This is a genomic window from Ruminococcus sp. YE71 (genome assembly GCF_900119155.1).
Lineage (GTDB): Bacteria > Bacillota > Clostridia > Oscillospirales > Ruminococcaceae > YE71.
On the sequence record NZ_FPIR01000003.1, the window covers coordinates 1 to 57,671 of the forward strand.

At 53.4% G+C, this 57,671-nt stretch carries 50 protein-coding genes (1 of these 50 running past the window's edge); 15 read left to right on the plus strand and 35 right to left on the minus strand.

Features of this window, described 5'->3' with window-relative positions; all coding sequences use genetic code 11:
- From BT142_RS03150 to BT142_RS03165, 4 genes are all read right to left on the minus strand, one after another.
- A partial coding sequence (locus BT142_RS03150; RefSeq protein ID WP_175545482.1) for a type I CRISPR-associated protein Cas7 occupies positions 1–397 on the minus strand: 397 nt, incomplete at its 3' end.
- 3 nt (positions 398–400) lie between these two features.
- The gene (gene cas8c, locus BT142_RS03155; protein WP_084659304.1) at positions 401–2,269 is read right to left on the minus strand and encodes a type I-C CRISPR-associated protein Cas8c/Csd1; all 1,869 of its coding nucleotides are present in this window, start codon (positions 2,267–2,269) and stop codon (positions 401–403) included.
- Positions 2,253–2,996 (minus strand): type I-C CRISPR-associated protein Cas5c, encoded by a 744-nt coding sequence (cas5c, locus tag BT142_RS03160; RefSeq protein ID WP_072416761.1) that lies wholly within the window; start codon positions 2,994–2,996, stop codon positions 2,253–2,255. Before cas5c ends, cas8c begins: the two co-directional genes overlap by 17 nt.
- Positions 2,997–3,015: 19 nt before the next feature.
- The gene (locus BT142_RS03165; protein ID WP_072416762.1) at positions 3,016–5,373 is read right to left on the minus strand and encodes a CRISPR-associated helicase/endonuclease Cas3; all 2,358 of its coding nucleotides are present in this window, start codon (positions 5,371–5,373) and stop codon (positions 3,016–3,018) included.
- A gap of 547 nt (positions 5,374–5,920) precedes the next feature.
- Here BT142_RS03165 and BT142_RS03170 point away from each other — a divergent pair.
- Genes BT142_RS03170 through BT142_RS03180 form a run of 3 tightly spaced genes read left to right on the plus strand, consistent with a single transcriptional unit; the run spans position 5,921 to position 8,447 of the window.
- Positions 5,921–6,475 carry a hypothetical protein gene (locus BT142_RS03170; RefSeq protein ID WP_072416763.1) on the plus strand — a complete coding sequence of 185 codons (555 nt, stop codon included), beginning with the start codon at positions 5,921–5,923 and terminating at the stop codon, positions 6,473–6,475.
- Between the two features lie 50 nt (positions 6,476–6,525).
- Positions 6,526–7,218 carry a response regulator transcription factor gene (locus BT142_RS03175; RefSeq protein ID WP_072416764.1) on the plus strand — a complete coding sequence of 231 codons (693 nt, stop codon included), beginning with the start codon at positions 6,526–6,528 and terminating at the stop codon, positions 7,216–7,218.
- Positions 7,215–8,447 carry a sensor histidine kinase gene (locus BT142_RS03180; protein WP_072416765.1) on the plus strand — a complete coding sequence of 411 codons (1,233 nt, stop codon included), beginning with the start codon at positions 7,215–7,217 and terminating at the stop codon, positions 8,445–8,447. The genes BT142_RS03175 and BT142_RS03180 overlap by 4 nt, the downstream gene beginning before the upstream one ends.
- A 98-nt stretch (positions 8,448–8,545) precedes the next feature.
- On the opposite strand, the gene BT142_RS03185 is transcribed toward BT142_RS03180, so the two are convergent.
- From BT142_RS03185 to BT142_RS03275, 19 genes are all read right to left on the minus strand, one after another.
- Entirely contained in the window at positions 8,546–8,953 is a 408-nt protein-coding gene (locus tag BT142_RS03185) for a M67 family metallopeptidase (RefSeq protein WP_072416766.1), read from the minus strand.
- Positions 8,950–9,762: a thiazole biosynthesis adenylyltransferase ThiF gene (gene thiF / locus BT142_RS03190; protein WP_072416767.1), complete on the minus strand. Its 813-nt coding sequence runs from the start codon at positions 9,760–9,762 to the stop codon at positions 8,950–8,952. The genes BT142_RS03185 and thiF overlap by 4 nt, the downstream gene beginning before the upstream one ends.
- Positions 9,762–9,968, minus strand: coding sequence for a sulfur carrier protein ThiS (gene thiS / locus BT142_RS03195; protein ID WP_072416768.1), 207 nt, complete (start codon positions 9,966–9,968; stop codon positions 9,762–9,764). The genes thiF and thiS overlap by 1 nt, the downstream gene beginning before the upstream one ends.
- A gap of 13 nt (positions 9,969–9,981) precedes the next feature.
- Positions 9,982–10,299, minus strand: a complete 318-nt coding sequence (locus BT142_RS03200) for a thioredoxin family protein (protein WP_072416769.1) — start codon at positions 10,297–10,299, stop codon at positions 9,982–9,984.
- A 1-nt stretch (position 10,300) separates the two neighbouring features.
- Positions 10,301–10,546, minus strand: coding sequence for a sulfurtransferase TusA family protein (locus BT142_RS03205; protein ID WP_072416770.1), 246 nt, complete (start codon positions 10,544–10,546; stop codon positions 10,301–10,303).
- Entirely contained in the window at positions 10,539–11,786 is a 1,248-nt protein-coding gene (locus tag BT142_RS03210; protein ID WP_072416771.1) for an O-acetylhomoserine aminocarboxypropyltransferase/cysteine synthase family protein, read from the minus strand. Before BT142_RS03210 ends, BT142_RS03205 begins: the two co-directional genes overlap by 8 nt.
- Before the next feature lie 76 nt (positions 11,787–11,862).
- Positions 11,863–13,698: a cysteine desulfurase gene (locus tag BT142_RS03215; RefSeq protein ID WP_072416772.1), complete on the minus strand. Its 1,836-nt coding sequence runs from the start codon at positions 13,696–13,698 to the stop codon at positions 11,863–11,865.
- Positions 13,685–14,638 (minus strand): family 2A encapsulin nanocompartment shell protein, encoded by a 954-nt coding sequence (locus BT142_RS03220; RefSeq protein ID WP_072416773.1) that lies wholly within the window; start codon positions 14,636–14,638, stop codon positions 13,685–13,687. The genes BT142_RS03215 and BT142_RS03220 overlap by 14 nt, the downstream gene beginning before the upstream one ends.
- A 104-nt stretch (positions 14,639–14,742) precedes the next feature.
- Complete coding sequence (locus tag BT142_RS03225) at positions 14,743–16,200, minus strand: ubiquitin-like small modifier protein 1 (RefSeq protein ID WP_072416774.1); 1,458 nt, start codon at positions 16,198–16,200, stop codon at positions 14,743–14,745.
- 106 nt (positions 16,201–16,306) lie between these two features.
- On the minus strand, positions 16,307–17,197 hold the full coding sequence (locus BT142_RS03230; protein ID WP_207645633.1) for a PLP-dependent cysteine synthase family protein: 891 nt from the start codon (positions 17,195–17,197) through the stop codon (positions 16,307–16,309).
- Between the two features lie 146 nt (positions 17,198–17,343).
- Positions 17,344–18,288: a serine O-acetyltransferase gene (locus tag BT142_RS03235; protein WP_072416776.1), complete on the minus strand. Its 945-nt coding sequence runs from the start codon at positions 18,286–18,288 to the stop codon at positions 17,344–17,346.
- 156 nt (positions 18,289–18,444) lie between these two features.
- The gene (locus tag BT142_RS03240) at positions 18,445–20,124 is read right to left on the minus strand and encodes a sulfate adenylyltransferase subunit 1 (protein ID WP_072416777.1); all 1,680 of its coding nucleotides are present in this window, start codon (positions 20,122–20,124) and stop codon (positions 18,445–18,447) included.
- Complete coding sequence (cysD, locus tag BT142_RS03245; RefSeq protein WP_072416778.1) at positions 20,124–21,023, minus strand: sulfate adenylyltransferase subunit CysD; 900 nt, start codon at positions 21,021–21,023, stop codon at positions 20,124–20,126. Before cysD ends, BT142_RS03240 begins: the two co-directional genes overlap by 1 nt.
- Before the next feature lie 13 nt (positions 21,024–21,036).
- On the minus strand, positions 21,037–21,351 hold the full coding sequence (locus BT142_RS03250; RefSeq protein WP_072416779.1) for a 4Fe-4S dicluster domain-containing protein: 315 nt from the start codon (positions 21,349–21,351) through the stop codon (positions 21,037–21,039).
- Positions 21,329–23,014, minus strand: a complete 1,686-nt coding sequence (locus BT142_RS03255; protein ID WP_072416780.1) for an adenylyl-sulfate reductase subunit alpha — start codon at positions 23,012–23,014, stop codon at positions 21,329–21,331. The genes BT142_RS03250 and BT142_RS03255 overlap by 23 nt, the downstream gene beginning before the upstream one ends.
- 18 nt (positions 23,015–23,032) lie before the next feature.
- The gene (locus tag BT142_RS03260; RefSeq protein WP_072416781.1) at positions 23,033–24,103 is read right to left on the minus strand and encodes an ABC transporter ATP-binding protein; all 1,071 of its coding nucleotides are present in this window, start codon (positions 24,101–24,103) and stop codon (positions 23,033–23,035) included.
- A gap of 3 nt (positions 24,104–24,106) precedes the next feature.
- Complete coding sequence (cysW, locus tag BT142_RS03265) at positions 24,107–25,033, minus strand: sulfate ABC transporter permease subunit CysW (protein ID WP_084659305.1); 927 nt, start codon at positions 25,031–25,033, stop codon at positions 24,107–24,109.
- A gap of 1 nt (position 25,034) precedes the next feature.
- Complete coding sequence (cysT, locus tag BT142_RS03270) at positions 25,035–25,868, minus strand: sulfate ABC transporter permease subunit CysT (RefSeq protein ID WP_072416782.1); 834 nt, start codon at positions 25,866–25,868, stop codon at positions 25,035–25,037.
- A gap of 28 nt (positions 25,869–25,896) precedes the next feature.
- Entirely contained in the window at positions 25,897–26,931 is a 1,035-nt protein-coding gene (locus BT142_RS03275; RefSeq protein WP_084659323.1) for a sulfate ABC transporter substrate-binding protein, read from the minus strand.
- A 490-nt stretch (positions 26,932–27,421) separates the two neighbouring features.
- Between BT142_RS03275 and BT142_RS03280 the strand changes: the two genes are divergently transcribed.
- The 11 genes from BT142_RS03280 (at position 27,422) to BT142_RS03330 (ending at position 37,216) form a co-directional block, all read left to right on the plus strand.
- Positions 27,422–27,586: a YezD family protein gene (locus BT142_RS03280; protein WP_084659306.1), complete on the plus strand. Its 165-nt coding sequence runs from the start codon at positions 27,422–27,424 to the stop codon at positions 27,584–27,586.
- A gap of 169 nt (positions 27,587–27,755) precedes the next feature.
- The gene (locus BT142_RS03285; protein WP_175444882.1) at positions 27,756–28,760 is read left to right on the plus strand and encodes a helix-turn-helix domain-containing protein; all 1,005 of its coding nucleotides are present in this window, start codon (positions 27,756–27,758) and stop codon (positions 28,758–28,760) included.
- A 51-nt stretch (positions 28,761–28,811) separates the two neighbouring features.
- On the plus strand, positions 28,812–29,780 hold the full coding sequence (gene cysK / locus BT142_RS03290) for a cysteine synthase A (RefSeq protein WP_072416784.1): 969 nt from the start codon (positions 28,812–28,814) through the stop codon (positions 29,778–29,780).
- Between the two features lie 27 nt (positions 29,781–29,807).
- The gene (locus BT142_RS03295) at positions 29,808–30,929 is read left to right on the plus strand and encodes a glutamyl-tRNA reductase (RefSeq protein ID WP_072416785.1); all 1,122 of its coding nucleotides are present in this window, start codon (positions 29,808–29,810) and stop codon (positions 30,927–30,929) included.
- A gap of 1 nt (position 30,930) precedes the next feature.
- Positions 30,931–31,548: a precorrin-2 dehydrogenase/sirohydrochlorin ferrochelatase family protein gene (locus BT142_RS03300; RefSeq protein WP_072416786.1), complete on the plus strand. Its 618-nt coding sequence runs from the start codon at positions 30,931–30,933 to the stop codon at positions 31,546–31,548.
- The gene (hemC, locus tag BT142_RS03305) at positions 31,538–32,410 is read left to right on the plus strand and encodes a hydroxymethylbilane synthase (RefSeq protein ID WP_072416787.1); all 873 of its coding nucleotides are present in this window, start codon (positions 31,538–31,540) and stop codon (positions 32,408–32,410) included. Before BT142_RS03300 ends, hemC begins: the two co-directional genes overlap by 11 nt.
- 5 nt (positions 32,411–32,415) lie before the next feature.
- Positions 32,416–33,849, plus strand: a complete 1,434-nt coding sequence (gene cobA, locus BT142_RS03310) for a uroporphyrinogen-III C-methyltransferase (protein WP_072416788.1) — start codon at positions 32,416–32,418, stop codon at positions 33,847–33,849.
- On the plus strand, positions 33,846–34,814 hold the full coding sequence (gene hemB / locus BT142_RS03315; protein WP_072416789.1) for a porphobilinogen synthase: 969 nt from the start codon (positions 33,846–33,848) through the stop codon (positions 34,812–34,814). Before cobA ends, hemB begins: the two co-directional genes overlap by 4 nt.
- Complete coding sequence (gene hemL, locus BT142_RS03320; RefSeq protein ID WP_072416790.1) at positions 34,811–36,085, plus strand: glutamate-1-semialdehyde 2,1-aminomutase; 1,275 nt, start codon at positions 34,811–34,813, stop codon at positions 36,083–36,085. The genes hemB and hemL overlap by 4 nt, the downstream gene beginning before the upstream one ends.
- A gap of 3 nt (positions 36,086–36,088) precedes the next feature.
- On the plus strand, positions 36,089–36,952 hold the full coding sequence (locus BT142_RS03325; RefSeq protein ID WP_072416791.1) for a 4Fe-4S binding protein: 864 nt from the start codon (positions 36,089–36,091) through the stop codon (positions 36,950–36,952).
- Positions 36,953–36,970: 18 nt separating this feature from the next.
- A complete protein-coding gene (locus BT142_RS03330) occupies positions 36,971–37,216 on the plus strand; it encodes a sulfurtransferase TusA family protein (RefSeq protein ID WP_072416792.1) in 246 nt (81 codons plus the stop codon).
- A 120-nt stretch (positions 37,217–37,336) separates the two neighbouring features.
- Here BT142_RS03330 and BT142_RS03335 read toward each other — a convergent pair whose 3' ends face one another.
- The 4 genes from BT142_RS03335 to BT142_RS03350 form a co-directional block, all read right to left on the minus strand.
- Complete coding sequence (locus BT142_RS03335; protein WP_072416793.1) at positions 37,337–40,045, minus strand: CotH kinase family protein; 2,709 nt, start codon at positions 40,043–40,045, stop codon at positions 37,337–37,339.
- Positions 40,046–40,312: 267 nt separating this feature from the next.
- Positions 40,313–41,248, minus strand: coding sequence for a hypothetical protein (locus BT142_RS03340; protein ID WP_072416794.1), 936 nt, complete (start codon positions 41,246–41,248; stop codon positions 40,313–40,315).
- 32 nt (positions 41,249–41,280) lie between these two features.
- Positions 41,281–42,210, minus strand: a complete 930-nt coding sequence (locus BT142_RS03345; protein ID WP_072416795.1) for a hypothetical protein — start codon at positions 42,208–42,210, stop codon at positions 41,281–41,283.
- Between the two features lie 318 nt (positions 42,211–42,528).
- The gene (locus BT142_RS03350) at positions 42,529–44,427 is read right to left on the minus strand and encodes an endo-1,4-beta-xylanase (RefSeq protein WP_072416796.1); all 1,899 of its coding nucleotides are present in this window, start codon (positions 44,425–44,427) and stop codon (positions 42,529–42,531) included.
- A 305-nt stretch (positions 44,428–44,732) separates the two neighbouring features.
- Here BT142_RS03350 and BT142_RS03355 point away from each other — a divergent pair, with 305 nt between their 5' ends.
- Positions 44,733–45,734 carry a LacI family DNA-binding transcriptional regulator gene (locus BT142_RS03355; protein ID WP_072416797.1) on the plus strand — a complete coding sequence of 334 codons (1,002 nt, stop codon included), beginning with the start codon at positions 44,733–44,735 and terminating at the stop codon, positions 45,732–45,734.
- Between the two features lie 73 nt (positions 45,735–45,807).
- Here BT142_RS03355 and BT142_RS03360 read toward each other — a convergent pair whose 3' ends face one another.
- From BT142_RS03360 to BT142_RS03395, 8 genes are all read right to left on the minus strand, one after another.
- Entirely contained in the window at positions 45,808–46,209 is a 402-nt protein-coding gene (locus BT142_RS03360; RefSeq protein WP_084659308.1) for a hypothetical protein, read from the minus strand.
- Complete coding sequence (locus tag BT142_RS03365; protein WP_072416798.1) at positions 46,193–47,290, minus strand: phosphodiester glycosidase family protein; 1,098 nt, start codon at positions 47,288–47,290, stop codon at positions 46,193–46,195. Before BT142_RS03365 ends, BT142_RS03360 begins: the two co-directional genes overlap by 17 nt.
- The gene (locus tag BT142_RS03370; protein WP_072416799.1) at positions 47,287–48,318 is read right to left on the minus strand and encodes a bifunctional glycosyltransferase family 2/GtrA family protein; all 1,032 of its coding nucleotides are present in this window, start codon (positions 48,316–48,318) and stop codon (positions 47,287–47,289) included. Before BT142_RS03370 ends, BT142_RS03365 begins: the two co-directional genes overlap by 4 nt.
- 103 nt (positions 48,319–48,421) lie before the next feature.
- Positions 48,422–49,783 carry a sensor histidine kinase gene (locus BT142_RS03375; protein ID WP_072416800.1) on the minus strand — a complete coding sequence of 454 codons (1,362 nt, stop codon included), beginning with the start codon at positions 49,781–49,783 and terminating at the stop codon, positions 48,422–48,424.
- Entirely contained in the window at positions 49,780–50,454 is a 675-nt protein-coding gene (locus tag BT142_RS03380; RefSeq protein ID WP_072416801.1) for a response regulator transcription factor, read from the minus strand. Before BT142_RS03380 ends, BT142_RS03375 begins: the two co-directional genes overlap by 4 nt.
- 171 nt (positions 50,455–50,625) lie before the next feature.
- Positions 50,626–53,376: a fibronectin type III domain-containing protein gene (locus BT142_RS03385; RefSeq protein ID WP_072416802.1), complete on the minus strand. Its 2,751-nt coding sequence runs from the start codon at positions 53,374–53,376 to the stop codon at positions 50,626–50,628.
- A 426-nt stretch (positions 53,377–53,802) separates the two neighbouring features.
- Positions 53,803–55,224: a magnesium transporter gene (gene mgtE / locus BT142_RS03390; protein WP_242871907.1), complete on the minus strand. Its 1,422-nt coding sequence runs from the start codon at positions 55,222–55,224 to the stop codon at positions 53,803–53,805.
- A gap of 316 nt (positions 55,225–55,540) precedes the next feature.
- A protein-coding gene (locus tag BT142_RS03395) for a glycoside hydrolase family 3 protein (RefSeq protein WP_072416803.1) crosses the window boundary here: on the minus strand, positions 55,541–57,671 show its 3' portion. It continues 608 nt past the right edge of the window; the window shows 2,131 of its 2,739 coding nt (coding positions 609–2,739); its start codon lies beyond the right edge, outside the window; it ends in the stop codon at positions 55,541–55,543.

Below are 57,671 nucleotides of genomic sequence, written 5' to 3' on the forward strand. Positions count from 1 at the left end.
TTACTGCTATGGACAATCCTTCGCCCTTTTTATCACTATCATTAAAAGCAAATACCTGTCCGAAACTTCTTACATCTATCCACTCTGCACAAGCCGTGTTATAATACTCATCTCTGTTCGGTTTTTTACCCAAACTCTTAAGATTTTCATTGTTATCAGCACGAAGTTTCAGACTTCCAAACCCGTCATCGCACCTGTCATCAGACTGCACGAATATCTTCTCGCCCATGTCCTGAAGGCGGTTGCGTATCTTGCGCTTTATGCACACATCCGAGATCTCACCGAATCCGTCATAGTTCTCACGGGGGCGGTTGCCGTTTAAGGGATCGCCGTTCGGGTTTGCGTTTTTAGCGGTTATAATGACCGAAAAATCTATCTTGTTTTCAAGTGCAGACATTGTTTATTCCTCCTCATTTTCTTCGTCATTATTGCTCTTTCCAGCCCAGAGCAGAGCGTTATAGTGATGGAAACCTATCAGATACATTGGCGACAGCTTGGTGTTATCTTTGAAATCATCAAGAGACATCTTTCCCATGATCTCATTGAGATGCTTGGTGTATCTCACCATTACACCCTTATCCTTTTCGAAATATGGTTCCAGCTTTTCTTCTATGGTCTGCCATGTCTGATAAGGTCTTGACGAAAATGCGCTCCAGTAGCGGCGTGCGTTGGTTATGCGTTTTTCGTCTTTTCCGTAGGTATCGCTTTCGGCTTTGTCAGCTATCGCCAGCAGGCAGCCGAAAAGATAGCTTCTGTCGGTGCAATTAGGGTCATATGCCATTGTGATCTCTCCTTTATAATACTTTTTATTATTTCCGGAATCAAGCTGAGCCTTGCGTATCATACCGCAGGCAGTCTCAACAATTCTATCATGGTTATACTTCTGTTCATAATCGAGCGGCTTTGATGCTCTATTGCAAAGTGCGGTCACAATATCGCTCGGCAGCCTCTTACCCTCGACGGTACACGGCAGAAGTCTCAGCACTGTATCACGCAGCAGCTTTTTGTCACATTCGAGCTTCCCGCTTTGCTCTGTACCAAAAGCGCAGTTTGCAATATCATAGAACCCGAAGGAGTTGACTTCGCTGTGCTTCTTTTTGCTGTTTAATCTCAGCCATGCGGTCTGTTCGTGCCATTTTTGCAGATTGTCAAGAAAAACCGAACCGTCAAGCTCTGTATATATTGCTACCGATAATCTTCCTGTAGTTGCAGCATCAAGTCCCATGACCATGACCTTATCGCCGTCATTGAACTTCTTCTTATATCCCAGCATCAGCGCTGCAAGTCGCTCGGAAAAATAACGTTTAGGGTCATAATCCTCTTTTTGTTCTTCATCGTCATCAAGATCCCATGCACTTTTTGTAACAGACGGAAGTTCAGCAAGTGAGCTTTGCCATGTCACAAGCGTCAATGTATCAAAGTACATACCCTGTCTGCCTATAAGCCATTTCAGTGCATTGTGCATTTTCTGCGAGAACTCATAACCTACGGATAAGGCTTGCTCTTTGTTTGCAAAGCGTCCGCGATAGGTGAATCCGCTGTCATCATTTGACGAGATAAGTTTTGCCTTGTCACCGGAGTTGCGGATTTTGTTTGGCAGCTTATAAGTCACTTTATCTTGCTCACCTGTAATATAGCAAAGTTCTGTATTTGCATCACGGCAAGAATAGAAATCAATAAAACTGTCATATAACGACTTGTCGAGCCATGTTCTGCAAACATCATTTTCCGACAGCACGATAAACCTTACAAAGCTGTCCTCCTGCGATATATTTGCATACTTTACCTTTTCAGAAAACTTATTTGTATTCTCGTCAAGTATGATAACACCGCTTTTGACAAGGTCGGCCATAAGTTCCTTTTTCAGAAGATAGTCATATACCGCTTTGACCGCAGGATGAGAATGTGTACTTTCACACCATTTTTCAAGCTGTTCCATATATGCCGAATAATACTCGCTGTTATCAGAACGCTTACCTTTTGCATATAAGGGGTAATCACCTGCGATATAAACCAGTTTATCTGCAAGCGGCATCGGAGCGATACCGCTGCTTCTCGTTCCGGAATCTTCCGTAACAGGGATAATGGTCACAGCATCTTCTTTATTCACAACAGCCGCCGAAACAAACTCCCCGTTCTCATCAATAGTGATCTCTATCTGTGCGTTTGCCGTCGAATGCGATATCGGCAGCAAAGGGGTCTCACCTTCTGCCGCTTCCGTTCCTACTGCAAGCTCATAGACCTTATACAGCTCATTCGTCCAGCTCAATATCATCACCTCCCGCAAACTCTTCAAGACCGATGAAATTGTCATGCTCTTTTCCGAACTTTTTCATCTCCATTTTGCGTATGTGCCGCTTGAACGGCATATCTGAAGGTCTTGAAAACTCAATAATACCGTTTTTCATCACAGGCTGACCGAGACATACTGTAAGCTGTCCTCTGTCCTCGTCTTTTTCGGCTTCATCGGGATATATCATAGCCTCATACATAAGTCCGAAGGTCATATCAATACTGTCATAAGCACCCTCACCTTCACCGAACACACACGGCTCTACATATCCCTGACATTCCCTTGTGCCTAAGAAAATATCTCGCCTGCCGCCTCGTTCGATCATACGCTTTGCGATATTGTGGTGCTTGTGTTCGTTCCTGTCCTGTTCAAGCTCGGGACGGTTGAGGTTCCACTCAAAATGTGCCCTGACCTGATAGCAGACATCTTCAAGATAGCTGTAGTAGGCAAGATCGTTGCCGCCGCCATACTTTATCGGACGCACACCCTTGCGGACTGTTTTAATAGGCTTCATTATCCGAACAGCACTAATATACCACACGATCGTCGGCTTCCAGTATATGCTGTGCATGATACCCTTCAACGCTTCGTATGTTGGTATCGGGTAGCTTGTTTTCTCTCCGCCTGCCCTTGTCAGAACGTCGGAAAACAATGCGTTTTTGCCATATACCACAAACTCGACTGTATTTCTGTGTATTTGCATTCACTTCACCTCCGTTAATTCAGTACATAAGCAGTTCCCGCTCGGAACCCTCAGCTGTCACACCATACTCCGTACTGTAAAACTCACCCTTCAGAACAGCTATCTCACAATTAAAGATACTTATGATATCTACCGCACCTGAATCGCTGAGCTTTCTCTCCATTCCAGAATATATGCTAACTGAGTATTTCTGGGCTTTTCTAAGCAGAACTTTGAAGTCTTCGGCAGAAATATCTGAATTCAGCCTGGCGATAATACTTTTTGCCGTCTTGTTATATGGTACTATCACGTTACGGGTGTTGCTGTCTATGACCTTGAAAAGCGAGCCTGCTGTTTTGAACGCCTGAGCCATATATTTGTCCGGCTTAGGCTGTCCGCAGGCTGAATACTTATCCTTGTTGAGAGATAGCAATTCCAGCAGTGAAGCACTGTTCTTTGCGGTAATATATGCCATTTTCTCTCCGTGATCGTTATACAGCCTTTCAAAATATGCACTCTGAATTTTTGCGGATAACAGGTCATCGTTATTATACCGGAGTATCTGACGCGATATATCCTGTGCGTTTTTCATTTCACTGAGACTTCCGAGATTTTCGCCTTTCAGGTCAATGAGATATACAGGACACAGACCCTCATTTTCACCGTTGCGGTTGCATCTGCCTGCCGCCTGCGCCGCATTGTCCATGCCTGCAAGCGTTCTGATGACGCATCGGAATGAGATATCAACCCCCGCTTCGATAAGCTGCGTCGTCACGCATATTACCGGCTTACGTTTTTTCAGGAATCTTCGCAGGGTTCCTATACGCTTTTTGCGGTGAGCAGGACACATATTCGTGCTCAGATGTATGATATACGCTTCATTCCCGGCTTTTTCTTTGAGCATCCCATAAAACCGAAGTGCTTCAGATTTAGTATTGACAACAAAGAGAAGATCGCCGTTTTCCCTGAATTTCTCATAACAGAACTGTGCAGCTTCATCGTCATCAAAACCATGCGTTTTGACGGCATTTATCAGCTCAGTACGCTTGAAAAAAGCAAAATCGTCCTGATAGTCGGGTATCATATCAGGCATATCATCAAGCATCAGCTTATGCTTGTTTTTGTCAAATGTCGGCTGAGTTGCGGAGCATAATACCACTGCACATCCGCAGGCTTTTGTCAGAAAATTCACGGCAAGACTGAACAGATATACGCATTTTATCGGTACGGACTGCACCTCGTCTATAATTATCACCGAATTACAAAGCCTGTGCATTCTCCTTACCGAAGAGGTATTATCTGAAAAAAGCGAATTCAGGAACTGCACCATAGTCGTTGCAATAACAGGCTTGTCCCAGCGTTCGGTGTGGAGCTGATATTCGTTATATTCATTCTCGTCGTCAATCTCCGCAAGGATATTTGAATGATGCTCCAGAAAGTTATCATCGCCTGCAAGCGAACGTATAATATCACTGTTCTGTTCAAGTATCGACATAAACGGTGCAATGTAGAAGATCCTGTCCATATTAAAATTCTGACATTGCTTTATTGCAAATCTCAGCGATGAAAGAGTTTTTCCACCGCCTGTCGGCACTGTCAGACGACAGGCACCCACCTTATGTCCGGCAAAATCTGCACATTTGTCGGAAATTCTTCTCCTTCTGTCAGAAATGCTCCGTTCTCTTTGCGGCAGACTGTTTTGAATGCTTTCAAAGCTGTTCAGTCTGGCATCCATACACTCGTTCATTTCCGACCAGAGAAGAACATTGTCGCTTGTATATGCCGTTTTTCTTCCCGACATAAAATCAGCCGTATCGGTACGGTCAGCATCTATGAGCGCCGACTCAATAAGACGTTCGAGCATACCGATATAAAATGCCCATTCTTTTTCATCAGTTTTCAGCTTTCGGATAATAGAACATATTTCATCAGAAGCCTTTTTAAATAGTGCGTCAAGGTCTGCTCCGGCGAGCATTTCTTTGATATTTACCGAAACCTCTTTGTAGCAGTCGGTCTTGGATATACGCTTTGTGAAATAATCATCATCGTGATCGTCTATCCAGTCATGTATCGCATGATGTGAGATGATCGTATGTGCGATAAGAGCTGCGGCTGCTTTCTCTATACCGCCGCCTTCTTTAAGTATCTCATAAATCAGATATTTAGCACCGGCATAACTATGGTCTATCTCACCACGCCGAGCGTCGGATATACCATTGATATAATCATCGAACTTCTGAGTGAGTTTCCCGCCGTCATGCAGCAGCCCTGCGAGTTTTCCCGTAGAGGACAGTCCCACAGATCCAAGAAAGCTTTCTGCAAGCTTTGCAGCGTTTATGCTGTGCTCGGACACCGATTGCCTTCGAGTACCGTCCGTACTGATATGCGCTGTAAACATTGATTCACCTCGTTGTTCATTTTCAACAAAAACACCATATTACACAAGCGATTATAGTAAAAGCATAACATATCGTTTTCAAAAAGTCAATAGTCATTTAGTCCTTTATACATAATTTCCATATACCCTGCTCTACTAATTTGTCATCCTTGTTGTAACAGCTATTTATATTTCTGCCTATTGCATTCCCTTTTATACCACATTTCATTGACAAACAAAAGAAAAACGGATACAGCGGAGACTGACAGTCGGTCTCCGCTGTTTCTTTGTGCATATTGCTTGACAATACCGTGCTGATATGATAAAATTGATATTGGGTCTCAGCTTGCTGAAATGTTCGAGATGATCCTGAGCGAGAAGTACAAGAAGCATCCGCCGCTCAGCCAGACCAAGATAAAATTCTGTGGAAACTGCGCCATTACACTTTTGTGACATTTTTCTGACAGTTTTCCGCGGAAATGACCTCCGAAATGTGATATCATTATATCAAGCCAAGGAGAAAACGAAACGGCTTGAAAACATATCATATTTTAAGGAGGTCATTTTTATGACAAAGAAAAACAGATTCGTACAGGCAGGACTTACCGCAGTGCTTGCGGCTTCGCTGATGGTGACGCTCTCGGTATCGGCGGACAGCTCCAAAGAGCAGGAGACCGCACCCGAGGAGCAGAAGATCGAGACTCCCGTGACTGACGACCGCACCGAGGTCGCTGAGGTGTACGTCACCGACGACGCTCAGGAGTGCGAGGTCGCGACCGATGAGAACGACGAAGAGCTTACCGAAGAGGAGCTTGCAAAGCTCGGCATCACCGTGACCAAGATCGATGCAGACGGCGGCATCGCCGCTAACGGTGAGACAGTAGATTATTACAAGATCGACGCCGAGGGCATGACCGACGCGGAGCTTACCGAAGAGAATCTCGCAAAGCTCGGCATCACCGTGACCGAGATCGACGCGGACGGCGGCTTCGTCGATGGCGGCGAAGCGGCAGAGTATTACACGATCGACACCGAGGGCATGACCGACGAGGAGCTTGCAAATATCGGCGTCTACGCTGTCGATTATGACGGCTCCGAGACGGTCGAAGCACCTGTAAAGTAAGCAGAAAACGCTCTGCTTCGCATTGAGCGGAGCGGGGCAGGAGGGAAATTATGGGAAAGCTGATATACGCGGCAGACGACGAAAGGGATATCCTCGACGTTCAGAAGGAGTTCCTTGAAAACGCAGGCTTCACGGTCGAGACGTTCGGGACGGGCGACGCGCTGCTCGAACGCTTCGCGGAAGTGCCCTGCGACCTTGCGGTGCTCGACATCATGATGCCGGGCAGAGACGGTCTGACCGTCTGCCGTGAGCTGCGGCGGATATCGGACATTCCCATAATCATCCTTACCGCAAAGGAAAGCGAATCGGATCAGATGCGCGGGTATATGCAGGGCGGTGACGATTATCTGATAAAGCCGTTCTCGCCGTCGCTGCTGGTGGTGAAGATCAAGGCGATGCTACGGCGCGTCGGGACAGCGGTGACTGCCGCCGACAGCTTCAGCTTCGGGGATATCACGCTTTCGCACTCGCTGCATGACGTGACCTGCGGCGGAACTCCGCTGGGGCTGACGGTCACGGAATTTGCGCTGATGGAGTGTCTTATCGAGCAGCCCGGCAAGGCTGTCGCGAGGAACGACCTGCTCGACAGGGTGTGGGGCATCGACAACGATGATATCGAGACCCGCGTCACCGACGAAACGGTCAGGCGGATACGCCGCAAGCTGAAAGAAGCCCGCAGCAGCGTGAGGATCTCCGCAGTCTGGGGCTACGGCTACAAGCTTGAGAACGGAGACGGCAGATGAAAAAGGTCAGGTACAAGATCGCGCTGCTGGTGGGCGGCTCGGTGCTGATGACGCTGATGCTGATACTCCTGCTGTTCAACCTGCTGATGCGCCGTCAGATCGACCGCAACGCCCGTGAGTCGGTGGGGACGGCGGTGCAGCCTGCGCCGATAGATCAGCAGCTTTTGTACATACCGTCCGTGATCGAGCTGCCGAACGGTTTCCAGGATATCTCGGGCAGCCGCTTTTCTTCCGAAGCCGAAAAGGCGATCGCCGAAGCCTGCCGTAAGGACCCGCCGAAAGGTGCGGAAAAGCTCACCATCGGAGGGCACACCTACTATGTCTGCACCGACACGCTGCTCGCGAACGCGTTTGAGGTCGTCTACGACGGCGAAAACACGGTCATCACCGAGACGAATATCGCCGAAGGTTCGGCGGCCTGCGACGAATTGCCCGACGGTACAAAGCTGCCCAACGGAGAGATAAGCGTCATCGGATATGTGGACGTGACCGGCGAACTCAAAATGATCCGCAACATGAACATATTCTTTCTTGCGGCGGCGGCGGTCATCTGCGCGGTCGGGAGCGTTGAGGGCTATCTGATCGGCAGACGGCTCGAACAGAACCAGCTGTCGCAGAAGCGCTTCTTCGAGAACACCTCACACGAGCTGAAAACTCCGCTGACGGCGATACGCGGCTACGCGGAGGGCATCGGGACGGGCGTCATAACCGACTACAAAAAGACAGGTCTGGTGATCGCGTCCCAGACGGAGAAAATGAGCAGGCTCGTCGAGGATATCCTCATGATATCCAAGCTCGAAAGCGGCGCGATGACGCTCGAAAAGGAGCCGCTGCGGCTCGGTGAGTTCATCGAGAACTGCCTGATGCCACTCGAAGGCGCGGTCATGAGCAGGGGGCTTGAGGTGACGCTCGAGCTGGCGGAAGGCACGGTCAGCGCAGACCCCGACCGTCTCGACATGGCGGTCTCCAACCTGCTGACCAACGCTGTGAAGTACGCCCGAAGCCGCCTTGAGATACGCTTCGACGGAAGGACGGTCACGATCGCCAACGATTCGGCGCAGCTGACCGACGAGGAGGTCGGGCATATCTTCGAGCGCTTTTACACAGGCAAAAACGGCAGCACAGGCATCGGGCTCGCGCTCGCGAAGGATATCATCGAACTGCACGGCTGGGGCATCTCGGCTCGCAGCAGCGGCGACGGGATAGAGTTCGTCATCACTGTAAAATAGCTTTGCAGGCGATCTCGTCTGTTGCTCTGCTTGTTTTCAAAACGAAATAAACCAAGGGCTATGCCTCGTCTCACGGATGGCATAGCCCTTATGTGTTATTATTCGATGACCAGCTGTTCCTTTTCCGCCTTGTCCCCCTCGATATGGAAGGAGTTGAGCACAGGCACGTCGTCCATCAGCGAGAGGATCATGTAGCTTGCGCTGCTGTCGTAGGCGAGGCGCTTGTCCTCCTCCGACGGTCTCGACGGCGAGACGGGGTGCGAGTGCCAGTTGCCCAGCGGGGTCAGCCCGTTCGCTCTCATGTCCTTTATCGCCGCCAGCTGTTCCTTCGGGTCGAGGGTGAAGTGCTCCTCCGCGTGGTCAACGTTGGTGAGGATATACACCTTCTTGACGATCTTGTCCTCGCCGTCCAGTTCGCCCGCGATGAGTCCGCACGCCTCGATGGGCGCTTCGCTCTGCGCGTGGGCGAGTATCTTATCGAAATCTGCTTTTTTCAGTGTAATCATAAGCCGACACCGTCACATTCTGCCTGCTCGTAGTCGATAAGCTCGGTGATGGTCGGGTTATCGCCGCAGACTGCACAGCTGTGGGTGTCGCTCGGGAGCTTCACCTTTCTGAACTGCATTTTCAGCGCGTCGTAGGTCAGCAGATAGCCCGTCAGCAGGTCGCCGACACCAAGGATGTACTTGACCGCTTCCATCGCCTGCAAACTTCCGATAACACCGCCCATCGCGCCGATAACGCCTGCCTGCTTGCAGGTCGGAACTGCATCCTTCGGGGGCGGCTCCTTGAATACACAGCGGTAGCAGGGGCCCTGACCCGGAACATAGGTCATCAGCTGACCCTGAAAACGGATGATACCCGCGTGCGAGAACGGCTTTTTCGCCATGACGCAGGCGTCGTTTATCAGGAACTTCGCGGGGAAATTATCCGTGCCGTCGATGACGAAGTCATAATCCTTGATGATATCGAGGATGTTCTCGCTGGTGATGAACTCGTGGTAGGTGATGACCTTCACGTCGGGGTTCATCGCCTCCATAGTCTCCTTCGCAGACTCGACCTTCGGCTTGCCCACGTCCTTTGTCTGGTGGATGATCTGGCGCTGGAGATTGGACAGATCTACCTCGTCAGCGTCCGCGATGCCGATAGTACCGATACCTGCCGCCGCCAGGTACATAGCCGCAGGGGCACCCAGTCCGCCCGCGCCGATTATCAGCACCTTAGCGTTCAGCAGCTTCTTCTGCCCCTTCGCGCCGACCTCTTTGAGGATGATGTGGCGCGAGTAACGCTCTATCTGTTCGTTCGTGAATGCCATTACTGACCGCCTCCCATGAAGTACAGAAACTCTACCGTGTCGCCCTCGTGCAGAACCGTGCTCTCAAGCTGGCTGTTCTCGACAAAATCGTCGTTGACGGTGACGGTCACATACTGCGGTGTCTCGACATTCTCGTCGATGACCAGCTGTGCCACGGTGATGCCGTCCTTGACTTCCTTTTTTACTCCTGCAACTGTGATAATCATGTGGTGTCTCTCCTTATAAAAGTTTTTCAATGACCGCCGTGAGTGCTTCCTTTTTCACCGCACCCGTGATGCGCTCGGCTTCTTTGCCCTGATTGAAGAATATGAACGTCGGCGCCGACTGCACGCCGTACTCCTCTGCCAGCTCCGGCTCGAAGTTCGCGTTGACCTTGACGACCTTGACCCTGCCCTCGTACTCGGTCTCGAGCTTGCTCAGGATGGGCGACATTCGCTTGCAGGGCACGCAGCTGTCCGAGTAAAAGTCCGCGAGCACCGGGATCTCCGACCCCAGCACCTCCGACGCGAATTCGTCCTTTCCGATCCTTGCGGGCATATCAGTCACCCACCTTTTTCACGATGAGAGTGAAAGTTCCGTCGCCGTTCTCGGAAAGGTCAAGTACCTCGTGACCCTCTTCCTTGATGCTCTTCGGCACGTTCTGAACGGGCTCGCCGTCGTTGAGCCGTATCGACAGGATGTCGCCGTCGTCCAGCTCCTCCAGCGCGATCTTCGCCTTGACGAAGGTGATCGGGCAGTTCACATCGGTTATATCTATCGAGTCGGTGATATTGAAATCAGCCATTATCATTTCCTCCTTTTTCCAGGCTGCGGACAGCCTGCGCGAAGTCCTCTTTCAGGTCTTCGATATCTTCAATTCCAACGCTAATGCGTATCGTGTCGTCGAAAACGCCTGCGCTTGTTTTCTGTTGCTCTGTGCTGTGAGTGTAGATGGTGCTTGCGGGGTGGATGACGAGGGTGCGCACGTCGCCGATATTTGTAGCGATGGACGCATATTTCAGCGAGTTTATCAGCTGAAATGCCCTCTCCCTGCTCCCTGCGCGGATGGTGACGATAGCGCCGCCCTTGCCCGAAAGCTCGTTTCGGACCACCTCATAATACGGCGAGCTTTTCAGACCCGGATAGTTGACGGTTATCCCGTCGAGCGTCCCGAAAAACTCCGCGAGTTCAAGCGCATTTGAACAGCACCGCTCCATCCTCAGCCCGAGCGTTTCGAGCCCGACTAGGTTCATGTAGGCGTTGAACGGTGCAAGGCATCCGCCCGTGTTCCGCCAGATGCTGTTCCTCAGCTTCGACAGGAATGCGAAGGGTCCGAACTTTCTGAACTCGGCAAAGTCGGGGAACTTCTCCGCGTCCCACTTGAACTTTCCGCCGTCAACGATCACACCGCTGATGGAATTGCCCCCGCCGTTGATGTACTTCGATGAGGAATGTATCACGATGTCGGCGCCGTGCTCCAGCGGATGGATAAGGCAGGGAGTCGCGGTCGTGCTGTCAACTATCAGCGGTATGCCGTGCTCCTTGCACGCCTTCGAGACGCTTTTTATATCCACAACGTCGAGCTTCGGGTTGCCGATAAGCTCGGTGAAAACTGCTCTTGTTTTGTCGGTCGCCGCCGAACACACGCTGTCGTATGTTATCGCGTCGAGGAACCGCGCCGTTATGCCGAACGCTTCCAGATCCTTGAACAGGTCGATCGTTCCACCGAACAGCCCTGTGCTGACCAGCACCTCGTCGCCTGCGCGGAGAATGTTCAGAAGCGCCGCCGTTATCGCCGCCATTCCCGACGAACACGCGACCGCACCGATGCCCCCTTCGAGAGCCGCGATCCTCTTTTCAAATGCATCAACCGTCGGGTTGCCTGCCCTTGAATAAGAAAATCCCGGAGCCTTGTTATTGAACACCTTTTCAAGCTGTTCAGCCGAATCGTATGCGAACGCGCTGACCTGATACACAGGCATTATAGTCGCCCCAAGGCCGTTATTGGTCTCTGCGCCATGCAGCAGCGAAGTATTGAATTTCATGAGTATCACCACGATCTTCGTAAGATCAGCCCCATAGGGACGGCGTGCGCCGCCCCCGGTCGCTGATTTTTTATTTTTAAGTCAGGCTTCTGATGCCTTCAACAAGTCTGTCAATGTCTCCGAAGGAGTTGTACAGAGCCAGCGTCGGACGTACTGTGCCTTCAAGTCCGAAATGTCTCAGTATCGGCTGCGCACAGTGATGACCCGTGCGGACTGCGATGCCGAGCTCGTTCAGTCTCTGACCTACCGCCTCGTTGTCCACACCGTCCAGCACGAACGAAAGCACGCTTGCCTTGTTGGTCGCCGTGCCGATGAGGTGCAGACCGTTGATCTTGCGCATCTCCTTCATCGCGTAGACGAGGAGCTCGTGCTCGTGACGGTTGACCTCAGCCATGCCGATGGAGTTCAGGTATTCGAGCGCCGCGCCCAGACCCACCGCGTCGGCGATGCTGCCCGTGCCAGCCTCGAACTTGTTCGGAGCGGGATTATAGATGGTACGCTCGAAGGTCACGTCCTTTATCATGTTGCCGCCGCCGTGATAGGGTCTTGCAGCATCGAGAACGTCCTTCTTGCCGTATACCGCGCCGATACCTGTCGGAGCGAAGATCTTATGACCCGAGAACACGAAGAAGTCGGTGTCCAGCGCCGAAACGTTTATCGGGATATGCGCGATAGACTGCGCACCGTCGATGAGCGTTCTTACGCCGTGAGCGTGTGCGATAGCCACGATCTCCTCAACAGGAGTAACAGTACCGAGAGCGTTTGAAACGTGAGTCGCCGAGACGAACTTGGTGCGTCTTGTGAACAGCTTCTCGTACTCGGAAATGATGATCTGACCTGTCTGATCGACAGGGACCACCTTGATGACCGCGCCGGTCTCCTCACAGACCAGCTGCCACGGAACGATATTAGCGTGGTGTTCGAGCATGGTGAGGATGATCTCGTCGCCGGGTTTCAGGAGCGGCTTGACGTAAGCGTTCGCCACAAGGTTGATAGCCTCGGTGGTGCCTCTCACGAACACGATATTGTCCTTCGAGGGAGCGCCGATGAAGTCGGCGGTGATCTGTCTTGCGTTCTCGTAAGCGTCAGTCGAACGCGCCGCAAGCTCATGCGCACCTCTGTGAACGTTGGAGTTCTCGTGCTCGTAGTAGTACTTCAGCCTGTCGATTACCGCCTGCGGGCGCTGAGTAGTAGCGCCGTTATCGAGCCACACAAGGTCGTGACCGTTGATCTTCTCTTTCAGGATAGGGAAGTCGTCCCTGATCTGCGCGAGAGTTTTGGTGCCGACGATGATGTGACTGTTGTCGCTTTCAGCCTTCCTGGTCTCGGCCGAAACGGTGCTCGGAGCGGTCTTGGGAGCGTAGCTGTCAGCCTGCGTCTGCGAGAGAACAACGGGAGAATAACCTGTCTGTGCAGGCTGTTCCTGACCGACGCTCTCTACCTCGGACACGCCGGGTACATTTGCAGCGGTGTAGCCTTCGGGCTGAACGTAGGACTGTGCAGAGCCCACATAAGGCGAAACGCCTTCGGGAGTCGGCTGCTCCTGCGGTACGGTATATGTATCGTGAGCCGCATATTCCCTGCCTGCACCGACAGCAGGCGAAGCGCCGAAGCTGTCAGCAACAGCTTCATAATCGCCGAAACCGCCGCCGTTGTACTCGTTGGCGATGCGTTCGAGCTCCGAAAAGCTGCCGTAGCCCGAAGCTGCCTGCTCGGCGGAGGTAAAGTAGTTCACACCGCCTGCGTAGCTTTCCGCCTTTGCCGCTGCGTCGTAGATGACCGAAGTATCGCCGCTTGTCGCGAGATTTGCGATGCCCTCAGCACAGCGTTCGGGGTCAAGGTCGGGGAACAGCGAGTTCGCCAGCGACTCAAGCTGAAACTCTGTCGGGAGTCCGAAATTAGTCGTAGTCATAGTATTCACCTACCTCGACATCCTCAAGAACGGCGATCGCATCGTCTGCGAGGATAGCTGCCGAGCAGTAGAGTGAAAGCAGGTAAGAAGCAACGCCCTTATCATCGATACCTCTGAAACGAACCGAAAGACCTCTGGACTGTTCATTCTTCATGTTGCGCTGGAACAGACCGATAACGCCTCTCTTAGCCTCACCTGTGCGGACGAGCAGGATATTGGTCTTGCCGCTCTGGCTCTTGGGGTTCTTCAGACCGTCAACAAGCAGCTTGTCGGTGGGTATGATCGGGATTCCTCTCCAGCAGATGAAGGTGCCGCCTGCGATGTTTGCAGTTACAGGGGGAACGCCTCTCTTGGTGCATTCTCTCTCGAAAGCAGCGATAGCTCTGGGGTGAGCGAGGAAGAAGGAAGGCTCCTTCCATACCTTGGAGATGAGCTCGTCGAGGTCGTCGGGAGTGGGAGCGCCGTTTCTGGTCTGGATGCGCTGGGAATCGGGAACGTTCTTGAGCAGACCGTAGTCATCGTTGTTGATGAGCTGGCTCTCCTGACGCTCGCGAAGGCTCTCGATAGCGAGGTCGAGCTGCTCCTTAACCTGATCGTAGGGCGAGCTGTAAACGTCAGCAACTGCGGTATCTACGTTGATGATAGTGGAAATGGAAGCCAGCTGAAGCTCTCTGGGGTTCTCCTCGTACTCAACGTAGCCCTGGGGGATGATATCCGACTTCTTCTCAACGCTGCAAAGAACGTCCAGCGGAGTGTCGCCCTCCTTGACTCTGTTGATCCTGTAAATACCCGAATCGAGTCCCTTGAACTCGAGTACCTTTGTCACCCACTTGGGTGTAAGCGCACCGTACTGCGGTCTGGTCTTGTTGACGTCCGCAAGGTTATACGCTGCCTTTTTGCCAAGAGCAACGATCTTGTCATTTGTGTTTTCCTTAGCCATAGTTATGACCTCCAAATATTAGTATATGTTAAAAGGAAACGGGTTTTCCTTTTTTCCACTATTTATAGATGAGCAGATCTATCGGGGACGGGAATGCTCGTATATCAGTAAACGGGGAAGTCCTTGTCTACTTCTGCTGCCCATGCGTTCGTACCGCCTCGCAGGTTGAAGAGCGGGCCCTTATACCCTGCTTCGCGAAGCGTGTTCACGGCAAGTATGCTCCTCTTGCCCTCCTTGCAGACGAACACGGTATCCACCGTATCGTCAAGCTCGTTCTGACGCCTTTCAAGCTGTCCGATCGGTATCACCACCGCCTCGGGGAACTTGGCTATCGCCCTCTCGTGAGGTTCGCGGACGTCCACTATCGTGACCTTCTCGCCCTCGTCGATACGGCGTTTCAGCTCCTTCGGCTCGATGCCCTCGACCTTCTCTTCCTCCTCGCGCTGCTGTGTCAGTCCGCAGAAGTCCTCGTAGTCGTAGTCCTCGATCTCGGTGATGGTGCGGTTCTTGCCGCAGATGGGGCACCTGTCGTCCTTGTGGATCTTGAGCTCACGCCATTTGAGGTTCCACGCGTCGAAGCTCACTACCCTGCCGATGAGGTTCTTTCCGCCGCCGACGATGAGCTTTATCACCTCATTCGCCTGCAAGGTGCCGATAACACCCGGAAGGACTCCCACAACTCCACCCATCGCGCAGGACGGTACAAGTCCCGCAGGAGGGGGCGCAGGGTACATACATCTGTAGCAGGGACCGTGCTTCGCATAGTAGACCGCCACCTGACCCTCGAACTGGTACATAGCGCCGAAAACATCGGGCTTGCCGAGCAGCACGCAGGTGTCGTTCACGAGGTATCTCGTGGGGTAGTTGTCGGAAGCGTCAGCCACAACGTCGTATTCGGAGATGATCTCCTCGGCGTTGTCGGCAGTCAGCCGCTGGTTATAGGTGACCACCTTTACGAGCGGATTTATCTGCCTGACGCTGTCCTTTGCGGACGCGACCTTCGGTCTGCCGATATCGCGTGTGCCGTGCATCACCTGACGCTGAAGGTTCGATTCCTCCACCTCGTCAAAATCAATGATGCCGATAGTTCCCACGCCTGCCGCCGCAAGGTACTGCACCAGCGGCGTTCCGAGACCGCCCGCGCCGACGATCAGGACTTTCGCCTCTTTCAGCCTTTTCTGACCCTTCACGCCTATCTCCTGCAAAAGCAGGTGACGGCTGTAGCGAGTGATCTCATCGTTTGTGAGCTTCTCGCCTTTTCTGTCGCCCAGAACGCTTTCCACGCCCGAGCCGCCTGCGATAGCGGGGATAAGGATGACCTCGTCGCCGCTTTTGAGCTCGGTATCGAAATCATTCAGATCCCTTATATTTTCATCATTTACAAATACATTTACGAATGCTCTGAGCTGACCTTCCTCGTCGAACAGAGCTTTTTTCGTCTGAGGGTATTCCTCCGACAAAAGCGTCAGCACCTCGCCGACCGTTGAGCCCTCAAGCTCCACCTCAGACCTGTGTTCCGTGAACAGCCTGAGGGTGGTCGGTATAACAACTGTAACTGCCATTATTTTTTCCACCTCGACCTAATTAAGGCAACACCGCGCAACCACCGGCTTCGCCTTTGCACGTCATCTGCTTGCATCTGACGCACAATGGTTGTGCAGTATTGCCTTAGACTTTTTCCCATATATTTCCCGAAAGGTATCTGTCACCCGCATCGCACAGCACCGTGACTATCACCGAGCCCGACGGCGCTTTTTCAGCCGTCCTGAGAGCCGCCGCGACGTTTGCGCCCGTGCTCACACCCACCAGCAGCCCCTCGCTCTGAGCGAGCCGCCTTGTCTGGGAGTAAGCCTCCTCGGTTGTGACCTCGATGCGTTCGTCTTCAAAAGCCGCGTCGTAGAAGCCCTCCGCCGTGATGCCCGTGTAGTGCTTGATGCCCTCGATGCCGTGGAACGGCGAATCGGGAGTAACAGCTATGGTCCTGATGCGCTCATTGAATTCCTTGAGCTTTTTGGCGCAGCCCATGAAGGTACCGCCCGTTCCCACGCCCGAAACGAAATGGGTTATCTCGCCCGAGGTCTGGCTTATTATCTCGGCAGCAGTGCCGAAGTAGTGAGCCTTCCAGTTCTCGGGGTTGGTGAACTGATCGGGGTAAAAGTACTTATCGGGTGCTTCGGAGACTATCCTCTGCGCCTCTGAATAAGCTCCCTCGTTCCCCTCAAGAGCACTCGTGAGGATTATCCTCGCGCCGTAAGCCCTCATCATCTTTATCCGTTCCTGCGATGCGTTTTCGGGGATGCACAGCGCCACCTCGTACCCCAAAGCCGCGCCTATCCTTGCGAGCGCGATCCCCGTGTTTCCGCTGGTAGCGTCGATTATCGTCATTCCCTTTTTAAGAGCGCCGCTGCGTATCCCCGCAGCGATCATAGCTGTTGCAGCCCTGTCTTTGACCGAGCCGCTGATATTCAAGAATTCAGCCTTTCCGTAGATCCTTACGTCCTTTGGGACGTTCTCCCCTTTCAGCCGAAGCAAGGGGGTGTTTCCGATCAGATCGAGCAAAGCAGAGCCTCCTTTTCGCGTTACATGATACATAATTCCTATAGGATAACTATATTTTATCACTAATATCCTATAAAGTCAATATGTTTTAACGCACTTTGATTTGTATGCACAATAAACGCACGGAGATCTCTGCCATGATTTGGTTATATTATATAAAACCAAGAAGTATCCTCTTCGATATTGACCCTCTCAACAGGGTGCGAAGCGTCGTAATTGAACCTGAGTTCCTGATTCTTGACGCTCACCTTGGCACCATCGGGCACCGAATGGGTGATGAACGCGTTACCTCCGATAACAACGTCCTTGCCGATGACGGTGTTTCCGCCGAGTATCGACGCACCCGAGTAGATGGTGACATTATCCTCGATGGTGGGGTGGCGCTTCTTGCTCTTTAGAGCCTGTCCGCCCCTCGTTGAAAGGGCACCCAGCGTCACGCCCTGATAGATCTTTACGTTATTTCCGATGACGGTTGTCTCGCCGATAACGATGCCCGTGCCGTGGTCGATGAAGAAATACTTGCCGATGGTGGCACCGGGGTGGATGTCGATGCCCGTTTCGTTGTGGGCATACTCGGTCATCATTCTCGGGATTATCGGCACGTTCAGCAGGAACAGCTCGTGGGCTATCCTGTTGACCAGTATAGCGAACAGACCGGGGTAGGAATAGATTATCTCGTCCTCGCTGTACGCCGCAGGGTCGCCGTCGAACGCCGCCTGAACGTCGGTGAGGATGTATTCGCGGATGGTGCGCAGGCGCTTGATGAACGCCAGCGAGATCTCGCGTGCCTTGTCCAGCACCTCGGAATTGTCAGTCTCGCCGTCGTCGAGGACGATGGTTATCTGCTTTGTCAGCTTGAAGATAACGTCCTCGATCAGCATGGAGAGGTTGTTTTTCAGCGTGTAGACCTTGATAGATCTGTTTCTGAAATACCCGGGGAAAATGATCTTCCTCAGGCTTCCGAGGATATCGATGATGACTTCTTTGTCGGGATGGTTGAAGATCCTGAGCTCTTCACCGCTTTTTTCATTTTCATAATCGTCCAGCAGATCGTTAACGATACCGCTGACAGTCTGTTCAAAAGTGCTCATACAGAAACCTCTCCTCATACATACTAAGTTGATATTCCATATCAACTTAGTATAGTATATCACAAACATTAATAAAAGTCAATATCCCATATAATAATTTTCATGTGTTTGGAAAACAAATTGAACTAAATTATATCAGGTGGCATTCCCGAACGCTCACTTGCCGAAAATAATATTTCTGTAAGTGCCGAATCTCAGCCACTTCTCAAAGAATTTGTGGGAACCGTCGGTCTTGCGGTATTCGCCGATAAACTCGGAAAAGCTCTCCGCCGAATCAACAAGCGCCTCAAAACCTCTGCCGTTGACCACGGGCTGCCCCGTGTAAACATACTCGTCAAGAGGTCTTATGGCGGTGATGATGCTGTCTCTTATCTCCACCGAAACGCTGTCCCTCAGCACGATTATGTCGAAGCTGTCGGGATAATGGTAGCTCTCGCCCTTGACGGGTATCCTGTCACCGACCGTGTAGGTCCTGCCCACCGTCCTGTATTTCAGCACTCCGAAGCTCTCGGGCGAATAGCAGAATTCCTCGAAGATATCACCGCGGGCTTCAAGTCCATTGAAGCTGAACGACGCTCTGTTGGAGAACTCGCCCGACTTCTCGTGAAGCTCCTTTACGACGCCGCAGGCCGAGGTCATGTTGGTCACTCTGTCGATGAGTATCAGCTCGCCGAGGGTGCGGTGGTACTCGAATTTGTCGGCAGGAACAGGCTCGGAAGTCACGATGTCAACGACCGCGAGGACATTCTTACCCACCGTCTGACCGCGCAGCTTTTCACCGCTGTTCACGTCGATCGAATACTTCACCTCCGAGACCACACCCGTGATGGTCTTCGTACCCAGCTTTATCAGATATTCCTCGCCGACCTTCAGCTCGTCGTCCGACATCCACAGAAGCGAGACGGTCAGCCGTTTGTAGACCGCAAGGTCTGTTCCGCTGACCAGCACGCTTCCGCGTGAAACGTCCACCTCACGGTCAAGACAGATCGTCACAGGCTGACCCTTTTCGGCGCTGCCGCTCTGCCTGTCGCCCACGAGGAGCTCCTTCACCCTGACCTTTTCTCTGCCGGGGAGTATCGTCAGTTCGTCCCCGACGCTGACCTTACCCGATTCGACCTGCCCCTGGAAACCTCTGAAGGTGTGGTTCGGGCGGCAGACCCTCTGCACGGGCAGGTAGAACCCCTGCTCGTCGTCGTCCTTTATCTCGACCCTTTCGAGGTACTCCAGCAGGGTCTCTCCACGATACCACGGCATCCTCTCCGAATGAACCGTCACATTGTCGCCTGCGGTCGCCGAAAGGGGGATGACCTTGATGTCGTGGAGATGGAGCTCGCTTTTCAGCTTGCCGATCTGCCCTTCTATCTCGCCGAAGCGCTCCTGACTGTAGTCCGCCAGATCCATCTTGTTCACCGCAAAGACAAAGTGCCTTATGCCCATGAGCTTGCATATCCTTGCGTGCCTGCGGGTCTGCACCAGCACACCCTGCGAAGCGTCGATGAGTATGACCGCAAGCTCCGCGAAGCTCGCGCCTACCGCCATGTTTCTGGTGTATTCCTCGTGACCGGGGGTGTCCGCGACGATGAAACTGCGGTTGTCGGTGGTGAAGTAGCGGTAAGCCACGTCGATCGTTATCCCCTGCTCACGCTCTGCCATGAGCCCGTCCAGCAGCAGCGAATAATCTATCTCGCCCTCGCGGCTGCCGACCTTGCTGTCAAGCTCCAGTGCCTTTTCCTGATCGGCGTAGATTAGCTTCGCATCATAGAGGATATGCCCTATGAGCGTGCTTTTTCCGTCGTCAACGCTGCCGCAGGTAATGAATTTCAGAAGTCCCTTCATCAGAAATACCCCTCTCTCTTACGTCTTTCCATGCTTCCCGCAGCCTCATTGTCGATCACTCGCGAAGTGCGTTCCGAGGACACCGCGCTGAGCGTTTCCTCGATGATCTCGTCAAGTGTTGACGCTGTCGATTCGATGCCTCCTGTAAGAGGATAGCAGCCGAGCGTGCGGAACCTCACCGACTTTATCACAGGGACTTCGCCCTCGTGAAGCAGCAGACGGTCGTCGTCCACCATGATGATATTCCCGTCACGCTCGACAACGGGGCGTTCGGCAGCAAAATAAAGCGGCACGATCGGTATGTTCTCGCGCTGGATATACTGCCAGATATCCTTTTCCGTCCAGTTGGATATCGGGAACACTCTGATGCTCTCGCCCTTGTTGATCTTCGTGTTGTAAAGCTTCCACATTTCGGGTCTCTGATTTTTCGGATCCCATGCGTGAGCGCTGTTTCTGAATGAGAAGATGCGTTCCTTTGCTCGTGACTTTTCCTCGTCACGCCTACCGCCGCCGAACGCCGCGGTGAAGCCGTATTTGTTCAGCGCCTGCTTGAGCGCCTGAGTTTTCATGATGTCGGTGTATGCAGCGCCGTGCTCGAAGGGATTTATCCCCTGCCTTACGCCCTCCTCGTTGGTGTAGACCAGCATTTCGATTCCGAGCCTTTCCGCCTCGTCGTCACGGAATTTTATCATGTCCTTAAACTTCCATGTGGTGTCGATATGAAGAAAAGGGAACGGCGGTTTTTCGGGATAAAAGGCTTTCATCGCAAGATGCAGCATCACCGAGCTGTCCTTGCCGATAGAGTACAGCATCACGGGACGCTCGCATTCCGCAGCCACCTCTCTTATAATGTATATCGCTTCCGCTTCAAGCTCATCCAGATGCGACAGCTCACTCATTTACAATTTCCTCCTAATACTTATTGGATTCTCTTCGGTCGATGTCTATCTCCGTCCTGCTTCCGTCGGGTCTGTCGATGACCCATCTGAGGATATCACCGTCGGGCTCGGTGTGAACAAGACTTCCTGCTCCGCCGATATCCGCGCCAAGATAGAACCTTATGGCATATACAGGGCATTCCTTTATGCATGAGGTGCAGCCCCAGCAGTCCTTCGGGTACTTGATGTATGCCTTTCCGTCGTCATTCAGCTTTATCAGCGAGCCTGGACATACCGTTTTGCAGCGTCCGCAGCCGATGCATTTTTCACTGCTTATCGCTATGCTCATAGACCCCACCCCCTTCGGTGATATCACGGAGGATGATCCTTATCCTGCCGTCCTCATACACTGAATTGACGAATTTTCTTCCGTAAAGCTCGCTCTTATCGGGATAGTCAAGGTTTTCGGCAAAGCTGTGCCACCTTGTCTCCTTCCTCGCCCTAAGATGCGCGATGACCGAAAGGCAGACCGTCAGCCGCTCTCTGAGCTCGTAGATGTACATAAGCTCCTGCGTGTCCGAAGCCCTGAGCGTATCCGAGAGCGTCACCAGCTGACTTATCTTCTGCTCGGCGATATCGAGTTGCTTTTCATTGAAGCGATAGCCCGTCTTTATCCCGCCTGCATAGCTGTCCATGACCGTCTGCATGGCTTCCTCAAGCTGTTCGGTGCTGTAAACGGCACCGCCCTCTCCCGTGAATCTCGCTATCTCCGCAAGATGAGCATCGATATCGCTTTCACCAATGGCGGACGGACCGTTCTCGGCGATATACCCCACCATCGAAAGAGCCGCGATCTCGCCCTCTGCAAGCGCTCCCGTGACGTACTTCTGGGGACAGCCGCCTGCCACATCGCCTGCGGCGTACAGACCCTTTACGGTAGTGGCTCTGTGAGTGTCCACCCAGAATCCCGAAGCCGTGTGACCGCCGACGATATACGGCTCTGTACCCTCGATCTCAACATTCTGCTGCGACGGGGAAAGACCGCTTTCAATCCATTTGAGGGTCTGGGAGGGTGCCATGTTCAGGTAAGCCCTCAGCAGCGAATCATCCTGCTCTTTTGTGATCCCCTCAGTCCGCAGATAGCAGGGACCTCTGCCATCAGCGTTTTCACGAACGGTACCGTAGACACGCTCGGAGGTGGTCAGTCCGTACCGGGTCTCATAGATCTCCCCGAGAGAATTCACCTGCTTCGCACCGACTCCCTGCGCAAGAGTTCCCGTGGGGGCTATGGTGTCCTTGCATCTTAGGGCAATGAAGCGCATCTCAAAGGTCGTCATCTCTGCACCGGCTTTTATGCCCATCGCAAATCCAGCGCCGGTATTGAAGGGCGGATACCACATCTTGTGACGCGAGAACCCGGGATTGTTCGGCTTGTACAGACCTGCCGCACCTCCCGTTGCGATAAGCACCGCCGATGCCTCGATCGCATAGAAAACATCATCCTCGATGCCGATGCCGTAGGCACCCGCGACCCTCCCGTCCGACAGGGCAAGATCGGTTATATTCACCCGGTTCAGAACGGTCGTGTTTTTAAGCGTTCCCACCGCATCCGCAAGCAGGGGCTTGATATTCTCGCCGTTGATCTTGAGATTGCGGTCGCCGCGTGTGACGTACTTTCCGTTTTCGTCCTTTAATATCACGAGCCCGAGCTTTTCAAGCCGTTCTGTTACATCGTTGAGTTTTTCGGACATGGTCAGCAGCAGGTCGTCACGGACGATGCCTGCCGCGTCACGTTTGGCGTAATCAACATAATACTGCGGAGTTTTTCCCTCGGTTATATAGGCGTTGAGGGCGTTCACCCCCGCCGCAAGACACCCCGAACGCTTTATGTGCGCCTTCTCGCAGATGATGACCTGCGCGTCCGAGTTCTCCGCGATGGTGAGCGCCGCGTAACAGCCTGCCGTACCGCCGCCAATGATAAGTATATCGGTTTTCAGCCGTCTGGTTTCCATATAGTAAACTCCAATCGGTCAGATGACCACAGATTCTTCTCTGAGCGAGCTGTTTTTGAGCAGGTAAGCCTTGTTGTCCTTCGTGACGAAGATGCGGTAGATGAACACATCGACCTTTTCTCCCACGCTGACAAGCTCCTGCTCAAGCTCTCTCCTCGCAACAAAATGCGAACCGTGGGATTCAACCCCCACTTCGATGTAGTTCCCTCGGAAGGACACCCGCTCGACCGTTGCCTCCTCTGCCGACGACTTGAACTTCTGATACTCGTTTTTCTTGGTCAGCTTTACGAACTCGGGACGGACTATCGCCTTGTCGATGCTGCCCACAGGTTCAAAGCACTTGAACTGCCTGTAGTCCTCAAGATACCCCGTCTGCCCGAAGAACGCGGCGGTGAATGCCGTCTGAGGGTCGCGGTAGATCTCGATGGGCGTGCCCATCTGCTCGATCCTGCCGTTGTTGGTGATGATTATCTCGTCGGCGACCTCGATCGCCTCATCCTGATCGTGAGTTACAAAAATGCTGGTGATGCCGAGTTTTTCGATTATCTGCTTTAGCCAGCTGCGCAGTTCCTGTCTGACCTTTGCGTCAATCGCGGCAAAGGGCTCATCCAGCAGGAGCAGATAGGGATTCGGGGCAAGCGCCCTTGCGAAAGCCACTCGCTGTCTCTGACCGCCCGACAGCTGACTGGGGTACCTGCTTCCGAGTCCTGCAAGACCCACCAGTTCGAGAAGCTCGTTGACGCGGGTCTGGATATACTTTTTGTCCTTCTGTGCGTAAGGCCCGTATTTCAGCCCGAACGCCACGTTATCGAACACCGTCATATACCGAAACAGCGCGTAATTCTGGAACACGAAGCCTATCCCCCGCTTGCTTGCGGGGATGCCGTTGACCACCTTGCCGTCGATGATGATATCGCCGCTGTCGGGGGTCTCAAGACCTGCTATCATCCTCAGGATGGTCGTTTTTCCGCTTCCCGAGGGACCCAGCAGACCGATGAGCTTTCCCTTTTCGATGCCGAAGCTGACATCATCCGAGGCCTTGAAATCGCCGTAGCTTTTGTTAATGTTTTTCAGCTCTACATATGCCATAAATCAGACACCTCCCGATCCGGTCTTTGCGTTATGCTCGAAGATATTTCTTGCAACGAGGATGACCACCGCCATTATCACCAGTATCGAAGATACCGCGAATGCAGGCACCCATTCAAATCCCTGGAACAGCACCTCGACATACAGCGGAAGTGTGTTGGTCTTTCCTCTAAGATGCCCCGAGAGCACCGATACCGCGCCGAATTCTCCCATCGCTCTTGCGGTACACAGCACCACTCCGTAGAGAAACGCCCACTTGATATGCGGGAACGTCACCTTCGTGAAGATCGACCAGCCGCTCGCACCCATCAGTGCGGCAGCTTCCTCCTCATCTGTACCCTGCGCTTCGAGCACGGGTATCAGCTCCCTCGAAATGAACGGGAAGGTCACGAAGACCGTCGCTAAGATAACTCCGGGTACTGCATAGACGATCTGTATCCCGGCGTCCTTCAGATAAGGGTACAGAAAACTCTGCCTGCCGAACACCAGCACAAAGATAAGTCCTGCGATTATAGGAGATACCGTGACGGGGATGTCGATGAGCGTTGTGAGCAGCTTCTTTCCCTTGAAATGGAACTTCGTTATCGCCCACGCGGCGAACAGCCCGAATACCGTGTTTATCGCAAGTGCCGAGAAGGTCGCAAGAAGCGTGAGCATTATCGCGCTCTTGGTATACTCATCAGTGACGGCAGCCTGATACGCTGCCCAGCCCTGCTTTAATGCTTCCTTGATGACCGTCGCCAGCGGCAGTATCATCATGACGAAAATGAACAGAAAGCTCAGCCCGATGAGAAATAACCTTACTGCCTTTGAACCTGCGCCGTCCTCATGGATAAGGTCGGGGCGTGCTGTCCGTGCGCTGTCGGACGATGATGTCCTGCGCTTTTTTTCGGGTCTCTGCTTTACGGGGGATAAAACCGCTTCTGCCATACTACCTTCCTCCTTTCAGTATCTTTGTGTTCCTCACCTGTATCAGATTCACCGCAAAGAGCAAGGTGAATGAGAACACCAGCATCACGAGCGCTATCGCCGATGCGCTGGCGTAATCATATTCCTGTAGCTTTGCCATAATGATGAGGGGGGTTATCTCTGTCTTGTAGGGCTGATTACCCGCGATGAATACAACGCTGCCGTACTCTCCGATGCAGCGTCCCAGCGCAAGCCCGAAGCCCGTGAACACCGCAGGTCTTATCTCTGGGAAGATCACCTTGCGGAATATGACCGCCCGGCTCGCACCCATGACTCCTGCCGCTTCTTCGTAAGAGCCGTCGAGCTTTTCGAGCACGGGCTGAACAGCTCTGACGACAAAGGGTATCCCCACGAACACAAGGGCAAAGGTTATACCTATTCTGGTATACGCTATCTTTACTCCTATGTGGTCGAATATCCTGCCTATCCAGCCCTTGTCTGAGGTCAGCGCTGTCAGCGATATGCCTGCAACGGCAGTCGGCAGCGCGAAGGGAAGCTCTATCATGCCGTCGATGATCCTGCGCCCCGGGAACTCATATCTCACGAGGACCCACGCGAGTATCACACCCATCACAGCATTTATCAGCGACGCGATGAACGCCGTGATGAAGCTCACCTCAAAAGCGGCGAGCACCCTTCTGTTTGTGATGACGTCTATAAATTTACCCGGTGTGAGCCTTGCAGTAAAGACTGCCAGCGAAGCTAAGGGTATTATCACGATAACGCTCAGCATAGTGATGGTAACTCCCAGCGAGAGCCCGAGACCGGGTATAACTCTTTTGCCCTTTTCTTTCATAACTTCTCTCCAAATGTTGATATGTGTATCAGTTGTCTTCGTAGATCTGGTCGAACACGCCGCCGTCCGCAAAGTGCTTTGCGAAGGCTTCATCCCAGCCGCCGAAATCGTTGATGGTCACAAGCACCATATCAAGATCGAAAACGCCGCTGTACTCCTTGAGGATATCGGGGTTGGTGGGACGGTAGTAATTATCTCCCTCGATCCTCTGGGCTTCGTCCGAATACAGGTAGTTCAGATATTCCTCAGCGGCTTCCCTTGAACCTCTGTCATCAACGACCTCGTCAACTATCGCTACCGAAGGCTGTGCCAGTATCGAGATGCTGGGCGAGATTATCTCATAGTCGTCGGGAGCGTCCTTGAGCGAAAGATACGCCTCATTCTCCCACGCCAGCAGAACATCGCCCTGTCCGTTCTCAACGAAGGTGGTGGTAGCGCCTCTCGCACCCGAGTCGAGAACGAGCACGTTGCCGAACAGCTTCTTGATGAACTCCTTCACCTGAGCCTCGTCGTTGTTGTAGAGCTTCTCGGCATACGCCCATGCCGCAAGATAATTCCATCTTGCACCGCCCGAAGTCTTGGGGTTGGGGGTGATGATGCCGATGTCGTCCCTTATCAGGTCGTCCCAGTCGTGGATGTTCTTGGGGTTGCCCTTTCTCACGAGAAAGACGATGGTCGAGGTATAGGGTGCGGAATCGTTGGGGAATTCACTGATCCACCCGTCCTCGATAAGCCCTGCCTTCTGGACTTCCTTAACGTCGTACTCCAGTGCGAGAGTCACCACATCGGCTTCGAGACCGTTTGCGACCTCAAGAGCCTGCTTGCCCGAACCGCCGTGAGACTGAGTGATGGTGATGTCCTTGCCTGTCTTTTCCTTGTAGTGCTTTGCGAAGGCTTTGTTGTATGCGGCGTAGAGCTCTCTTGTCGGGTCGTAGGAGACGTTCGTGAGAGTTATTGTGCCGTCCTTGTTCTCTGCCGAGCCCGAATCACCGCAGGACGAAAGCGCCGCCGCCGCGATCACAGGCGTAAGCAGTGCTGCTGCGATCCTCATTTTCTTTTTCATGTCAATGACCTCTTTTCTCATACTTTTCTTTCCATACTTTACTGCAAACAAAACTTCAACAGCGGATCAGCCCGCCCGCCGACCCTCCCGGGATGCGCATGATACCTCACCCTTTCTCAAAAAACAAAAAAGGCTGTACTTGGCGGATGATCCTCCGTCAGATACAGCCTCCGGTTGTCCGGTCAGCATCGTCTTGTAATTCGATAGGAATTATCAGAAATAAAATTGTTGTGCTATAATTATATTTTATTCCTTTACGTTTGTCAATAGATTTTTTTTATTTTGTATATTTGAACAGTAGCTCTGTACAATGCAAAAATATTTTTGTGTGTATTATCCCTACTTTTCAGATATGAATTGAGAAAATCACATATTTCAGCCTGTTTTGCATACATAAGCCAAAAAAATATAAAATTTTTTCCCATTGACAGTAAAATAATTCTCATGCTATAATACACTAAATTTTCCAGATAATTGCGAGGTGACACAAATGTCCGAAAAGAAAAATGAGGCTCCCGAGATCCCCGACGAGATCTTTGAACTGCTGACAAATTATCTCAGGCGGATCAGATTCGGTTCGGTGAGTCTTATAATCCAGAACGGCAAGATAGTTCAGATAGAGACCTCTGAAAAGATCAGAACGGATAAGATATGACCAACCGATCCCGTGACAACGTTATCGAATTTTTTGTTTGACAATTGATAGTACTCGGTGTATAATGCTATACAGAAAATATATAATCATATATTTTTGCTATAAAACAATTTTATATATCTTTATCGGAATAGTTAATAACGGTATGCTTAAAAAAGGGGGTAGCGCAGTGTATCGTGTCATAATGCTTATGGACGACCCTGTGCTTGAAAGAGAACTGCGCTCTCTCAGCGTCTGGAAGACGGCGAACTGCTTCGAGATATCGGAAAACACGGGCTGTATTTCCGAGGGCGAGCTTTTCGGGTACGAGCTGATAATCGCAGACACGGAGACAGGTCTGGAGATACTTCAGAGAACACGCCGCGTGAAGAAGCTCCGCGTCGTGCTGTGCAGTCGTGAGGGCGACTTCGAGATCGCAAGGCAGGGGATAATTTTCGGAGCCTACGACTATATCACGCTCCCCTTCGACCTTTCACAGATACACTCCATGCTGACCCGCGCCGAAAACGAGCTTGAGGTCGGCGAGATCAGGGACATGGTCGCTCTTGAACAGCTGAAAGAGCATTTCTACAAACGCGACAAGGGGTTCTACAGCCACTTTCAGAGCATATTGCAGGAGCTTCTCGCCGAGACCAAGGAGCTGACCGTCCTGTCCGACAAGCTCGACAGGTTCTACAGGAATATCCGTCAGGAGCTCTCCGACAGATACCGCTGGCTCGAACTGTATATCGGCGGGATATGCGAATCAACGCCGAAACAGCCTGCCCGCGATCTTTTCGATCTGAGCACTGAAAAGATCAGCTCGCTGTTCACCGACTTCTGCGAGCTTTACCCTCACCACAACGAACAGCTCGAAACGGTCATCAGCACCATCCTCAACTATCCCGAGAGCGACCTGCGGCAGAAGACCCTGTCGGCACAGCTGCACATCAACACCACATATCTCAGCACGGTATTTCTTGCTCAGACCGGGATACGGTTTGTCGAATACATAAACACAGTAAAGCTCAAAAGAGCGGCACGCCTGCTGACGAACACCGACCTCAGCATCACTGAGGTCGCTCAGCGGCTCGGTTACAAGGACAACAGCTACTTCTCACGGCTGTTCACAAAAAAGTTCGGGCTCACGCCTGCGAAATACAGGATGCCGCCGAACTACGATTTTCAGATATGATATCCCCGTCGGGAACGGCAGAGGGATATATCAGGAACGGAGGAAAATATTATGTCAAAGATCTATGACAGCGCAGCGGAACTTATCGGCAACACCCCCCTCATCGAGGCAAAAAGGATCGAAGAAGCACTCGGACTTGAGGCGAAGCTCGTCCTGAAGCTGGAGTATCTCAATCCCGCAGGCAGCGTCAAGGACAGGATCGCAAAGGCGATGATCGAGGACGCCGAGAAGAACGGCAGGCTGAACAAGGACACGGTCATTATCGAGCCGACTTCGGGAAACACGGGCATCGGGCTTGCTTCGATAGCGGCTGTGAAGGGCTACCGCGTCATCCTGACCATGCCCGAAACTATGAGCGTTGAACGCAGGAACATCCTCAAAGCCTACGGAGCCGAGATAGTCCTCACCGCGGGACCGAAGGGAATGAAGGGCGCAATCGCAAAGGCTTCCGAACTCGCGGAGGAGATAGAAAACAGCTTCATCCCCGAGCAGTTTGAGAACCCTGCAAATCCCGAGATACACAAGCAGACCACAGGCCCCGAGATCTGGGCGGATACCGACGGAAAGGTAGACTACTTCGTGGCAGGCGTCGGCACAGGCGGAACCATAAGCGGTGTGGGCGAATACCTCAAGTCCCGTGACCCCAAGGTGAAGATCATAGCGGTGGAGCCGTCGGGTTCGCCCGTTCTCTCAAAGGGTACGGCAGGTCCTCACAAGATACAGGGCATCGGCGCGGGATTTGTTCCGAAAACGCTCAACGAGAAGATCTACAACGAGATAATCGCAGTCGATAATGAGGATGCATTTTCGACCTCAAAGATCGCGGCGGCGAAGGAAGGCATACTTGTGGGCATTTCTTCGGGTGCGGCGCTCTATGCAGGTATACAGCTGGCAAAGCGTCCCGAAAACAAGGGCAAGACCATCGTGGTGCTGCTGCCCGACAGCGGTGACAGGTACTACTCCACCGCTCTGTTCACCGAAAAAGACAAGGTCGATGATGCTGTCAGGAAACTGCTCTGATGACACCGCCCCGAAGGAAGTGTGACGATGCGGAATGTTTCTGAGATAGGGTGTGTGAGCATCAGCTATCGGACAGCGTCGGCAGCGCTTCGGGGGCGGCTCGCATTCGCGGAGGATATTCTCCGCACCATGCTCGGGCGGCTGACCGACACGGGACTGCAAAGCGTGATACTCTGCACTTGCAGCAGAACCGAGGTCTACTACTGCGGTGACGGCAAGGCCTCCGCTGTCGGGCTGCTGTCCGAGTTCAGCGGCGTATCCTCCGAGGAGCTGCTGCCGCATACCGACGTTTACCTTAATGAAGCAGCGGTGACTCATCTTTTCAACGTTGCGGGCGGGATAAATTCCATGGTGCTCGGTGAGGACGAGATACTTCACCAGACACGGAATGCCTACAAGCTCGCGGTATCATGCGGTTCGGCAGGTTATGAGCTGAACCGCTGCTTTCAGAGTGCCCTTGCCTGCGGCAGGAAGATACGGTCGGAGACATTCATCTCACAGATACCCATCTCCACCGCGACCATCGCGGCAAATACGGCGGCGGCTCTCGGGGAGAATGTCAGGGTGCTGGTGATCGGTGCAAGCGGCAGCATCGGCTCTTCCGTTCTGAAAAATCTGCTTGCGCACAAAAACGTCACGGTATCGGCGACCTCTCGGAATCACGGGACGGATATCTGCCTCGACAAGAGAGTGAACGTGGTGGACTACGACGACAGATACCGCGAGATAGCCGCCTGCGGCTGTGTGATAAGCGCAACTTCGAGCCCTCACTACACGGTGACGCTTCATGATATCAAGTCGCACGGCATCAGCGGAAAAAGGACGTATATCGACCTTGCTGTCCCTGCTGACATTGACCGAAGTCTCAGCGGCTATGAGGGCTCGCAGCTCATCGGCATCGATGATATCGGCAGGCTCGCGAAGCAAAACAACACCGCAAGGGAGGACAGCGCCCGTGCAGCCGCGCTGATGATAAGCCGTGAGACCGACCGCCTTCTGAAAGAGCTGCTCTTTCACTGGAACGAACCCTATCTGAGATCCGCCGAGGAGCTTATGAGTACAGATCCGCGGGGGATCGTTTTTGCGCTGAAAAAAGGGCTCGACGCTTCGGGGTTCGAGTCGGTGCTGAACATACTTACGGAGATGTGACATGGGTTATTTTCCTTTTTTTATCGACATCAAGGATAAGAAATGCCTTATTGTCGGCGGCGGAAAGGTGGCGCTCCGCAAGGCTCGGAAGCTGTCGGCATACGAGCCTGCCGTCACCGTCGTAGCGCCGAATATCTGCCCCGAGCTCGAAGGGCTCGGGGTCAAAGCTGTGCGCCGTCCCTTTCGCGGCAGCGACCTTGACGGAGTGTTTCTCTGCATAGCCGCGTCTGACGACAGACAGCTCAACCATCATGTCAGCAGGCTCTGCACCGAGCGCGGGATACTCATCAACTGCGTTGACGACCTGCAATACTGCGGATTTATCTTCCCGTCGCTGATACTGAGGGGAGATATCTCGGTGGGGATAAGCAGCTCAGGCAGTGCGCCGTCCTTCTCGAAATACCTTCGTGAAAGGGTCGAGATGCTGCTTGACGAGCGCACACTTTCAGCCGAAAAGTTCATCAAAAAGGCTCGCAAACGTATCCTGACCGAGCTTGACAGCGAGAGCGGCAGGGCAAAGGCGGCAGAGCAGATCCTCGGGCTGTATTTTTCATCCGAAACGCCGCCCGATGAACAGACAATAAGCGATATCATCGAAAGGATAAAGCATGATAAATAAGATAAGGATCGGCACGCGCGGGAGCAGGCTCGCACTCGCACAGACCGAGCTTGTAAAGACTGCCGTCAGATCTCGTTTTCCCGACATCGAATGTGAGACAGTGGTCATAAAGACCAAAGGCGATATAGTTAAGGAAAAGCCGATCGCAGAGCTTGGCGGCGCGGGAGTGTTCGCGGCTGAGATAGAAAAAGCGCTCGCCGAGGGCGATATAGACCTTGCCGTTCACAGCGCAAAGGATCTGCCGACCGCGCTCCTCGCAGGGAACGAGATCCGCTGCGTGCTCAGACGCGCTGACCCGAGGGATGTCATAATCTACCGCAAGGGCATCGACTACACCTTCAGGAACCCGAAGATAGGCACATCGAGCGTCAGAAGGCGGTCGGGATTCACGCGGCTCTTTCCAGCGACAGTACCGCGGTTTCTGGATATTCGGGGCAACATTGACACCCGTATCGAAAAACTGCGCTCAGGGAAATACGACGCTATAATCCTCGCGGCGGCGGGGCTCGAACGTCTGGGGCTGCTGACTATCGACGACAGCGAACTCGGCTGCGAGATACTACCTGCCGACAGATTCCTGCCTGCGCCGTGTCAGGCGATAATCGCAGCCGAGAGCCGCGCAGGTGAGCTGACGGAGATACTCGACAGAGTAAACGACGCCGAAACGTTCGTCAGCTTCAATACCGAAAGGTATGTGCTGGAGCTGCTGGGCGGCGACTGTTCGCAGCCGATCGGGGCGTATTCTTATGTTAAGGACGGCAGGCTCGTTCTGTCGGTCAGCAACGGCGGTGCTTCGGTGACGGCAGAGGGCGACGTGAATGAGTATCGTGAGCTTGCGGAAGGTCTGGTGAAACAGCTGTGAACGGAATGGTCTATCTTGTGGGAGCAGGCTGCGGCGGCAGAGAGCTTTTAACGCTCAAAGCGCAGGCTCTGCTGAACCGCTGTGACACGGTGGTGTACGACGCACTTATCGACCCCGAAATACTTATCGAGGCTCCCCGTGCCGAAAAGGTCGCGGTCGGGAAACGCGCAGGCAGGCACAGCGAGTCTCAGGAAAAGATCAACGAGATACTTGTGAAAAAAGCCTCGGAGGGGAAAACCGTCGTGCGGCTCAAGGGCGGCGACCCTTTCGTTTTCGGAAGGGGCGGCGAGGAAGCGCTGATCCTCGAACGGAACCATATCCCCTACTCGGTCGTGCCGGGGGTATCCTCCTGCATAGCCGCGCCCGAGCTTGCGGGCATACCTGTTACCCACAGGGGTACGGCGCGCAGCTTCCATGTGATAACCGCCCACACCGCGGAGGGGCTGCAAAACGCGTCGAAGTACGCTTTCCTTGACGGCACTCTGGTATTTCTGATGGGGCTGTCGAATATTTGGAAGATCGCAGGTTCGCTCACCGACGGAGGTATGCCTTCCGAAACTCCTGCCGCAGTCATCTCGAAGGCAGGCTCCCCCGAACAGACCACGATCCGCGGCTGTCTTTCGGATATTGCCGCAAAAGTGACCGCCGCAAGACTTGAAACACCTGCTGTTTTCGTGGTCGGGAAAACTGCGGCATACGAGCTTTCGGGAACGGAACAGCTGCCGCTCCACGGGGTCACGGTCGCCGTCACAGGGACAGAGCATTTCGTGCAGAAGCTGACGGCAGGACTGTCGGGGCTCGGCGCGTCGGTGCGTACAGCGGCAGTCCTGCACGCACATGCCGCCGATACCACGGCGCTCGATACCGCTCTGAAAAATATCGGCAGCTACAGTCTGCTCATGTTCACCAGTGTCTGCGGTGCGAAGATATTTCTCGGAAGGATGAGGGCACTGGAGCTGGACATCCGCAGTCTCGGCAGTATCGGGATAGCGGTGTCGGGCGGCGCGGCTGATGAATATCTGCGCTCCTTCGGACTCATCCCCTCGCTTGTCTCGGCAGGCAGCGGAGAAATGCTTGCGCGAGAGATCGTTTCACGAAACGAGAGGGGCAGAGTGCTCATCCTGCGTGCCAAAAGAGGTTCGCAGACGCTCACCGATATACTCGCCGAAAACAACATCCCCTTCGCCGACCTTCGGATATATGACGTTGACGGAGAAAGCACCGTCGGCGAGATACGCACCGACTTCATCGTGTTCGCAAGCCCCTCGGGGGTGGAGTGCTTTTTCAGCAGCAGCAGTCTCAGCCCGAAAACGACGGCGGTCTGCATCGGCGAGCTGACGGCAGACGCTTTCAGAGCCTGCTCATCAAACAGGGTCATCACCGCAGAAGAGCGGTCTGCCGAGGGGATAATAAAAGCGATCATGGAGGAAATACAATGAAAAGATTCAGACGGCTGAGGTCGGACGAACGCCTGCGGAGTCTCGTGCGCGAGACCTCGATCGGCGTTTCATCGCTCATCTACCCCGTGTTTGTCGAGGAAGGCAGCGGCATAAAAGCCCCCATCGACTCGATGCCCGGGGTGTTCAGATATTCTCCCGACAGGCTCGGCGAGGTGATCGGCGAGGCCAGTGACTCGGGGATAGCAGGAGTGCTGCTCTTCGGCATCCCGAAGCACAAGGACGCGCTGGCGACCTCCGCTTACGATGAAAACGGCGTGACTCAGCAGGCGATACGCTTCATCAGGAACAACTACCCCGAACTGCTCGTGATCGCCGACGTGTGTCTCTGCGAATACACCGATCACGGTCACTGCGGAGTAGTTCACGGCAGCGAGATACTTAACGACGAAACGCTGCCGCTGCTTGCAAGGGCTGCGGTCAGCTTCGCGAAGGCAGGCGCGGATATCATCGCACCGTCGGATATGATGGACGGCAGAGTTGCGGCGATACGGGAAGCCCTCGACGAAGAAGGGCTGAAAAATGTCCCGATCATGTCCTACAGCGCGAAATTCGCGTCGGGCTACTACTCCCCTTTCCGGGACGCTGCCGATTCAGCGCCCTGCTTCGGAGACAGGCGCAGCTACCAGATGGATCCCGCCAACGGCAGGGAGGCTCTCCGCGAGATCGAGGATGACATCTCCGAGGGCGCCGACATCGTGATGGTGAAGCCTGCGCTTGCCTACCTTGACGTTCTGAGCAGGGCAAGGGAACGCTTCGGGCTGCCCATCGCGGCTTACAATGTCAGCGGCGAATACTCGATGGTAAAAGCTGCGGCGCAGGCAGGCTGGATCGACGAAAAACGCATCGTGCTCGAAAACCTCACCTCGATAAGGCGTGCGGGTGCGGATATCATCATCACCTATCACGCCCTTGACGCCGCGAAATGGCTGGAGGAGCAGCGATGAACACTGAAACTTCCGCAAGGCTCTACGAAAGAGCGCTCGGCCTCATGCCGGGAGGGGTGAACAGCCCCGTCCGTGCGTGTAAAAACGTCGGGTGCGTTCCGCTGTTCATCGACCGCGCTGAGGGCAGCCGCATTTTCGATGCCGATCAAAACAGCTTTATCGACTACGTCTGCTCGTGGGGGCCGAACATTCTCGGGCACGCACACCCCGATATCATCTCGGCGGTGACTTCGGCGTGCGAAAGGGGGCTGACCTACGGCGCGTGTCACGCAGGCGAGATAGAGCTTGCCGAACGCATCTGCCGAAATGTCCCCTCGGTGGAGATGGTTCGCCTGGTCAGCTCGGGGACAGAAGCGGTGATGAGCGCGGTTCGTGCAGCACGCGGATATACGTCGCGCAATCGCATCCTGAAGTTCGAGGGCTGCTATCACGGTCACTCCGACGGTCTGCTCGTCAAGGGCGGCTCGGGGCTGCTCACGGGAGCGCTCCCCGACAGCGCGGGCGTTCCGAAGGGCATCACCGACTATACCCTGCTTGCGCCCTACAACGACCTTACCGCTGTGAAAAGGCTTTTTAAACAGTACGGCGATGACATCGCGGCGGTCATCGTTGAGCCCGTCGCGGCGAACATGGGGGTTGTGCTCCCGAAGGATGGTTTCCTGCAAGGTCTGCGGGATATCACCGCGGAGCACGACAGTCTGCTCATCTTCGACGAGGTGATAACGGGTTTCAGGCTCGGGCTCGGGGGAGCGCAGGGCTTGTTCGGGATAACGCCCGACCTGACCGCGCTCGGAAAGATAGTCGGTGGCGGTATGCCTCTTGCCGCATACGGCGGAAAACGCGAGGTGATGGAGTGTGTGGCTCCCGTCGGCTCGGTCTATCAGGCAGGGACGCTCTCGGGCAATCCCGTCGCGGTGGCGGCAGGCAACGCACAGCTCAGAAGGCTCGAAGAGGACAAGGATATCTATGACCGTCTCGGACGGAAAAGCGCCCGTCTCGAACGCACGCTGAGGGACAGCGGCTTCAACGTCAACCGTGCAGGCTCGCTGATGACGGTATTTTTCACCGAGAATCGGGTCACGGACTTCGTCACGGCAAAGACCTGCGGCACGGACAGGTACGCTGCCTTTTACAGGCACCTGCTCGGGAACGGCATTTATGCGGCACCATCGCAGTTTGAAGCAATGTTCGTAAGCGACGCTCATACCGATGAGGACATAGCTTACACCTGCGAAGTGATAGAAGCATTCAATATCAGAAACGGAGGATAAAAAATGGCAGTAGATTACGCATCGTTAAAAAAGGGCGGCTTTATGCGCCAGAAGCAGAAGAACAACTTCTCGCTGAGGCTTCGGGTGGTGGGCGGAAATGTCACCGCCGAACAGCTCGCGGTCATCGCGGATGTGGCAAAGAAATACGGTGACGGTCACGTTCATCTGACCTCGCGCCAGAGCGTTGAGATACCGTTCGTCAAGCTGGACGATATCAGCGAGGTGAAGGCGGCGCTTGCGGAAGGCGGCGTCGAGCCGGGTGTCTGCGGCCCCAGAGTGCGCACAGTCACCGCCTGTCAGGGCAGCGAGATCTGTCCGAGCGGCTGTATCGACACCTATTCGCTCGCAAAGGAGCTTGACGACAGATACTTCGCAAGAGAGCTCCCCCACAAGTTCAAGTTCGGTATCACGGGCTGTCAGAACAACTGCCTGAAAGCCGAAGAGAACGATCTCGGCATCAAGGGCGGCATCAGGGTCGCATGGCGTGAGGCTGACTGCATCAACTGCGGAGTGTGCGTAAAGGCGTGCAGAAACGGTGCCCTCACCCAGGAGGACGGGAAGATCGTTCTCGACGAGTCGAAGTGCAATTTCTGCGGCAGATGCTTCAAGTCCTGCCCGACCGAAGCTTGGGATACCGTACACGGGTATATCGTCAGCTTCGGAGGGCTGTTCGGCAACAGCATCAGCACGGGTGAGACCATCCTGCCATTTATCGACGATCACGATAAGCTCATGGCAGTATGTGACGCGGCGATCAGCTTCTTCAACGACAACGCCAACCCGAGCGAGCGTTTCAGATTCACGATCGACCGTGTCGGTGCCGACAAATTCCGCGAGTATATTCTTGACGCTTACAACAACGCATAAAAAAGGAGAGTGACGAAAATGGGAGACATTAAGATCGACGACAAGGTGGATATCACCGACGTTGTCTGCCCCACGACCTTTGTGAAGGCAAAGATCGCACTTGAGGAGCTTGACGACGGTCAGATACTCCGGATCAGGATGAACGACGGCGAACCCGTTCAGAACGTGCCGAGAAGTATCAAGGAAGAGGGTCACAAGATCCTCAAACTCACCGAAAACGCCGACGGCACATACGATCTTCTGGTTCAGAAAGTCGGCGACTGACGATCCGCTCATAACGCAAAAAAACAGCGCAAGCCGTTCAAGCCTGCGCTGATATTTTTTGCGTTATGAGTTTGTTTATCGCTGTGATCTTAATTCTTTACGGTACAGTGGATCTGCGGATCACTTGATCGTTACAGTCACAGCATTCTTGATAGGATCGGTGGTATTCCAATTACCGTTGACTCTTGCGGCAACAGCGACCTTGTACTGCTTGCCGGGAGTCAGGTTCTTGGGACTTACATAGCTGTTGGTAGTAAGGTTGGAATTCAGGATCCTCCACTTGCCTGCCTGGTAAACACCTACGCAGTACTTGTCAGCGCCCTCTACCTTGTCCCAGATAAGCTGTACACGATGATTCTGCGTATCGTAATTCACCTTGATGTTTGTGGGATAATCGATCTTTTGGTTCTGTCCGCCGTAAACAGCCTTGACAGTGGCGCCCGAGCTTGTGATCTTTACAGTTATCGTTTCGGAATTCTTTGTGCCGCCTGTCAGCTGAGCACCGCTGATCTCCCAGTGGTCGAAGGCAGCGCCTTCCTTGGGTGCGGCTGTCAGAGTGAGGTCGTAATCCTTGTGATACTTGCCCGACCAGCTGTCTATCGCGCCGAGCTTCAGGGTGTTGAGCTGTATCTCGCCCGAATCGCTGCTGTTCTCTACGGTGAGGGTCGCAGGTTCGGCGGAGAGCTTTATCGCCTGACGCATGGTCCTCTCGAGGGGATCAAAGCGCTGTCTGTAGAAGTTCACGATGGTGTTCCACTGGTTCAGATACGACTGGGCGTTATTGCTCGAACCGAAACGCTTGAAGGTATCGGCTGCCTGCTGACTGAAATTGTCGGAATAGTACTTCGCCTTCTCCGCTACCCTGTCGGGTCGGAAGTTGTAGTTTGCAAGATCCATCATGGTACGGGCGAAGTCTTTGGCGAACTGATCGTTTTTGAGCAGAGCCGTGAACATCTTGCTCACGTCGTTATCATCCTGTGCCAGACGGGTGAAATTATCGTAATTCGCGGTAGTGTTCTGGCTGTTGTAGAGACCCTGACCGTACTCGGTATCAAAGAAGATCATGCGCCACTTGCCGTCCGCATAGGGATTAGAACTGTCGATGGTATTCGAGCGCCACGAAGCTATGTTGCGCTTCGGCCAGTCCTGATTAGACCAGTAGATCTGTGCGGCGAAATAGTCCATAAAGCTCTGAATATCTATCTTTTCGCAGATCTGTTCGTAGCTGAGACTGCCGTTCGCGGCACCCTGCAAGAGGGCATTCCAGTCCTGAAGATCGGCGTCCGAACCTTCCTCGACCTCGCCTTCCTTTATCATAGCCACATCGCTCTTCTTGACGCCGTAGTGGTCGCTTATGTAAGCGTTGTCCAGCTTTTCGCATATCTGATAGATGCCCCAGAATTCGCCGTCGATGAAGACGATGCACTCGCTCATAGCCTGATGACCGCAGTCACGGTCAGCTACAAGGCTCTGGTTGAGCGAATCACGGAAGATAGCGTTGTTGTTATCGTTGCCGCCGTCGCGGAGAGAGATCTTGGTGTAGCTCTTGACAGTCTTGCCGTTCTTTGCCTTAACGGAAGTCCCGTCAAAGAAATCGTAGGTCATTTCGGGAGCGCCGTAGTCAAGTCTTGCATAGATATTGAAGCTCTTCTGGGCGTTGTGACGCGAAGCGCCGCCCTTGATGCGTATGCCCACGTTCTGGTCAATGACCTTCTCACCCTTGTCGAAAACGGTCATGGCAGCAGGACGCTCCCACTCCCTGCCCGACTGGGTGTAGTTCGCTTCCATCTCCCATGCCTGCTTGAAGCCGAATCCTCCCGGGCCGCCCCAGCCCGGAATGCCTGTGGAGGTATTGTCCTCATCATAGTGCCTGCCCAGAACGTAGATGCCCGTGTCATAATTGAAAAGATTATCGGGGTCGGTAACGATGGAAACGACCTTCATATCCTTGTAGTAGCCCGAATTAGTCTTGCCGACGAAATATGTTCGGGTTATGACATCGCTCACTCTGCCCGACGCATCGACTGCGACTGCGCGGATGATGTTCGCTTTGTCAACAGGCGAAGAGGGGGGATTGTAGCCGTATGTGGAGATATTTCTCTCGGCGCTGAGTTTGTTTGCGTTGGAGGACACGTCGCTGAGGGTAAAGGGCGCTGTGTACTTCTGCGAAGATGCCGTTGGCACGGTGCCGTCGGTGGTATAATAGACCGTCGTGCCCGCAGGTACCTGTATCGAAACAGTCTCACCCGCATTGTAGTAACCGCTCTCAAGAGTGAACTCGGGAACAGCCACAGCCGCCGAACCCTCGGGAGCAGCATTTGCGTTGCCCGGGGTGCAGGCGAGGTCAAAGAAATTGCCGCTGCCGTCGGGATACTGTCCGTAGGAAGTATCGGAAGCTATCGAACCGAAAGTCAGGGTATCAGCGGCGTTGCCGTTTGCATCGGAGAGAGTGAGAGTCTCGCCCGAACCCGACATTCCGAAGGGCGCGATAGAAGTGTCCGCCGCCCCTGCCGTGCTGTCACAGTAGATGACAAGATATGACTTCGCACCGATCTTAGTGCCGTCGGGTATCTTGAACTTGAAAGGCTTTGTCGCCTTGTCGGAAAGTCCCCAGCCCGACAGGTCAACAACAGAGTCGCCTGCGTTGTACAGCTCTACCCAGTCGTAGAAGTTGCCGTCGGGTGCGGCTATGGTCGTGTTTTTCGAGCAGACCTCGTTGATGGTCACAGTTCCAGAAGCCGCTGAAACAGGGATAAGCCCTGCATTCTGGCAGACGAGCCCCAGACACAGTATGCCTGCGGCGGCTTTTCGGCCGATACGATGATTCATTGCAATTTGCCTCCTTAGTATAGGTCAGTATTTGTTTGAGCTTTTAACAATTATCATTATATCACACTTTTATGATGATGTCAACATATATAAAAATATTACACAAAACACATTCATTTTGTCCACTATCATCCTGCTTCCCGACAGGTATTTGTCGGAAAAACACGGACTGACCCGAGTGACGGATCCATTCTGACATAAAAAAGACCCGACCGCGTGAGGTCAGGCCTTTCTGCTATTCGTCCGAATCGGTATCGGACTTGTGCATTATTTCAAGTCGATACCATTGATATTTTTGAGCTCGTCATAAAAGTCAACATAGCCACCTTCAACCTCTTTTCCGTCAAAGACGTACTTTTCAAACAGCACCTCGTCGAAGATGCCTAAACCCGGATTTTCCTTGGTGCCGATGACGCAGCCGTAGTTGCCGCCGAAGTCCGAAAGTGCGGCATAGTCGGCAAGCAGTGCTTCGGCCTTGTTCTTCAGATCTTCGCTGTCGGCGTTCTTCTCATCGGTTATGACTATCTCGATCTCGAATGCCGAGGTCTTGGTGTTGGCATAGCTCTTGATGTCCTGCTTTGCGAGCACGTTGCAGCTGTCAGGCGAAACGTAGCTTGTGAGCAGCGATCTGGCGCTATCCGTAAAGTAGAACGTGCTGTCGCTGCTGCGGCGAACCGCCAGATCAGTCCCGAGACCTGTCGGGATGATATCGATCTCATAGCCGTCAGCGGTGTAAACATTGTTTATCATGTCGCCCTTTTTGAGGTCATCACCGAAATACTGCGGTATCAGCTCGCTCATCTGCTCCTTGAACAGTTTATCCGATTCAAGCTGAAGCTCAAACTCGACCTCGTTGTCGGCAAAATCATCGCGCTTCAGAACGCAGTCGATGAGACGTCTGTTTCCCGTATCTACGAAGTCTTTATCGGAAAGCCTTAATTCTCTTTTTTTGCCGTCAACATCGGTGTATTCCACGGTGTAGGAGTGGTATTTGACAGGTATCCTGATGAGGGAACGGCTGTTGCTGAAATATGTGCCGCTGTCTTCAAGGGTGATGGTGTAGTTCCCGTCGAACGCCGCATCGAGCAGTTCAGTGTACTCCGTACCGATATCCACACCCTTGTGTATTTTTGCTATACCTACTCCCGAAACGACCGCCGCCACAGCCGCCGCGCCGATAAGTACCTTGATTCCCGTTTTCATAGTTTATCCTTCCTTTTTCAGTTATTTATATTTCAGAGTTTGATCGTTTTCTTTAGTGCCGTAATATACTCTTCGGCATCTGACTTTTCGCCGAGAAGAATTTCTTCACTGTACAGAAGTTCATTATTGCTGTCGTCATCGGGGTCTGTGTTCTTAATAATTCTGTACAGACAGTTACCGCCAAAATCCGAAAGTGCGCGGTAATCCAAAATGAATTTCTCCGTTTTGTCCTTATAATCCTCTGCCTTGCCGATCGTATCAGTATCAGTGAGTTTAACAGTCACACTAAGATATGCGTTCTTATTGTTGGCATAGCTGCTGATATCCTGCTTTGACAGTTCGAGGCAGGTATCGGGCGAGACCGACCTGCTTATATCTTCCCTGCACTCCTTAGGGAAAACTATGGAGTTGATCGCCTTGTCATACAGCACAAAGCAGGTCTCATCAATTGCGACAACGGAAAAATCAACGCCTTCTCCATTGTATCTGCGGCAATGATCCATATAGTTCTTGGCATTCGGCTCGACAGTATCACCGAAATACCCGGGGAGCTTCCCGGAGATCTGATCTAAGAATATTTGCGACGACTGCGATTCAAGCTGCTCTTTTAAGAACATATCAAAATATCTGCTGCGGTTGAACGCGACGCTTAGTATTTCACGCGGTGTGCCTGCAAGACCGATCCTGCTCGATATCATGAAGTGTCTTTCGTTGCCGTCCTTGTCGAAGTACTGCACGTCGTAATCCTTGTACCTTTCGGGCAGCTTGATAAGAGCGGTCGGGGCGGAATAGGTGCCGCTGTCTGTTACCGTCATGTTGTAGCTGCCGTCGAACGCCTTGTCGAACACGCCCTTGTACCTTTTCTCAAGATCAACTCCCCTGTACCACCACAAGCAGAACCCGCCGATAAGCACGATCACCGCACCTATGATACAGAGTATGATTTTTACTGCTTTGTTCATGTCGTTATCCCTTTTCTTGTGTATTTTTTTGGTAAGTCATCCAACTTACGGGTACATTATACACCATCATTTTCAAATAGTCAAACACCTGATTACCTGTTATCGGTTATCGATACCATGTTACAGGTTTTCGATATGGTTGAAATTTTCCATACGGACCGCCGCATATAAATACTTTCGCTCAGCCGATTATCACGGATCTGCGGAAATCAGAGCACCGATCATATCGGCTTACAAGTTCGGCACAAAACTATCCCCCCGAAGCGGTCATCTTAACGCTTCGGGGGGATTCTTTTATCAGATCAGTGTTTGCACAGGTCAGAGCGGGAGCTTATTTACGGTTCCGATCAGATACTTCTGAACAGCTGCCGCATCGTCAGCGGTGAGACCTGCCTTGCCGTCAACATCGGCTGCGAGCTTGCCCTGATCGCTGATGGTGTACTTGTCGGGAGCCTGAACTGACTGCATTATCAGCAGAACGTCAGCCATATCAACAACATTGTCGCAGTTTGCATCGCCGTACAGTATAGCGGACTCAACAGGCTCGGTGTACTCGATGCCGTCAACGATAGACTCGAAGCAGGGCTTTACGGAGTAATCGCTGTTGAAAAGGAGCGGATCGCGGTCGGCTCTCCAGCTGAGGTCATCGGTGGTGCCCCATACGACAACTGCGGAAATGTAGTCCTTGTACTCAACGATAGCGTCCATGATGTCGCTGTAATACTGCGCCTGAAGATCGAACTTCTTGTCGTTGACAGTCACGTCGAGCTCGGTCACCTGAATGTCGAGACCCGTCTTGCTGAACTTTTCGAGAGCCTTTCTGTAGGTAGCCACGCTCGGGAACGGATCAGCACCGCCGTTGTTGGTGGCGTTGAGGTGCGACTGCATACCGATACCGTCGATATAGTGACCGTCGGAGTTGATCTCCGCGCAGAGGTCAACGATCGCGGTGCTCTTCTGCATATACTCGTTGTAGTCGTTGTAGTAGAGCTTGCATCCTGCGGGAGCGTACTTCTTCGCGAACTCGAATGCGGGCTTGATGAAGGAGTTGTCGCCGAAGATCTGCACCCACGGAGATACCTGAGTGTTTGAATCGCTGGGGAAGCCCGGCTTTCTGGGTGCGCCTGAATCGTCAAGGCACTCGTTCACAACGTCCCACGCATAGAAGTCGATGTCGGAGTAATCCTTCTCGATAGCCTCAAATACGTTCTTGATGTAGTTCTCCATACGTCTGAGCATCTTTTCCTTGGATACCCATTCGCCGTCGGGGTCGTAGTTTTCCTTGAAGAACCAGATAGGAGTCTGCTGGTGCCAGACAAGAACGTGACCTCTCATGGGGATATGGTTCTTGCGTGCGAATTCAAGGATGGGCTTTGCGGTCTCAAGGGATACCTGCGGGTTCTCATCGTCGCCTTTTTCAGCAAGTGCCACGCTGGCGGCTCTGTCGAGAACGCTCTCGGGCTTGAGCTCGTTACCTGCGGTAAGGCTGTTGAAGTGCTTGCAGATGAGCTCCTTGGTCGAGTCGGGAGCCAGTTCGGAAACAGTGGTGGCGGTTCCGAACTTGAACATATCGCCGTACACGTTCTTGAGCGAAGGCGCATCGGGGTCCATATTGTTCGGGGAAGCGGAGATAGTGAAGTCATCTATCCAGAGGTCGTTGGCATCGCCCCATGTTTCGATATAGACGGAGACATCCTTCTCCTCGGAGCCGTATGAGAAGCTGGCGTTCAGCTCAACATAATCGCCCTGCGAGATGCCCTTCACAAGGTTGGTGTACTGCGGTTCATTTGAACCGCCCGGGGTGTGCTGGAGCGAGATGCAAACGGTGTTGTACCACGCCGCCTTTACCTTCACCGAGATGTCATACTTCACGTTCGGTTCGAGCACGCCGTTCAGCGCGAACGAAGGGCCGTTCCAGCTTTTGCTGCGTCCCGATACGGACATTACCGTCTTGCCGCTCGGCGCATTATCGTCCGTTACCGCCTTGATGACAGAAGTATCGCTGTCACCGCGCTTCGAGAACATCGAAACATCGCCGTCCTCAAAGTCGGTCGAGAACGCACCGCTGCCCGAAGATGCGAACTTTGCGGAAGATGCGAACTTTACGTTTGCGTTTGTGTCAGCCGTGACCGCATATACTGCGCTCGGCAGGGATGAGCAGGTCAAAGCCGCGCACAGGGCACAGGCGGAGACCTTTTTTAACAATTTTCCTCTCATGGTCGATCAACCTCCTAAAGATTCTGCATTTAAATTATACCACAGCTTAAAAAGTATGTCAATCAACAGGCACCAAATACCGCAATATTTGGCAACAATTTCACAATATTTGACATTTTTTTATACAGGCGACCCACATTCCCGAGGATTCGTCAGAATAAATTAATCTTCCGAACAGAACAAAATTAACCTCAATTATACAAAAAGCACTTGACAAAACGAGGGAAAAGAGATAAAATTAAATAAAGGCATGACTGCACAGATATTGCGGTGCAGTACGTAAAAAAAACGCTTCGGAGGTACAAATGAGCAAGCAGGTCACACTTAACGATATAGCTAAAGCGTGCGGAACGAGCACCGTCACCGTCTCGAAAGCTCTCGCTGACAAGAAGGGCATGAGTGATGAGCTCCGCCGCCGCATAAAGGAGACTGCTCAGCAGATGGGCTACGTTCCCGTGCGCTCCGAAACTGCGGACAAAAACAACCGCATGGTGGGCGTTATCATCCCAGAGAAGTTCATGCAGCCGAACGGTTCGTTCTACTGGGCGCTCTACAACGACCTGGTGGGCAAGCTCGGCGAGCAGAACTATTTCTGCCTTATCGAAATGCTCCCGCAGAAAAATGAGGACGAGCTCGTGATGCCTCAGCTCATCACCGAAGCAAAGGTCAGCGCACTTATCTCCCTCGGACAGCTGAACGCAGAGTATGTCGCCGAACTCAAAAAGCGCATCTCGCCGCTTCTGCTGCTTGACTACTATCTCGCGGATTCGGGGCTCGATTCGGTCATCACCAACGGCTACGGCGGCGGCTACGAACTGGCTTCGTATCTCATCAGAATGGGTCACAAAGACATCGGCTTCATCGGCACGGTCAAAGCGACTTCGAGCATCTTCGACCGCTATATGGGCTACATGAAGGCGATGCTCGAAAACGGGCTCACCGTGCGCCCCGAATGGACGCTCGACGACCGCTGCGACCGCGATTTCATCGAGATAGCGTTCCCCGAGAAACTGCCGACTGCCTTCGTCTGCAACTGCGACGAGGCGGCTTACCACGCTATAAGACAGCTGGAGGCAAAGGGGCTCTCGGTGCCCGATGACGTCTCCGTCGTGGGCTACGACAACTACCTCATATCAGAGGTCTGCCGCCCCGCCATAACCACCATAAACGTTGACTCCAAACAAATGGCGGCCTCGGCAGTAAAACTCATCACCGACCGCTTCGAGACCCCCGACACCAAACCCGTCACCCTCACCATCAGCGGCGAACTCATAGAAAAAGAATCCGCCAAAAAACTTGGTCAGTAGGCTGGCTACGGGTTTCCCAAAAGAAAACAGCACGCAACAAAAACCGGCAAGACTGTCTTTGCCGGTTTTGTTTTTATTTGGGCGAGGGAGTTTTGGTGCGTTTTAGTTTTCCGATGGCGAAGGCGGCGGCTGCGGCGGCTGCCATTGATGCTCCGACTATCGGGTAGACGGTCAGGAGGCGGTTGGTCGAGCCGTATATGTCGAGAACGCCTTTGAAGAGGCTCCCCACCGAGAACGCGGCTATGGCGGAGTTCCATAGGTTTATCACCGCGCGTGAGGGGACGGCGTTTTTCAGCGCCGCTATGCCGAAAGGCAGCGCACCGAACAACAGCGGTATCGCGAACGCATATATCATATAATACGAGTAGACCTCGTGGCTGTACCTCTCGTATATCGCTCCGAACAGTGCCAGAAACAGCGATACGCAGATATGCCCGATGCAGTTTTTCAGCGCACTCTTATCCGATGTATACAATGTCGCTCACTCCCCTTTCCTTTATCCTGCCGCTGGTCGTGGGGTTGTTTATCACCTGACCGTTGAAGTACATGGTCGAGGAACCGCCGCCGTCGAGGTTGTAGGCTGTCTCGGCGCCGAGGGACTTCATGAACTGCGCCAGCTGATACAGCGACAGACCCGCGCTCTCGCTCGTTCTGCCGTCGGACACCACGAACAGATAGTGGTTCTCCGACACGATGCCGATGGCGGTGCGGGGATTGCTCGCCATCGCTTTGCCGACCTCATCGTTCTCCGAGACGGTCACGCTGCCGTTCTCCACAAGCCCCGGACCGAACGCGAGCGCCTGCCAAACGCCCTGACCGACCAGCTCGTCAGCCGTGTACTCGCTCTGGCTCATGACCTTCATCGTGCCGTTGGCATAGATGCACAGCAGGTCGGAATCACTCGGGGTGTCGCGGTAAACGACGCCGTTTCGTATCACATAGCCCCGCTCACGAGCGCCGTAGTAGTCGCCGTTCACCGCAAGAATGGCGTTATTCGATGCCGCTATGGAAGAGGTCTTGTCGGTGACGTTCTTGCCGTAGGTATCGTCCGCAAAAGCAGTCTTGAGATACTCAGCCGAGGTCAGCTGAACGTCTGCGACGTATATCTTCGTGTCGTTCTGATAGTATTCCGTCAGGGTGATGCTGATGTTTTCGTCCCGATAACTGCTGTCCGAAGAGACAGTTTCGGTCTCGGTCTCAGCCGCCGAGGTCTCCGGACTGCTGTCGTCCTCGTCATCGGCCGCGGTACTGCGGCTGTGTCTCCTGCTGTTCGACTGACCGTCCGAGGATCTCTGACGGCCGTTCGTCACCGTGTCGCGGGTCTCATCGTCGGAGGTGCCGCCATCTGCGGCGGTAAGTTCGCTGTCGGCGGAATTTTCCTCAGTCATCCCCTGCGAAGCGTCGGCGCTCTCCTTCAGCGATTCAAACATAGTGGTATTTATCGTGTCGGCGTTAGTCTGATAGGTGCTCCTCAGCACGAAGGTGTCCAGCGAGATATACGCCGTGAACGCGGTCAGCGCAAGTCCGAAACAGCCTGCCCAGAGATATTTCTTCATGCGGATGCACGCTCCTTTCTGAAAACGAATGTGTGCTGGATGATGTAGCTGAACAGAAACAGCACCGTCTCGGTCACGAGTTTCGCCGCGTAGGTGTTGACCCCGACGGCGGACAGTGTTTTCAGTATCAGCGTGTTTAGCGCGAGTATCACGGCGGCGAGGGTGAAATATTTCACCGCCGAAGTCCCGACTCTGCCTTCCGAACGGAACACGAATTTACGGTTCAGGTTGAAGTTCAGCACGCTGCTGCAAACCCTCGCCGCGATGTTCGAGACCACCGCCGACCCCGTCAGCACCGACAGCAGGCAGAACAGCCCGTAGTCCGCGACGAAGCTGATGAAGGAGGACGCCGAGTACCTGAAAATCTCCCTGTAGATGCGGAAGGAATCCTTCACGGTGTTGAAGTGGGAGGAGGAGTTGCCGTCGAGGTAGACGGTCTGTATCGTGACCTCACGGATGGGTATGCTGCGTCTCGGCATCTCCATGAGGACGTTCATCTCGTACTCGTAGCGGCTGCCCGTGACCGACAGCATCTCGCCGATGAGCCTGTCGCTGAACGCCCGAAGACCCGTCTGTGTGTCGTAAATCTTCACGCCCGAAGTCAGGCGGTAAACCGTCCGCGTGACCGAGTTGCCGAATCTGCTCCGCAGGGGGACGTCCTTGTCGAAACGCCTGCTGCCGAGCACGAGGGAGTCGGGGCACTGTGCGGCTTTCTCGCAGGTGCGGATTATATCCTCGGTCTTGTGCTGACCGTCCGCGTCCGCGGTCACGACGATATAGGGCGGCTCGAAATTCGATCTGATATGAGCCATGCCCGTTTTGAGCGCCTCGCCCTTGCCGCGGTTGACATCGTGTACGACGACCGAAGCAAAGTCTTCCACAGTGCGGAACACGGGCGAAAACTCCTCGCCGCTGCCGTCGTTCACCACCACGATCTCGAAGCCGCAGGAGTGCAGCTCTCTGACCGTCCCGATGAGTTCTTTGCAAGGTTTATACGCAGGTATCAGTGCTATTTTCCTGAAAGTCATGGTATCGCCCCCCGATAACAAAAATGCTTTTTTCTTCCCTGCAACTAAAGTATACAATACCAAAGTTAGAAACAGGTTAGAAAAAAGCATTTTCACATAACTTTCAATTTTTTCTTATAGTCACCGTAAAGCGGCTGCCGACCCCCTCGCGGCTCTCGGCTTCAGCCGTTCCGCCGTGGAATCCCGCTATCTGCTTCACGAGTGCGAGCCCGAGACCGAGCCCCTTCGAGCTGCGCGACCTGTCCGAACGGTAAAACCGCTCCCAGATGTGCGGCAGGTCTTCCGCCGCGATGCCGATACCGTCGTCCTCCACCGAAAGCACCGCAGTTTCGTCATCGCCGCTCAGCTTCACCCTCACGCTGCCGTTTTCCTTTCCGTAGCGCACCGCGTTCTGTATCAGGTTGACGGTCAGCAGTGTGAACATCTCACGGTTGACGCAGGCGGTCACGGGCGCAAGTTCCTCGCTGACGGTTATGTTCTTGTCGGCGATTATCCGCATATCGGCGCAGACCGAACGCACCAGCTCCGACAGGTCGGTCTCGGCTTTCGGGTAGCGCTCCGTACCCTGCTCTATCCTCGTGAACATCAGCAGCGAACGTATCAGCCCCGACATCCTGTACCCCTGCTCCTGCACGGAAGTGATGACCTCCAGCAGTTCCTCGGCGTTGTCCGCGTGGTCGAAGCCGTATTCGCACTGGGCGAGTATCACCGAAACGGGCGTCCGAAGCTCGTGAGACGCGTTTGAGGTGAACTGCTTCTGCGCGTCGAAATCATTCTCCAGCTTGTCGAACATGGCGTTGATCGTCTGCGAGAGCTCGTCAAGCTCGTCGCCACTGCCGTTCGTTTCGATGCGTTTGGCAAGGTCGCCGCTGACCCGTATCTCCTCGGCGGTCTTGCGGATGCTCCTGACGGGACGCAGAAGCCGCCCCGTGATAAGATACCCGCCCCCGAACGCCAGCGCCAGCAAAAGCGGCATCGCGATGAGTATCCTGCTGTGGCTCATCAGGCTCCCGGGGAGATCGTCCTCCGCCGCGATCAGACCGCGGACATAAAGATCGTCGCTGTGGATGACGTGAACGCGCTTGTCACAGCAGTAGAACCCCTTGCCGTCGAGCTCCACCCGAACAGCTTTTCCCGTCCCTGCAAGCGTTTTTTCGTCCAGCTCCTCGTAGAGAAACAGCCCTGCGATATGCCTGCCGTGCTCGTCAAGGATCATGATCTGTACGTCCTCTTCGTAAAAATCGCCGTCATCGAGCCTGCCGTCCATGACGTCCTTCTGAAACCTTCTGTCGGTTCGCAGCTTCGAGGCGGTCTTGTCAACGGTGCTGGTCAGCGTCTGCATCAGCAGTTCCCTGTCGGTCCTGTGGTAGATGCCGAGCATCAGCAGGAGCATGATAACGCAGATGACCGTCAGTATCAGCGTAAACCACAGCGACAGCTTCAGTTTTATCGAGACGCGCTTCATGCTTCCTCCTTCATGACGTAGCCGATGCCCCTGACAGTGTGTATGAGCTTTTTCTCCCTGCCTGCATCGATCTTCTTGCGGAGATAGTTCATGTAGACCTCAACGATCTTGTCGCCGCCCTCGTAGTCGTATCCCCACACATGGCTCAGTATCTTCGCCTTGCTGAGGATATGCCCCTTGTTCATCATCAGGTACTCAAGCAGGTCGTACTCCTTTCCCGTGAGGGTTATCTCGCTGCCGCCGAGCGTGATGATGTGGCTCCCCGTGTCGAGGCACAGCTCCCCGAGGGTTATCCTGTTCGACACGTTTCCCGAGACCGTCCGCATCACCGCCATGATCCGTGCGATGAGTTCATCAAAGGAAAACGGCTTGACGATATAGTCGTTCGCGCCGATGTTCAGCCCTGTCACCCTGTCGCTGACGGTATCCTTCGCCGTCAGGAAAATGACGGGCGTGTTCTTCCCCTCAGCCCGAAGTTTCGAGACCACCTGTGTACCGCTGAGTACGGGCATCATGATATCGAGCACTGCAAGGTCGTAGTCGGTGTAGAGCAGCCGTTCGAGGGCTTCGCCGCCGTCGGAACAGCTGTCCACCCCGAAGCCCTCCTGTCTGAGCTTCTTGGTGATGACTTCATTGAGCGCCATTTCATCTTCGGCTATCAGCAGCTTCATACTGTATCCTCCTGTCCTGTGCAAAACCGCGGATGTTACCATTATTATAACAAACTGTCGTGACAAAGTCAATCGGCAGCGGTGCTTTTTCCGCTGATAAGAAAGGTCGGCAGTCTCCGAAGAAACTGCCGACCAGTCAGTCAGTCATTATAGATCTTTAAGTGGATCTCATTACTTGATAGTAACAGTGGTAGCTCTCTGGTTGAGGTTGGAAGTATCCCAGTTGCCGCCTACCTTAGCAACTACTACTACCTTGTAAGAACCTGCGGGAACCTTGGTCTTAACGAAGGTGGTGGTAGTTCCGCTAACCTGCTGCAGAACCCTCCACTTACCGGCGGTGTAGTAACCAATTGCATAAGCCTGAGCGTTCGGAACTGCGGTCCAGTCGAGCTTGAATGCGCTGCCCTGTACCTGTGCAGTAGCTGTCGGATACTTATTGGAAGTAGCGTTAGGAGTTACAGTGATAGCGTTAGACATATCGCTGGTGTTCCATACGCCGTTGAATCTTGCGATTACAGCAACCTTGTACTCCTGACCGGGAGTGAGGTTTTTCAGAACGTAAGAGGTGGTGTTGCCCTGTGCAAGAGACTGCCACTTGCCGCTGATGTAGCCGAATACTGCATAAGACTCAGCGCCATCAACTTCGTTCCACTTCAGCTTAACGCACTCGTCGCCCTTCTCGTAAGTAACAACAGGGTTCTTGTAAACCAGCTGTGCGGATACGTTCAGAGTAGAGGTGTAAACAGTGCCGTCGATAGTAGCGGTAGCAGTGTAGGTTACGATACCGCCTGCGAGAGACGAGGTAACTTCAGAAGGATAAGTCTCAACGTCGCCGCATACGGAGCAGATGGTCTTAACAGTTGCGGTGTAAGTTCTGCCGTTCTGTACCCAGCTCCAGATAGGCTCGCCCATGGTGTGAGGCAGAGTGTCGATATTGTCAACAGTCTTGGTCTGAACCTCGAAGTCATCGGTGTCCTTGAATACTGCGGTATAGGTTATCTGACCCTTAGCGCCGCAGGTAGCTTCTCTGGTGATCTCGGAAGTAGCGTCAGCCTTCTCAACGATATCGTCAGCAGCAGTACCGTTCAGGCACTTTCTGGTAGCGGTGCAGGTGCTGTAGTCCTCAGACCACTCGTATACGGGATCGCCGTAGTTAGCCTTGATGGTAGCGATAGCAACTTCATAAGTAGAAGTGGTGAATACTTCGTTATCGAATGTAGCGGTGTATACGCCAACGCCCTTGGAGGAAACGGTCGGCTCAACCTTTACTTCGTAAGATACCTTACCATCTTCAGTGATCTCATCGTCACAGTGTATGCAGCCGAGAACTGCCTTGCAGGTGTAGGTGTCATTCTCTTCGTCCTTAGTCCATGTGTACTGAGCTTCGCCGTACTCATGAGGCAGCTTCTCGATCTTATAGGATACCTCGTCGGAGAACTCCTCGTCGCCAACGTATGCATAAGCGGTGTAGGTGATCTTGCCTTCAGAGGTGCAGGTAGGTTCTACTCTGGTGACCTTGATATCAGCAACACGAGCCTCGCACTCACCGCAGTTTGTGCAGGAAATAAGTGCAACAGCGGTATTGTCGTCGCCCCAGAAGAACTGTGCCTTCCAGTTGTGGCCGATCGGATCGGTAGTAACGATCTTGGTGTCGTTGTACGTCTTGCCGCCGAATGTAACCTCAGCAGTGTAAACTGTCTGACCCTCTGCTTCGCAAGTCGGCTTCTTGGTAACCAGAACAGTAACATTATTATCTTCTACTTCAACTACGCTGTCGCCGCGGCTGCAGGTGAAGATTGCAGTCGCAACGGGATTGCCGTCTTCATCCTCATCCCAATCCCAATTAGGCTCGCCGTAGTCGTGACCGAGAGCGTCGATGTTATCAACTTCCTTGGTCTTAGTTGTGAACAGATTGTTCGTGAACTCTGCTGTATAAGTTGTCTTACCCTTTTCGGTGCAGGTAGGATCAAGGGTCACTTCAGAAGTAGTATCTACAACTTCAATGATATCATCCTCGTCAGTACCATTTAAGCAGTCAGCGAAAGCGGTACACTGGGAATTGTCATCAGACCAGGTGTAAACTGCTGCAGCATACTTAGGATTCTCAGCAGCGATCTCTACAGTCTTATACTGAGTCTCAAATACGCTGTCGGAGAACTTAGCGGTATATCTGCCGACGCCCTTATTCTTGATAGTAGGCGCAAGGATAACTTCATAGCTTAACTCAGCTTCGCAGCTGTCAACGTGGCTTGCGTCATGCTTACAAGCACGCTTTGCAGTACAGCCTGTATAGTTGCCCTTCTCATCCTGTACCCAGGTATATGAATACTGAGAAGCATCTACCCACTCATGACCTATCGGCTCGGTGATGCTGGTCTTCTTGTCGATGAATTCCTGACCATCGATAGTAGCGGTTGCAACAGTGGTTACAGAACCGGGCTCTTCGCAGGTCGCTTCAACGATCTCAGTAGTGATAACAGCAACGACACCCTTTTCTTCGCCGCACTCGCTGCACTTAACGGTAGCTACTGCGATGTTATTCTGGAGCCAGTGCCATTCTACTAATTCCCAGTTATGCTCGGTAAAATCTACGACCTGGGTCTTATCTACAGTAATACCCTTGTAACTAATGGTTACAGAATACTGTACTTTTCTTCCTTCATCGCAGGGACCATCCACGAGGATCGTCTTAGTAGCTGCTGTAGTGATAGAAGAACCGTCGCTGAACTTTGCGGTAGCAGTGGAATAATCACTTGCCCACTCAAAGTCTTCAAGCTGAACGTTTTCTTCCTGCGTATTCTGAATCAGCTGACCTAATTCAAGGTCCTGTGCGTTTGCGATCACTGATGCGGGAACGGAGCCTGCAAGGCTGAGTACTGCGGTCAAACCTGCCAGTGTGCGTTTCATAGTGTTTTTAGTCATTGTAATTTCCTCCTTGTATAGAAATGAAAATTTTTAGCGGACTCAAAGTGGATAATCATCCCACATTGGCTCGCTTGTTAACCGAATTGTAACGCCTTTGCTTTCAAATATTTCCATATCGGTTTGACTAAATCATTTATATAATATAGACACGACATAGAATTTTGAAGGCGTTTCTTGGAATTCATTAAGTGTTAACTTTCTGTATTCCTTATGTTTAACATTATAGCACAGGCTTTTCAAAATTGCAAGGGTTTTTTGAATTTTTTTGAAGATAATATAGAAATTTGTTGAGGTTGCACAACTGTGAACAGTTTTTATAAAACACTATGCGAAATTATTACGCCACGGAAACAAAAAAAAACAGCCGAATTACTAAAAAGATAAAACAAAATAGCACTGATACGTTCAGTATCAGTGCTATTTTTATGCCAGATGCAATACATTCAGCAGCAGTACCCAGCTCATCCCGTAGTACGAGACCACCGCCACAAGGTCATTGACCGTAGTTATCAGCGGCCCCGACGCTACCGCAGGGTCTACCTTTATCTTTTTAAAGAAGAGCGGTATCAGCGTGCCCACCGCGCTCGATATGAGCATGGCTATCATCAGCGAAAGCCCGATGCAGCCCGACACCGCAAACGAAAACAGCGCCGTCCGATGCTTGAACAGCATGATATACAGCCCTATCAGCACGAATGATATGCTCCCCAGCAGCAGTCCGTTGCAGAGTCCGACCCGCATCTCCTTCGACACCAGTCTGCCCTTCTGCTTGAACGACAGGTTCTCGTCGGTGAGCACACGTATCGTCACCGCCAGCGACTGGGTGCCGACGTTACCCGCCATGTCGAGTATCAGCGACTGGAACGCCATGATGAGCGTCAGCTGCGCCACCACCTTCTCGAAGGCGCCTACCACCGATGACACCACGATGCCAAGCCCGAGAAGTACCAGCAGCCACGGCATACGCTTTTTCATGCTCTGCTTCGTGGTCTCGTTCAGGTCTTCCTCCGAGGTCAGACCTGCGAACTTCGCGTAGTCGTCGCCCATCTCGTCATCGACAGCCTCGATGATGTTCTGCGATGTGATGACTCCGAGCAGTTTGTTTGAATCGTCCAGCACGGGTATGATGCTCTCCGAATAGTCCTTCAGCTTCTCGATACAGTCAGCCGTCTGCTCGTTCGCGTAGACATACGGGAACGAAGCCACCACAAGCTCATCGAGGGGTCTGCCGCTGCGTGCGGTTATAAGATCCTTCAGGTCTACCGCTCCGCAGAACTCATTATCCTCATCCACCACGAACAGCGTAGTGATATTGTCGTTCTCCTCCGCCTGACGGATAAGCTCGTTCATCGACTGCTTTATGGTCATACCCTCGCGGATGATGATGCAGTTGGTGGTCATACGGCTTCCTATCTCGTCCTCGTCGAAGGATGCTATCAGCTGTATCTCCTTTTTGATATCCGCCGAAAGCAGGTCGATAATGACGGTGCGCTTATCCTTGCCGATACATCGGAGTATCTCCACAGCGGTGTCGGTGTCGAGCTTCTCGACTACAGCCGCCGCCTTGCGTATCTCCATCTCGTTGAGGTATCCGCCTGCCTCGTCCTCGTCGAAGTACTCGAAAATATCCGCAAGCATCTCCGTACCGCACACGCGGTAGAATTTCTTGCGCTCCTGCACGGTGAGCGTCCCGATAACATCGGCGATATCGCTTCCGTGATAATCCTCAAGCCTGTTCATTATCGACTTGGGGGTGTCGTTGCTCCTGATGATACTTGTCAGCTCCTCGGTGTAGGCGGGCTTTACAGCCATTCCCTCAGAAGCTGTGATCTCCTTGTTTTCCATTGGTTAGTCCTCCGTTTCATTGATCTCTCAATTGGCGTGAGGGACAAATGGGCACAAAAATCCCGTATCGAAGGTCTGACGATACGGGCGCAAAAATATCATATCACAACAAATAAGGTGACGTAACGAGCCCTGTTCGCTGTGATAAAACATCTTCGCGGTCGTCCGTTTGACCCTGAACTGTCGCCGTTAGTCACTCTGTTCACCTCCTGTTGTGTACAAGCCGTCAGCAGGTCATCCGCCTGCTCCATACCTTTTTATTATAGCACAGAGCATCAGCGGAATTCCAGCAGATATTATTAACATTTTGTTTTTATCAGAACGGCTGAACATTTTCAGCTTCAAGACTGATGAGGTCAAGACCGCCGAGACTGAAATGCAGCCTTATTATCGAATACCGCGAGAAGAGCGGAACGTCCCCCGAAGTGAACGACACGGGTTCGCCGTCAGTACCATTATATGTGAATGTGGCGACCGCCGTTCCGAGACTGTAGATGGTGACGTTCATCTGTGCGGTCTTGCTCGACTTCGAGCTTGCCGTGAGGGTGAACCTGTGCATACCCGTTTTCCGCACGTCGAAGGTGAAGGAGTACTCGCTGTTCCTGCCCGTCTTTACCGAGGTCAGGTCGATGACCGCCTTTCCGTCGAGGTCGAAGACCTCGTTGCCCACGTTCTCGCTGCCGCCGTCGTCGGGCTTGTTTATCACCTTCACGGTGTCGCCTGTCCCCGTCATCCGCTCCATCGCGTGGGTGGTCATGAGGAAACTCAGGATGTTCTTCGCCGAGCGCTGAAGTTCGCAGCGTTTCAGACTGCCGTCCGCAAGGGACGCCTTCAGGTTATCGGGGTTGTGTTCGCTGTCGGCGCATACCATATAAACATCGTTCTGCGCCGAGACCATCGCCGCCAGATCCTGCTTGTCGGGAGCGCAGCCGCGGCGGTTGATGTCAGCCCACCAGTCGGTCATGACGAACCCGTCGAAGCCCCACTCGCCGCGGAGTATCGAGGTGTTCAGCCCGAAGCTGCCTGCCGTCCAGAGACCGTTCACCTGTCCGTAGGTGGTCATTATCGAGCGTGCGCCGCCTTCCCTGACGGCTATCTCGAAGCCCCGCAGATATATCTCCCGAAGGGCTCTCTCGGAGACCGCACTGTCGATGATGCGGCGGTTCGTCTCCTGATTGTTGGCGCAGAAATGCTTTATCGTGCCCTCGACGCCTGCGCCGTGCAGACCTTTCAGCTCGGCGGCGGCGATATGCCCCGTGAGGAACGGATCCTCGGAGAAGTACTCGAAGTTCCTGCCGTTGAGGGGGTGACGGTGGATGTTCATTCCCGGGCCGAGCAGGCAGTCAACATTGTTCGCCGTCATCTCAAGACCCGTGAACCCGAACAGCTCCTCGGTGAGCTTCCTGTCGAAGGTGGAAGCTATGAGCGTTCCGTTCGGCAGGCTGAACGCCTTTGTGCCGCAGTCGAGTCTCATTCCCGAAGGGCCGTCGGAACAGCATCCGCAGGGTACTCCTTTCCCCGAAAGGCTCTCGGACACGCCGCCGAAAGCCGCCGCAGTACCGGGGGTGACCTTCGGTGAGCACATACCCTCGCCGCGGACAAGACAGCAGAGGTCGTCGTCCGAAAGCTGTGCCACGAACTCGTCGAGGGTGCAGCTGCCGTTCACCGCGTCCGCGAGGGTGAGACTGCCTTCGGTCGGCGTTATCTCGTCGGGAAGGGCGGCTTCACGCTCGGCAGTCTCGTCGATCTGCGAGAGGGGTACGGCTTCAAAGCGCGGCTCGTCACCGCCGCCCACCATCCTCTCGAATCCCGTGACAGGTGCGAGCGCCTGTTTCAGTTGTTCCGTCACAACGTCCTCAAAGATCTCGAACTCGAACACTTCGGGCGCACTGCGAACGTCGCCGCCCACATAGAACCGATAGCAGCCCTTTTCGAGCAGCCACGCATAGTGGTGTCCCGAAGCGCCGCTGTCGTCATAGGACGCGAAGGCACTGACGGGTATTATAATAGTAAGGGTCTCGCTCTCGTCGGGGGCGAGGGTCGCCGTCTTGTCAAAGCCGCACAGCACCTTGGCGGGCTTGCCGAGACTGCCCTGCGGCGCGGCGCAGTAGACGAGCACCGAATGCTTGCCACCGAAACTGCCCCTGTTCGTGACCTCGGCGGTGATGGTGACGATACCCTCGGCTTCGTCGAAGCTGCCCGAAGCCTTCACCGCGAAATCGGTGTAGGACAGCCCGTAACCGAAGGGATAGCGCACCATGTCCTTCGCGAAGGTCTCGAAGTAGCGGTAGCCCACGAAGATGTCCTCGCCGTAGACGTCCCGTTCCCTGCCGTAGAAGAATCTGTCGGACGGGTGGTCGGTGATGGAATATGCGATGGTGTCGGGCAGTCTGCCGCTTGGGGAAACGTCGCCGAGGATGACCTTCGCCGCGCCGAGTCCGCCCGTC

Excerpts from the sequence above, each read along its gene's own strand:
- cobA (WP_072416788.1), top strand. The coding sequence starts at position 32,416 with ATGGTCTATCTTGTGGGAGCAGGCTGCGGCGGCAGAGAGCTTTTAACG.
- BT142_RS03220 (WP_072416773.1), bottom strand. The coding sequence starts at position 14,638 with ATGGCTAAGGAAAACACAAATGACAAGATCGTTGCTCTTGGCAAAAAG.
- BT142_RS03200 (WP_072416769.1), bottom strand. The coding sequence starts at position 10,299 with ATGCCCGCAAGGATCGGAAAGGACGAATTCGCGTCGGAGGTGCTGGGG.
- BT142_RS03185 (WP_072416766.1), bottom strand. The coding sequence starts at position 8,953 with ATGATTACACTGAAAAAAGCAGATTTCGATAAGATACTCGCCCACGCG.
- BT142_RS03340 (WP_072416794.1), bottom strand. The coding sequence starts at position 41,248 with ATGAAAACGGGAATCAAGGTACTTATCGGCGCGGCGGCTGTGGCGGCG.
- cysK (WP_072416784.1), top strand. The coding sequence starts at position 28,812 with ATGTCAAAGATCTATGACAGCGCAGCGGAACTTATCGGCAACACCCCC.
- BT142_RS03350 (WP_072416796.1), bottom strand. The coding sequence starts at position 44,427 with ATGAGAGGAAAATTGTTAAAAAAGGTCTCCGCCTGTGCCCTGTGCGCG.
- BT142_RS03275 (WP_084659323.1), bottom strand. The coding sequence starts at position 26,931 with ATGAAAAAGAAAATGAGGATCGCAGCAGCACTGCTTACGCCTGTGATC.
- BT142_RS03345 (WP_072416795.1), bottom strand. The coding sequence starts at position 42,210 with ATGAACAAAGCAGTAAAAATCATACTCTGTATCATAGGTGCGGTGATC.
- BT142_RS03210 (WP_072416771.1), bottom strand. The coding sequence starts at position 11,786 with ATGAAATTCAATACTTCGCTGCTGCATGGCGCAGAGACCAATAACGGC.
- BT142_RS03215 (WP_072416772.1), bottom strand. The coding sequence starts at position 13,698 with ATGACTACGACTAATTTCGGACTCCCGACAGAGTTTCAGCTTGAGTCG.
- BT142_RS03295 (WP_072416785.1), top strand. The coding sequence starts at position 29,808 with ATGCGGAATGTTTCTGAGATAGGGTGTGTGAGCATCAGCTATCGGACA.
- BT142_RS03255 (WP_072416780.1), bottom strand. The coding sequence starts at position 23,014 with ATGGAAACCAGACGGCTGAAAACCGATATACTTATCATTGGCGGCGGT.
- BT142_RS03280 (WP_084659306.1), top strand. The coding sequence starts at position 27,422 with ATGTCCGAAAAGAAAAATGAGGCTCCCGAGATCCCCGACGAGATCTTT.
- thiS (WP_072416768.1), bottom strand. The coding sequence starts at position 9,968 with ATGATTATCACAGTTGCAGGAGTAAAAAAGGAAGTCAAGGACGGCATC.
- BT142_RS03250 (WP_072416779.1), bottom strand. The coding sequence starts at position 21,351 with ATGAGCATAGCGATAAGCAGTGAAAAATGCATCGGCTGCGGACGCTGC.
- BT142_RS03300 (WP_072416786.1), top strand. The coding sequence starts at position 30,931 with ATGGGTTATTTTCCTTTTTTTATCGACATCAAGGATAAGAAATGCCTT.
- BT142_RS03165 (WP_072416762.1), bottom strand. The coding sequence starts at position 5,373 with ATGTTTACAGCGCATATCAGTACGGACGGTACTCGAAGGCAATCGGTG.
- BT142_RS03325 (WP_072416791.1), top strand. The coding sequence starts at position 36,089 with ATGGCAGTAGATTACGCATCGTTAAAAAAGGGCGGCTTTATGCGCCAG.
- cas5c (WP_072416761.1), bottom strand. The coding sequence starts at position 2,996 with ATGCAAATACACAGAAATACAGTCGAGTTTGTGGTATATGGCAAAAAC.
- BT142_RS03175 (WP_072416764.1), top strand. The coding sequence starts at position 6,526 with ATGGGAAAGCTGATATACGCGGCAGACGACGAAAGGGATATCCTCGAC.
- BT142_RS03170 (WP_072416763.1), top strand. The coding sequence starts at position 5,921 with ATGACAAAGAAAAACAGATTCGTACAGGCAGGACTTACCGCAGTGCTT.
- BT142_RS03180 (WP_072416765.1), top strand. The coding sequence starts at position 7,215 with ATGAAAAAGGTCAGGTACAAGATCGCGCTGCTGGTGGGCGGCTCGGTG.
- BT142_RS03335 (WP_072416793.1), bottom strand. The coding sequence starts at position 40,045 with ATGAATCATCGTATCGGCCGAAAAGCCGCCGCAGGCATACTGTGTCTG.
- cysT (WP_072416782.1), bottom strand. The coding sequence starts at position 25,868 with ATGAAAGAAAAGGGCAAAAGAGTTATACCCGGTCTCGGGCTCTCGCTG.
- BT142_RS03225 (WP_072416774.1), bottom strand. The coding sequence starts at position 16,200 with ATGGCAGTTACAGTTGTTATACCGACCACCCTCAGGCTGTTCACGGAA.
- BT142_RS03370 (WP_072416799.1), bottom strand. The coding sequence starts at position 48,318 with ATGACTTTCAGGAAAATAGCACTGATACCTGCGTATAAACCTTGCAAA.
- hemL (WP_072416790.1), top strand. The coding sequence starts at position 34,811 with ATGAACACTGAAACTTCCGCAAGGCTCTACGAAAGAGCGCTCGGCCTC.
- BT142_RS03330 (WP_072416792.1), top strand. The coding sequence starts at position 36,971 with ATGGGAGACATTAAGATCGACGACAAGGTGGATATCACCGACGTTGTC.
- cysD (WP_072416778.1), bottom strand. The coding sequence starts at position 21,023 with ATGAGTGAGCTGTCGCATCTGGATGAGCTTGAAGCGGAAGCGATATAC.
- thiF (WP_072416767.1), bottom strand. The coding sequence starts at position 9,762 with ATGGCATTCACGAACGAACAGATAGAGCGTTACTCGCGCCACATCATC.
- BT142_RS03375 (WP_072416800.1), bottom strand. The coding sequence starts at position 49,783 with ATGAAGCGCGTCTCGATAAAACTGAAGCTGTCGCTGTGGTTTACGCTG.
- BT142_RS03365 (WP_072416798.1), bottom strand. The coding sequence starts at position 47,290 with ATGAAGAAATATCTCTGGGCAGGCTGTTTCGGACTTGCGCTGACCGCG.
- hemC (WP_072416787.1), top strand. The coding sequence starts at position 31,538 with ATGATAAATAAGATAAGGATCGGCACGCGCGGGAGCAGGCTCGCACTC.
- BT142_RS03240 (WP_072416777.1), bottom strand. The coding sequence starts at position 20,124 with ATGAAGGGACTTCTGAAATTCATTACCTGCGGCAGCGTTGACGACGGA.
- BT142_RS03355 (WP_072416797.1), top strand. The coding sequence starts at position 44,733 with ATGAGCAAGCAGGTCACACTTAACGATATAGCTAAAGCGTGCGGAACG.
- BT142_RS03260 (WP_072416781.1), bottom strand. The coding sequence starts at position 24,103 with ATGGCATATGTAGAGCTGAAAAACATTAACAAAAGCTACGGCGATTTC.
- BT142_RS03380 (WP_072416801.1), bottom strand. The coding sequence starts at position 50,454 with ATGAAGCTGCTGATAGCCGAAGATGAAATGGCGCTCAATGAAGTCATC.
- cysW (WP_084659305.1), bottom strand. The coding sequence starts at position 25,033 with ATGGCAGAAGCGGTTTTATCCCCCGTAAAGCAGAGACCCGAAAAAAAG.
- BT142_RS03205 (WP_072416770.1), bottom strand. The coding sequence starts at position 10,546 with ATGGCTGATTTCAATATCACCGACTCGATAGATATAACCGATGTGAAC.
- BT142_RS03235 (WP_072416776.1), bottom strand. The coding sequence starts at position 18,288 with ATGAGCACTTTTGAACAGACTGTCAGCGGTATCGTTAACGATCTGCTG.
- mgtE (WP_242871907.1), bottom strand. The coding sequence starts at position 55,224 with ATGGAAAACAAGGAGATCACAGCTTCTGAGGGAATGGCTGTAAAGCCC.
- hemB (WP_072416789.1), top strand. The coding sequence starts at position 33,846 with ATGAAAAGATTCAGACGGCTGAGGTCGGACGAACGCCTGCGGAGTCTC.
- BT142_RS03385 (WP_072416802.1), bottom strand. The coding sequence starts at position 53,376 with ATGACTAAAAACACTATGAAACGCACACTGGCAGGTTTGACCGCAGTA.